Annotated in this window: 58 protein-coding genes and 1 tRNA gene (1 of these 59 only partly in view); 32 read left to right on the top strand and 27 right to left on the bottom strand. The window is 63.2% G+C overall.

Going from position 1 to position 55056, the window contains the following annotated elements; genetic code table 11:
- Positions 1–251, top strand: partial view of an alpha/beta hydrolase gene (locus HU720_RS07025; RefSeq protein WP_186518522.1) — the final stretch only. It extends 556 nt beyond the left edge of the window; the window shows 251 of its 807 coding nt (coding positions 557–807); its start codon lies off the left edge, out of view; it ends in the stop codon at positions 249–251.
- Between the two features lie 344 nt (positions 252–595).
- Positions 596–793, top strand: a complete 198-nt coding sequence (locus HU720_RS07020) for a hypothetical protein (RefSeq protein WP_186518520.1) — start codon at positions 596–598, stop codon at positions 791–793.
- A 19-nt stretch (positions 794–812) separates the two neighbouring features.
- On the opposite strand, the gene HU720_RS07015 is transcribed toward HU720_RS07020, so the two are convergent.
- The 4 genes from HU720_RS07015 to HU720_RS07000 all read right to left on the bottom strand — a co-directional run bounded on the left by HU720_RS07015 (position 813) and on the right by HU720_RS07000 (position 3575).
- Positions 813–1226, bottom strand: coding sequence for a DoxX family protein (locus HU720_RS07015; RefSeq protein ID WP_186518518.1), 414 nt, complete (start codon positions 1224–1226; stop codon positions 813–815).
- Between the two features lie 87 nt (positions 1227–1313).
- Positions 1314–1398: transfer RNA gene (locus HU720_RS07010), tRNA-Leu, on the bottom strand.
- Positions 1399–1593: 195 nt separating this feature from the next.
- Positions 1594–3213 (bottom strand): methyl-accepting chemotaxis protein, encoded by a 1620-nt coding sequence (locus tag HU720_RS07005; protein ID WP_186518515.1) that lies wholly within the window; start codon positions 3211–3213, stop codon positions 1594–1596.
- Positions 3214–3362: 149 nt separating this feature from the next.
- Positions 3363–3575: a hypothetical protein gene (locus tag HU720_RS07000; RefSeq protein ID WP_186518513.1), complete on the bottom strand. Its 213-nt coding sequence runs from the start codon at positions 3573–3575 to the stop codon at positions 3363–3365.
- A 140-nt stretch (positions 3576–3715) separates the two neighbouring features.
- Here HU720_RS07000 and HU720_RS06995 point away from each other — a divergent pair, with 140 nt between their 5' ends.
- Genes HU720_RS06995 through HU720_RS06985 form a run of 3 tightly spaced genes read left to right on the top strand, consistent with a single transcriptional unit; the run spans position 3716 to position 6703 of the window.
- On the top strand, positions 3716–4873 hold the full coding sequence (locus HU720_RS06995) for an ATP-binding protein (protein WP_186518511.1): 1158 nt from the start codon (positions 3716–3718) through the stop codon (positions 4871–4873).
- A gap of 12 nt (positions 4874–4885) precedes the next feature.
- On the top strand, positions 4886–6331 hold the full coding sequence (locus HU720_RS06990) for an ATPase domain-containing protein (protein ID WP_186518509.1): 1446 nt from the start codon (positions 4886–4888) through the stop codon (positions 6329–6331).
- Between the two features lie 12 nt (positions 6332–6343).
- Positions 6344–6703, top strand: coding sequence for a response regulator (locus HU720_RS06985; RefSeq protein ID WP_186518506.1), 360 nt, complete (start codon positions 6344–6346; stop codon positions 6701–6703).
- Between the two features lie 74 nt (positions 6704–6777).
- On the opposite strand, the gene csrA is transcribed toward HU720_RS06985, so the two are convergent.
- The 8 genes from csrA to HU720_RS06945 all read right to left on the bottom strand — a co-directional run bounded on the left by csrA (position 6778) and on the right by HU720_RS06945 (position 12584).
- On the bottom strand, positions 6778–6972 hold the full coding sequence (gene csrA, locus HU720_RS06980; protein WP_138217318.1) for a carbon storage regulator CsrA: 195 nt from the start codon (positions 6970–6972) through the stop codon (positions 6778–6780).
- Between the two features lie 262 nt (positions 6973–7234).
- A complete protein-coding gene (locus HU720_RS06975) occupies positions 7235–8245 on the bottom strand; it encodes a DNA topoisomerase IB (RefSeq protein WP_186518504.1) in 1011 nt (336 codons plus the stop codon).
- Positions 8246–8302: 57 nt separating this feature from the next.
- A complete protein-coding gene (modC, locus tag HU720_RS06970) occupies positions 8303–9394 on the bottom strand; it encodes a molybdenum ABC transporter ATP-binding protein (RefSeq protein WP_186518502.1) in 1092 nt (363 codons plus the stop codon).
- 1 nt (position 9395) lies between these two features.
- On the bottom strand, positions 9396–10076 hold the full coding sequence (modB, locus tag HU720_RS06965; RefSeq protein WP_186518500.1) for a molybdate ABC transporter permease subunit: 681 nt from the start codon (positions 10074–10076) through the stop codon (positions 9396–9398).
- Complete coding sequence (gene modA, locus HU720_RS06960) at positions 10076–10834, bottom strand: molybdate ABC transporter substrate-binding protein (protein WP_186518497.1); 759 nt, start codon at positions 10832–10834, stop codon at positions 10076–10078. The genes modB and modA overlap by 1 nt, the downstream gene beginning before the upstream one ends.
- 162 nt (positions 10835–10996) lie before the next feature.
- Entirely contained in the window at positions 10997–12070 is a 1074-nt protein-coding gene (locus tag HU720_RS06955) for a nitronate monooxygenase family protein (protein ID WP_186518495.1), read from the bottom strand.
- A gap of 33 nt (positions 12071–12103) precedes the next feature.
- A complete protein-coding gene (locus HU720_RS06950; protein WP_186518493.1) occupies positions 12104–12274 on the bottom strand; it encodes a hypothetical protein in 171 nt (56 codons plus the stop codon).
- Between the two features lie 7 nt (positions 12275–12281).
- The gene (locus tag HU720_RS06945) at positions 12282–12584 is read right to left on the bottom strand and encodes a DUF1883 domain-containing protein (RefSeq protein ID WP_186518491.1); all 303 of its coding nucleotides are present in this window, start codon (positions 12582–12584) and stop codon (positions 12282–12284) included.
- A gap of 162 nt (positions 12585–12746) precedes the next feature.
- On the opposite strand from HU720_RS06945, the gene HU720_RS06940 reads away from it, so the two are divergent.
- The 3 genes from HU720_RS06940 (at position 12747) to HU720_RS06930 (ending at position 14810) form a co-directional block, all read left to right on the top strand.
- Positions 12747–13106, top strand: coding sequence for a hypothetical protein (locus HU720_RS06940; protein WP_186518489.1), 360 nt, complete (start codon positions 12747–12749; stop codon positions 13104–13106).
- 145 nt (positions 13107–13251) lie between these two features.
- Positions 13252–13902, top strand: a complete 651-nt coding sequence (locus HU720_RS06935; protein ID WP_186518487.1) for a c-type cytochrome — start codon at positions 13252–13254, stop codon at positions 13900–13902.
- Complete coding sequence (locus HU720_RS06930) at positions 13899–14810, top strand: c-type cytochrome (RefSeq protein ID WP_186518485.1); 912 nt, start codon at positions 13899–13901, stop codon at positions 14808–14810. The genes HU720_RS06935 and HU720_RS06930 overlap by 4 nt, the downstream gene beginning before the upstream one ends.
- Before the next feature lie 45 nt (positions 14811–14855).
- Here HU720_RS06930 and HU720_RS06925 read toward each other — a convergent pair whose 3' ends face one another.
- The 3 genes from HU720_RS06925 to HU720_RS06915 all read right to left on the bottom strand — a co-directional run bounded on the left by HU720_RS06925 (position 14856) and on the right by HU720_RS06915 (position 18682).
- On the bottom strand, positions 14856–16430 hold the full coding sequence (locus HU720_RS06925) for a hypothetical protein (protein WP_186518483.1): 1575 nt from the start codon (positions 16428–16430) through the stop codon (positions 14856–14858).
- Between the two features lie 121 nt (positions 16431–16551).
- Positions 16552–17046 carry a DUF934 domain-containing protein gene (locus tag HU720_RS06920; protein ID WP_186518481.1) on the bottom strand — a complete coding sequence of 165 codons (495 nt, stop codon included), beginning with the start codon at positions 17044–17046 and terminating at the stop codon, positions 16552–16554.
- On the bottom strand, positions 17030–18682 hold the full coding sequence (locus tag HU720_RS06915) for a nitrite/sulfite reductase (RefSeq protein ID WP_186518479.1): 1653 nt from the start codon (positions 18680–18682) through the stop codon (positions 17030–17032). Before HU720_RS06915 ends, HU720_RS06920 begins: the two co-directional genes overlap by 17 nt.
- Positions 18683–18897: 215 nt before the next feature.
- Here HU720_RS06915 and HU720_RS06910 point away from each other — a divergent pair, with 215 nt between their 5' ends.
- Positions 18898–19974: an ABC transporter substrate-binding protein gene (locus tag HU720_RS06910; protein WP_186518477.1), complete on the top strand. Its 1077-nt coding sequence runs from the start codon at positions 18898–18900 to the stop codon at positions 19972–19974.
- Positions 19975–20243: 269 nt separating this feature from the next.
- On the opposite strand, the gene HU720_RS06905 is transcribed toward HU720_RS06910, so the two are convergent.
- The 3 genes from HU720_RS06905 to HU720_RS06895 form a co-directional block, all read right to left on the bottom strand.
- The gene (locus HU720_RS06905; RefSeq protein WP_186518475.1) at positions 20244–20462 is read right to left on the bottom strand and encodes a DUF2970 domain-containing protein; all 219 of its coding nucleotides are present in this window, start codon (positions 20460–20462) and stop codon (positions 20244–20246) included.
- A gap of 117 nt (positions 20463–20579) precedes the next feature.
- A complete protein-coding gene (gene lpxH / locus HU720_RS06900; RefSeq protein WP_186518472.1) occupies positions 20580–21302 on the bottom strand; it encodes a UDP-2,3-diacylglucosamine diphosphatase in 723 nt (240 codons plus the stop codon).
- On the bottom strand, positions 21299–21802 hold the full coding sequence (locus tag HU720_RS06895) for a peptidylprolyl isomerase (RefSeq protein WP_186518470.1): 504 nt from the start codon (positions 21800–21802) through the stop codon (positions 21299–21301). Before HU720_RS06895 ends, lpxH begins: the two co-directional genes overlap by 4 nt.
- 210 nt (positions 21803–22012) lie before the next feature.
- On the opposite strand from HU720_RS06895, the gene HU720_RS06890 reads away from it, so the two are divergent.
- Both HU720_RS06890 and cysS read left to right on the top strand, forming a co-directional pair.
- Positions 22013–23716, top strand: coding sequence for a glutamine--tRNA ligase/YqeY domain fusion protein (locus HU720_RS06890; RefSeq protein WP_186518468.1), 1704 nt, complete (start codon positions 22013–22015; stop codon positions 23714–23716).
- Positions 23717–23725: 9 nt separating this feature from the next.
- On the top strand, positions 23726–25108 hold the full coding sequence (gene cysS / locus HU720_RS06885) for a cysteine--tRNA ligase (protein WP_186518466.1): 1383 nt from the start codon (positions 23726–23728) through the stop codon (positions 25106–25108).
- Positions 25109–25258: 150 nt separating this feature from the next.
- Here cysS and HU720_RS06880 read toward each other — a convergent pair whose 3' ends face one another.
- From HU720_RS06880 to HU720_RS06865, 4 genes are all read right to left on the bottom strand, one after another.
- Positions 25259–26650 carry a HAMP domain-containing sensor histidine kinase gene (locus HU720_RS06880; protein ID WP_186518464.1) on the bottom strand — a complete coding sequence of 464 codons (1392 nt, stop codon included), beginning with the start codon at positions 26648–26650 and terminating at the stop codon, positions 25259–25261.
- Positions 26628–27308, bottom strand: coding sequence for a response regulator transcription factor (locus tag HU720_RS06875; protein WP_186518462.1), 681 nt, complete (start codon positions 27306–27308; stop codon positions 26628–26630). Before HU720_RS06875 ends, HU720_RS06880 begins: the two co-directional genes overlap by 23 nt.
- Before the next feature lie 132 nt (positions 27309–27440).
- The gene (gene ppnN, locus HU720_RS06870; protein ID WP_186518460.1) at positions 27441–28814 is read right to left on the bottom strand and encodes a nucleotide 5'-monophosphate nucleosidase PpnN; all 1374 of its coding nucleotides are present in this window, start codon (positions 28812–28814) and stop codon (positions 27441–27443) included.
- 296 nt (positions 28815–29110) lie between these two features.
- Positions 29111–30118: a GlxA family transcriptional regulator gene (locus tag HU720_RS06865; protein ID WP_186518457.1), complete on the bottom strand. Its 1008-nt coding sequence runs from the start codon at positions 30116–30118 to the stop codon at positions 29111–29113.
- Between the two features lie 132 nt (positions 30119–30250).
- Between HU720_RS06865 and HU720_RS06860 the strand changes: the two genes are divergently transcribed.
- The 9 genes from HU720_RS06860 to HU720_RS06820 all read left to right on the top strand — a co-directional run bounded on the left by HU720_RS06860 (position 30251) and on the right by HU720_RS06820 (position 39271).
- Positions 30251–30721 (top strand): FAD/FMN-containing dehydrogenase, encoded by a 471-nt coding sequence (locus tag HU720_RS06860; RefSeq protein WP_186518455.1) that lies wholly within the window; start codon positions 30251–30253, stop codon positions 30719–30721.
- A gap of 97 nt (positions 30722–30818) precedes the next feature.
- The gene (locus HU720_RS06855) at positions 30819–31031 is read left to right on the top strand and encodes a PLD nuclease N-terminal domain-containing protein (protein WP_186518453.1); all 213 of its coding nucleotides are present in this window, start codon (positions 30819–30821) and stop codon (positions 31029–31031) included.
- 71 nt (positions 31032–31102) lie between these two features.
- Positions 31103–31522 (top strand): RidA family protein, encoded by a 420-nt coding sequence (locus tag HU720_RS06850; RefSeq protein ID WP_186518451.1) that lies wholly within the window; start codon positions 31103–31105, stop codon positions 31520–31522.
- Between the two features lie 68 nt (positions 31523–31590).
- Complete coding sequence (locus HU720_RS06845; RefSeq protein ID WP_186518449.1) at positions 31591–32091, top strand: GNAT family N-acetyltransferase; 501 nt, start codon at positions 31591–31593, stop codon at positions 32089–32091.
- 147 nt (positions 32092–32238) lie between these two features.
- Positions 32239–34725 carry a bifunctional diguanylate cyclase/phosphodiesterase gene (locus HU720_RS06840; protein WP_186518447.1) on the top strand — a complete coding sequence of 829 codons (2487 nt, stop codon included), beginning with the start codon at positions 32239–32241 and terminating at the stop codon, positions 34723–34725.
- A gap of 160 nt (positions 34726–34885) precedes the next feature.
- Positions 34886–35764 (top strand): DMT family transporter, encoded by an 879-nt coding sequence (locus tag HU720_RS06835; protein WP_186518445.1) that lies wholly within the window; start codon positions 34886–34888, stop codon positions 35762–35764.
- Between the two features lie 107 nt (positions 35765–35871).
- On the top strand, positions 35872–36576 hold the full coding sequence (locus HU720_RS06830) for a YebC/PmpR family DNA-binding transcriptional regulator (protein ID WP_186518443.1): 705 nt from the start codon (positions 35872–35874) through the stop codon (positions 36574–36576).
- Between the two features lie 242 nt (positions 36577–36818).
- Positions 36819–37763 (top strand): LysR family transcriptional regulator, encoded by a 945-nt coding sequence (locus HU720_RS06825; protein ID WP_186518441.1) that lies wholly within the window; start codon positions 36819–36821, stop codon positions 37761–37763.
- A gap of 95 nt (positions 37764–37858) precedes the next feature.
- Positions 37859–39271 carry a DOPA decarboxylase gene (locus HU720_RS06820; protein WP_186518439.1) on the top strand — a complete coding sequence of 471 codons (1413 nt, stop codon included), beginning with the start codon at positions 37859–37861 and terminating at the stop codon, positions 39269–39271.
- A 216-nt stretch (positions 39272–39487) separates the two neighbouring features.
- Here the strand turns inward: HU720_RS06820 and HU720_RS06815 are convergent, their stop codons facing one another.
- Entirely contained in the window at positions 39488–40888 is a 1401-nt protein-coding gene (locus HU720_RS06815; protein WP_186518438.1) for a hypothetical protein, read from the bottom strand.
- Between the two features lie 73 nt (positions 40889–40961).
- Positions 40962–41876, bottom strand: coding sequence for an AraC family transcriptional regulator (locus tag HU720_RS06810; protein ID WP_186518436.1), 915 nt, complete (start codon positions 41874–41876; stop codon positions 40962–40964).
- A gap of 101 nt (positions 41877–41977) precedes the next feature.
- On the opposite strand from HU720_RS06810, the gene HU720_RS06805 reads away from it, so the two are divergent.
- Genes HU720_RS06805 through HU720_RS06785 form a run of 5 tightly spaced genes read left to right on the top strand, consistent with a single transcriptional unit; the run spans position 41978 to position 46411 of the window.
- Positions 41978–42538, top strand: a complete 561-nt coding sequence (locus HU720_RS06805) for a carboxymuconolactone decarboxylase family protein (protein ID WP_186518434.1) — start codon at positions 41978–41980, stop codon at positions 42536–42538.
- 43 nt (positions 42539–42581) lie between these two features.
- The gene (locus HU720_RS06800) at positions 42582–43646 is read left to right on the top strand and encodes an acyl-CoA dehydrogenase family protein (protein ID WP_186518432.1); all 1065 of its coding nucleotides are present in this window, start codon (positions 42582–42584) and stop codon (positions 43644–43646) included.
- Entirely contained in the window at positions 43643–44464 is an 822-nt protein-coding gene (locus tag HU720_RS06795; RefSeq protein WP_186518430.1) for an ABC transporter ATP-binding protein, read from the top strand. Before HU720_RS06800 ends, HU720_RS06795 begins: the two co-directional genes overlap by 4 nt.
- Complete coding sequence (locus HU720_RS06790; RefSeq protein ID WP_186518428.1) at positions 44451–45656, top strand: ABC transporter substrate-binding protein; 1206 nt, start codon at positions 44451–44453, stop codon at positions 45654–45656. The genes HU720_RS06795 and HU720_RS06790 overlap by 14 nt, the downstream gene beginning before the upstream one ends.
- Positions 45656–46411, top strand: a complete 756-nt coding sequence (locus tag HU720_RS06785) for an ABC transporter permease (protein WP_186518426.1) — start codon at positions 45656–45658, stop codon at positions 46409–46411. The genes HU720_RS06790 and HU720_RS06785 overlap by 1 nt, the downstream gene beginning before the upstream one ends.
- A gap of 152 nt (positions 46412–46563) precedes the next feature.
- Here HU720_RS06785 and HU720_RS06780 read toward each other — a convergent pair whose 3' ends face one another.
- Together HU720_RS06780 and argC are read right to left on the bottom strand one after the other, a co-directional pair.
- Entirely contained in the window at positions 46564–47250 is a 687-nt protein-coding gene (locus HU720_RS06780; protein ID WP_186518424.1) for a GNAT family N-acetyltransferase, read from the bottom strand.
- Between the two features lie 72 nt (positions 47251–47322).
- A complete protein-coding gene (argC, locus tag HU720_RS06775; protein WP_186518422.1) occupies positions 47323–48252 on the bottom strand; it encodes an N-acetyl-gamma-glutamyl-phosphate reductase in 930 nt (309 codons plus the stop codon).
- A 115-nt stretch (positions 48253–48367) separates the two neighbouring features.
- Between argC and HU720_RS06770 the strand changes: the two genes are divergently transcribed.
- From HU720_RS06770 to HU720_RS06760, 3 genes are all read left to right on the top strand, one after another.
- The gene (locus HU720_RS06770; RefSeq protein WP_186518420.1) at positions 48368–49249 is read left to right on the top strand and encodes a LysR family transcriptional regulator; all 882 of its coding nucleotides are present in this window, start codon (positions 48368–48370) and stop codon (positions 49247–49249) included.
- A 157-nt stretch (positions 49250–49406) separates the two neighbouring features.
- Entirely contained in the window at positions 49407–50342 is a 936-nt protein-coding gene (locus HU720_RS06765) for a 5'-nucleotidase (RefSeq protein ID WP_186518418.1), read from the top strand.
- Between the two features lie 105 nt (positions 50343–50447).
- Positions 50448–51110: a TetR/AcrR family transcriptional regulator gene (locus tag HU720_RS06760; protein WP_186518415.1), complete on the top strand. Its 663-nt coding sequence runs from the start codon at positions 50448–50450 to the stop codon at positions 51108–51110.
- Positions 51111–51116: 6 nt separating this feature from the next.
- On the opposite strand, the gene HU720_RS06755 is transcribed toward HU720_RS06760, so the two are convergent.
- Positions 51117–51815 carry a FadR/GntR family transcriptional regulator gene (locus HU720_RS06755; RefSeq protein WP_186518413.1) on the bottom strand — a complete coding sequence of 233 codons (699 nt, stop codon included), beginning with the start codon at positions 51813–51815 and terminating at the stop codon, positions 51117–51119.
- A 251-nt stretch (positions 51816–52066) separates the two neighbouring features.
- On the opposite strand from HU720_RS06755, the gene HU720_RS06750 reads away from it, so the two are divergent.
- The 4 genes from HU720_RS06750 to HU720_RS06735 are packed head-to-tail and all read left to right on the top strand — an operon-like array spanning position 52067 to position 54898.
- Positions 52067–52852 (top strand): transporter substrate-binding domain-containing protein, encoded by a 786-nt coding sequence (locus tag HU720_RS06750; protein ID WP_186518411.1) that lies wholly within the window; start codon positions 52067–52069, stop codon positions 52850–52852.
- Positions 52853–52863: 11 nt separating this feature from the next.
- Complete coding sequence (locus tag HU720_RS06745; RefSeq protein ID WP_186518409.1) at positions 52864–53529, top strand: amino acid ABC transporter permease; 666 nt, start codon at positions 52864–52866, stop codon at positions 53527–53529.
- Positions 53530–54177 carry an amino acid ABC transporter permease gene (locus HU720_RS06740; protein ID WP_186518407.1) on the top strand — a complete coding sequence of 216 codons (648 nt, stop codon included), beginning with the start codon at positions 53530–53532 and terminating at the stop codon, positions 54175–54177.
- The gene (locus HU720_RS06735) at positions 54164–54898 is read left to right on the top strand and encodes an amino acid ABC transporter ATP-binding protein (protein ID WP_186518405.1); all 735 of its coding nucleotides are present in this window, start codon (positions 54164–54166) and stop codon (positions 54896–54898) included. Before HU720_RS06740 ends, HU720_RS06735 begins: the two co-directional genes overlap by 14 nt.
- Positions 54899–55056: the final 158 nt, after the last annotated feature.

Raw genomic sequence — 55056 nt, 5'->3', positions numbered from 1 at the left:
GGCACTTCGCCCGCGTGATCTTTTTGTCCGATCACCGCGCTGACATAGCTGGGCTTCAATTACCGACACTGATCTTGCAATCCACAGGTGACCCGGTCGTGCCCGTGGCGGTGGGTGATTATCTGCACGCCGCACTACCTAACAGCCATTTGAGCCTTATTGATAACATGGGCCATTACCCGCAGATGAGCGCGCCCAGTGCCTGTTCGGCGGCGATGGATGTGTTTTTTGCGAGTTGCCAGCTGGGATAAGCCTGCCGCAAGCGCCTGGGCCAGGCCAGAAAAAGAAAACCCGCCACGGTGGGCGGGTTTGAATTAGAACGTATTAAAGCCAGGCCAGTGTGCCGCTCGCTTTGTCAGAATTTCGTGAAAGTGCCTGGATACAGCCCTGAACAAACGTTACCGGATTTTTCGCAGCGCATCGCGAGGGGCTCCGCTAACAAAAAAAGCCCGCCGGTAAAGGCGGGCCAAGGACGTTTTGAAGGGAGAGCCTTTACCTTGCGCCTGCGTGGTTAACTCAAGGTTAAGGCTCGCGCGCATTGACCCTTGGCACGCTTGGGCCTATATAGGCGGGGTTGAGGTGAAAGGAGCCTGCCATGCGTGACGAAGACGATCTGCACGAACCCGAGCACGACCACCTGCTCGACCATGAATTCCACGACGGCTTTGACCCCGAGGCAGATGCCCAAGGCGTGCTGGATGGAGTCGAGGAGGATGAAGACCTGCTCGATGACTTCGACGATGACGATAATCACCCGGCCTGGCACGACGACTGCGACGACTGCGACGACTGACGCCGCAGCCGCAGTCGGCTTAGCGCCGGTCCAGTGAAATGCGCCCAGGGCCTGCGACGGCCAGCGCCAGCAGGCCGCCGATGATGCTCATGTTTTTCAGAAACTGGGTCATGTTGGCGCTGCGCTCGGGGTCGACCATGTTCCAGAACGGGTGGCCGATCAGCGCCGTGCCCAGCACGAACAGCGCGAACAGCAACGCCAGCGGCCGGGTGTAGAAGCCCAGGATCAGCAGGATGGCGACTGCGAACTCCATGACCACCGCCACCGCAGCGGCCAAGGTCGGGGCAGGGGCGCCGAGTGAGGTCATATAGGCTACCGTGCCGTCGAAGCCGGTCAGCTTTCCCCAGCCGGCGAGCACGAACAGGACCATCAACAGAATGCGGGCGAGCAGCAGGATGATGTCGCGTTGCCCTTCGAGCAGTGCATAGCGCATGGCGGCGCTCCAATGAACAGTGACACTGTCCACTCTAGCAGCTAGCTGGCGAATGACTGGCGGAAGGATAAGGTGGGGGAGCAGCAATGGTGCCTCGACCCGGACTCGAACCGGGATGCCTTGCGGCGGCGCATTTTAAGTGCGATGTGTCTACCAATTTCACCATCGAGGCCGATGTGAAGCAGCCGATTAGACACGAAAATATTGCGCAAATCAACGATTTAGGGTGCCTGCTGGCACGAGCTGCCCGCCATGGGCGTGTTGAATACGCGGCCTTGAGGCTCTAGGTTTCCCCCGTGGCCACCTCTTTGTGTATAGCGAAGTGGCCAGGGTGGGTGTTACAGGTAGTCAGGTGTTTCCCGGTACGTCAGACCACAAAACGCGTGACCAATTGGTTGAGGTTGATGGCTAATTGCGACACTTCCCCGCAAGCACTGGCTGTCTGGCTTGCCCCGGCAGCACTTTGCGAGGCGAGGTCGCGGATACGCAAAAGGTTCTGGTCCACTTCACGCGCCACATGGGACTGCTCTTCAGACGCCGTCGCGATTTGCAGGTTACGCTCATTGATTTGCGTGATCGCAGTGGCGATCTGGTCCAGCGAAGTGCTGGCTTCCTGAGCAATGTCCAAGGACTGGTTGGCCAGATCTCGGCTCGTGGTCATCGCCTGTACCGCCTGCTCGGAATCGGTCTGAATCGTTGCAATCATTTGCTCGATCTCTTGCGTCGACAGTTGAGTGCGATGCGCCAACGCCCTGACCTCGTCAGCGACCACAGCAAAGCCTCGCCCCTGTTCGCCTGCCCGCGCAGCTTCGATTGCGGCGTTCAGCGCCAGCAGGTTGGTTTGTTCGGCAATGCCCCGGATAACCTCCACGACTTTGGAGATAGCCTGCGCACGGTTCGACAACCCTTGGATCTGTTCGCTTGTTTGCTCCACGTTGCCGCTGAGCCGCTGGATCGACTTCAAGGTCTGCGCCACCCGGTCCAGCCCGCTCTCGGTAAAGCCTTGCGTGCGTTTCGAGTCCTGGGAGGCGGACTCGGCACTGCGAGCCACTTCATCCACGGCGGCGCTCATCTCGGTAACCGCGGTGGCGGCCTGGTTGACTTCATCATTTTGGGACACCAGGCCACGGCTCGATGCTTCCGTGACGGCGGTCATTTCCTCGGCTGCCGAGGCCAACTGAGTGGAGGAATCGGATATCTGCACAATCGTATCGCGCAGATTGTGTTGCATTTGCGCCAAGGCCTTGAGCAGCCTGGCGGCTTCATCGGTTCCGATAACCTGCACTTCCTTCGACAAGTCGCTGCTGGCGATCCGCTCGGCCACAGACAACGCGTTACTGATGGGGGAGGTAATGCTTTTGGTAAGCAGGACTGCCAGGCCGATGGTCAGCAGCACGACAACGGCTATGATGCTTACGACAAGTGTGCGGCCTGATGAATAGATGCTGGTTGCCATTTCGCCCGCTGCTGCAGCCCCGCTGTTGTTGAAGTCGGTGAGGTCCTTGATCTGCTGTTCCATCTTGCTGGTCAGCGGACGAATGCTCGCGGCAACCAGGCGCACTGCTGAGGGGAGGTCGCCTGCCTTCATCATGGGTTCCAGCAGTTCCAACTGCTGTTGATAAGCGTGCGCGCTGTTTTTAACTTCAGAGAACAAGGCGCGCTCTTTGTCGCTGGCAATAAGTGCCTCATAACCCGCTACGGTGTCGGCCAGGGCCTTGCGGTAGGCAGGGAAGCTTTCAATGGTTTTCTGCAGGCTTTGTGGGTCTGCCAGCCCGCGCTGGGTTTCCAGCCTCAGGCGAAGCGTTGCAGCGTTCATCATCGCGGTTTGGCGGATACTGGCCATCCAGTTCTGCTCGACGTCCTTTTCGATATCGCGCAGCTTGCCCATCTGGACCACTGCAAAAATACCCAGCACCACAACGAGCCCTACGATCAGGGAGAAGAAGAGCGCGGCACGCGGCGCCAGGTTCAGGTTTCTTAGATTCACGGGCGGACTCCGAAGGGGATGATGGCTGCATGCCTAATCATCGTATCGGCCCTGAATGAAAAAAAATGAGATGCCTGACGAGGCTCTACTGAAGGCTTGAACCCGCCCCGAAGTCCGACTTTGCAGAGCAAAGACTTCAGGGCGCAAGGTCAAGAATTGATCGTGGCCGCCAGGTCGCGCATGTCGCCTGCCGAGTCCCGCAGGCCTTGGGCATGGTCATCCAGCGCAGGGGCGTCGTCCTTGTGGATGGAATGGCGCAAATAACGGGCGTGGCCGTCGAGGGCTTCAGACAAGGTGTCCAGGTCGGCGGCGGTGCGCAAAAGGTCGTCTTGCAAGCCTTGCATACGGGGTGTGGCGGGCATGTGGCGTCCTTAACGCTGAAGCGGGCGCCTCTACTATAGGGCATGCCGGGCGGGTTGGTCACGGTCCGACGACAGCCGCGGTAATGGGCGCAGGTTTTAGCTAAGCTGATGATGTCTTTCGCGCCGCTTGTGGAGATCCCATGGTTTCAGCGGACCGCCCGACCCCTCCCGCAACACCCGATACGCGCTATGAACGGCTGGTGCAGTCGGTGGTGGACTACGCCATCTACATGCTCGACCCCACAGGCCACGTGGTGTCTTGGAACGCCGGTGCCCAGCGCATCAAGGGCTATTGCGCCGACGAGGTAATCGGCCAGCATTTTTCGTTGTTCTTTACCGATCAGGACTGCGCTCAAGGTCGCCCCGCACGCATTCTGCAGCAGGCCCTCGAAGAGGGTGTGGCGCAGGATGAAGGCTGGCGCGTGCGCAAGGACGGTACGCAGTTCTGGGCGTTGGCAGCGCTGGATGTGATCCGTGATGAGCAGGGTGAGGTGATAGGCCTGGCCAAGGTGACTCGCGATATTACCGACCGTCGCGATTCGGCCCTGCAGCTCGATGCCATGCGTGCGCAGCTATTCCAGGCACAGAAGCTTGAAGCGCTGGGGCAGTTGACCGGTGGCCTGGCCCATGATTTCAATAACCTGCTGACGATCGTTCTAAGCTCCGCGCGGCTGGCCCTCGGCAGCCAGGACCCCGTGCGCACGCAGCGCCTGCTCGAACATATCCTCGATGCCGGCCAGCGGGGCACCCAGCTGACCCAGCAACTGCTCAGTTTTGCCCGGCACCGCCAACTGAGCCATGCACGCATCACCCCGGCGCAGGTGATCGAGTCTACCCGCAGCCTGCTTGAGCACGCCTTGCCCCGTGGTATCGCACTGGTCCAAGAGGTTCAGCCGGATCTACCGCTGATAGAGGTGGACGCCGGGCAGTTGCAGATGGTGCTGCTTAACCTGATGTTCAATGCGCGCGATGCCATTGCCGAGAAAGGGCAGATACGCCTGGTGGTTGCCAGCGCGCTGTTGGCAGGCGAGGTCGGAGGCCTGCACGGCCTGTTCGTGCGCTTTGACGTGCAGGATGATGGCCAAGGGATCGACCCCCAGGTGCTCCCGAGAATCTTCGAGCCTTTCTTTACCACCAAGGCTTTCGGCAAGGGCACCGGCCTGGGCCTTAGCCAGGTGTATGGGTTCGCCAAGCAAAGCAATGGTGCAATAGCCGTGGCCAGCCAGCCGGGTGAGGGCTGCTGCATGAGCCTGTACCTGCCAGCCTGCGCCGACCACCCATTGCCCTCAATCGACTGACGGATAACCCTCATGGTTGAACAACTCAAGCGCCTGCGTACAGGTATCGCCGGACTGGATGCCCTGCTCAAGGGCGGGCTGGTCATCGGGTCTTCTTATATCGTTCAGGGCCACCCTGGCTCGGGCAAGACCATCCTGGTCAACCAGCTGGCCTGTAATCACGTGCGCGACGGCGGCCGAGTGCTGGTTGCCACGTTGCTCAGCGAATCCCACGAGCGCTTGTTCCAGTACCTGTCGACCTTGAGCTTCTTCGACCGCGAAATGGTCGGTGACACGCTTCAGTTCCTCAGTGCATTCGACACCCTGGAGCAGGACGGGCTGGATGCCGTGGTGCGCCTGCTGCGCGAGGAAATCGCCCGGCACCATGCCAGCCTGCTGATCGTCGATGGCCTGCTCAACGCCCGAGCACAGGCTGCAACCCCCATCGATACCAAGAAGTTCGTCTCTGAACTGCAAGGGCACGCTGCGTTCGCAGGCTGCACGGTGCTGCTGTTGACCAGTTCCAGGCTGGAGGAGGGCAGCCCCGAGCACACCATGGTCGATGGGGTGATCGAACTGAGCGAGCAAATGGCCGGCAATGCCGCTGTGCGCCATGTTCACCTGCGCAAAACCCGAGGTAGCGCAGCACTGTCGGGGCGACATGAGTGCCTGATCGGTGAGGATGGTTTGCAGGTCTTTCCGCGGCTTGAAGCGTTGTACAGCCGCCCCACCCAACCGGGGTCACAGGTGCTGGAGAAAGTCGGTACCGGTGTGCCGGATCTGGACCGCATGCTGGGCGGTGGCCTGGCACAAGGTTCTGTCACTCTGTTGATGGGGCCTTCCGGGGTTGGCAAGACGGCATTGGGCATCGCGTTTCTGGCGGCATCGAGCCGTGAGTCACCGGGCCTGCACTTTGGCTTCTACGAAACCCCGACTCGGTTGCGCCTCAAGGCGCAGGCGCTGGGCCTGGGCATTGATGAGTTGGAGCGCAGCGGCGCTGTGCAGCTGTGCTGGCAGCCCACCACTGAAGGCTTGTTGGATCAGGTAGGTGCACGGCTGCTGGAGCAGGTGCAGGCTTCGGGCGCACGGCGGGTGGTGATCGATAGCCTGGGCGCCTTTGGCAGGCTGGCGCAGGACCCGGCAAGGCTCAATGCGTTCTTTCGCGCCTTGACGGGCGAGTTGCGCGCGCGGGATGTGACGGTGCTGCTGACTTGGGAAATGCGCGACATTTTCGGTGCAGAAATCACCGCGCCCGCGCCTGACCTCTCCAGCTTGGTCGACAACCTGGTGTTGATGCGCCTCGCCGAACTCGATGCCTGTGTCCACCGAGTGCTATCGGTCATCAAAGTGCGCGACAGCGACCATGATCAATCGCTGCAGTCGCTGACCCTGAGCCCGCAAGGTATCCGCCTTGGGCGGGCATTCGAAGGCGCAGCAGGGGTGCTCAGCGGAACTGCGGTGCAGCAGGATGACCGGTGATAGGATAGGGCAATGAACACCATTCTGGTCGTCGACGACGAATACCTGATTGCCGACATCCTGGGTTTTGCCTTGGAGGACGCAGGCTTTCTGGTATTAAAGGCCAGTAACGGCACTAGCGCCCTTGAGGCTTTGCGCGACAGGCAGGTCGACCTGGTGATCACCGACTACATGATGCCCCGACAGAACGGCGAAGAGCTGGCCCAGGCCATTCGCAATGACGTGCGCCTCGTCCACCTGCCAGTGGTGCTGATGAGTGGCGCGCAGGCGGGCCGGGGGCGTGACAGCCCGATGCTGTTCGCCGCAGTGTTCGACAAGCCATTCGACATAGACAGGATGATCGCCAAGGTGCGCGAACTGCTAGGCACCTGAGGGCTGCAAGGCTCCCCGCATGGGCGGGCATGGATCAGTCGCGTCCGTGCGGCTCGATGCTGATGGGCGCGCCGTTACTGATCGTTGTGTTTTTCTGGCGCCGGGCTGCCGGCCTGGATACGTTTGAAAATCTCCTCGCGGTGCACCTGAACATCCTTGGGTGCATCGATACCGATCCTCACTTGCATCCCTTTGACGCCCAGAATGGTGACCTTGATGTCATCGTTGATGACGATGCTTTCGCCGACCTTGCGGGTGAGTATCAGCATGTAGTTCTCCTTGGTGTTGTAGAAAACCGAGGGGCGTTTGCCCGGCGGTTGGGAGCGAGTCCCTCTTCCTTCTCATTAAAGACGCTTTCAGCGCTCAGGAATTCCCCGGCGCAGAAATTCTGTTACCGGTTCTGGCGGTGCAGCTACAGGTACGAACCGCTGATGTCCATCAGCGAAGGCGCTTGTTGGCAAGGATAGGGGGATTGGCACGATATGGGAAATTTCCTTGTGTGATGGGGTAAATAGTCGCAGTCAATGGTCGTCAAGGCGCCAGCGCCTGCAGAAAACGCAACAACGTCACTTCGTCGGCCTCCAAACCCTTGCGCTGACGAGCACGGGGCAAGGTCGGCAGGCGGCCGAGGTGGAAGTGGTCGATCACCGCTGGGTGGATGTAGCAACGCCGGCATACCGCCGGCGTGTTGCCCAGCCGCGCCGCCACTTGGCGCACGATGCTCGCCACCTGGCGTTTGGCTTCGCTGTCCGGCTCCCAGGCCAGCGGCTTTAGCAGGCTTAGCGCCAGGCTGCTGCCGGCCCAGGTGCGGTAGTCCTTGGCAGTAAAGTCGGCGCCAGTGAGTTGCTGGATGAACTGGTTGATCTCGGTGGAACCCACACTGTGGCGCTGGCCGTCCTCGTCCAGGTATTGGAACAGCGCCTGGCCAGGCAGCTCCATGCAGCGCTTGAGCAGCCGTGCCAGGCGTCGGTCCTGTAGCGTCACGTCATGTTCGACGCCGCGTTTGCCGCGGAACTGGAAGCGAATGGTGCTGCCGCGCACCTGCACGTGGCGGTTGTTCAGGGTGGTCAGGCCATAGGAGCGGTTGTCGCGCAGGTACTGGCGGTTGCCGATGCGGATCAGCGTGGCGTCGAGCAGCGTGACCACCAGGGCCATCACCTTTTCCCGGTCCAGGCCTGGCCGCGCCAGATGCGCCTCCAACTGTTTGCGCAAACGCGGCAGTGCCCCTGCGAAGGCCAGCATGCGACCGTACTTGTGCTGGTCGCGTAGCTCGCGCCACTGCGTGTGGTAACGGTACTGCTTGCGGCCCCGGGCATCGCGCCCAGTGGCTTGCAGATGGCCCTGCGGGTCGGCGCAGATCCACACGTCGGTGTAGGCTGGCGGAATCACCAGCGCGTTGATACGCGCCAGGGTGTCGGCATCGCGGATGCGTTCGCCCTGGGTGTCGAAGTAGTGAAAGCGGTCGCGCCAGCGGCGGCGGCCGAAGCCGGGCTGGGTGTCGTCGACATAGTGCAGGCTGGCGGGCAACGGGCAGTCGGTCATCGGCGCAGTCCAATCCAATGGTTCTGCATCAATGGACAACAGCCGCTTCGCTGTTGCTCAGCCCAGTAATGCCACCGATTTGATTTGCGCCCACAGCCGTTGCCCCGGCTGTACGCCGAGCTGCTCGGCCGAAAAGCGCGTGACCCGCGCCAGCAGCGCGTTGCCGCCTGCATCCAGGCTAACCAGAACGTGGGCCGGGTTGTCCGCCGCACGGCATTCCAGCACCCGTACCGGCAGCCGGTTGAGGATGCTCGACACGTTGTCGGCAGCCAGCGTCAGGCTTACATCGCGAGCCTGAACCTTCAGGCGCAGCGTGCTGCCCACATGCAGGTCAGGATGGGCGATACGCAGCAGCGGGCCGTCGCCGCCCGGCAGGCGCAGGTCGAACAGCCCATAGTGCGGGTCGTGGTCGACGACCACCCCTTCAAGCACCACGCCTGCGTCTTCGCCTTGGGCCAATGGCAGGTCAAGGCGCGCCAAGGTCTGCCCGATCGGGCCGCTGGCAATTGCCTTGCCGTTATCCAGCAGCACCAGATGGTCGGCCAGGCGTGCCACCTCGTCCTGGGCATGGCTAACGTAGATCAGCGGAATGTCCAGCTCGTCATGCAGGCGCTCAAGGTACGGCAGGATTTCGCGCTTGCGGGCGCTGTCCAGTGCGGCCAGTGGCTCGTCCATCAGTAGCAGCCGCGGGCTGCTGAGCAGGGCGCGGGCGATACCCACCCGCTGCGCTTCGCCACCGGAAAGGGTGGCCGGCTTGCGTGCCAGCAAGTGGCTGATGCCGAGCAATTGGCAGGCTTGCTCCTGGCTGATCTTGCGCTCGCTGGCAGCCACCCGGCGCCAGCCGAACTCAAGGTTGCCACGCACCGATAGGTGCGGGAACAAGCTGGCCTCCTGGAACACATAGCCCACCGGACGTTTGTGCGGGGCCAGAAAATGACCGCGTGCGCTGTCTTCCCAGACTTCGCCGTTAACCTCGATATAGGCGCTGGTTGCCTGCTCAAGCCCGGCCAGGCAGCGCAGGCAGGAGGTCTTGCCTGAGCCTGAGTGGCCAAACAAGGCACTGACGCCGCGCCCCGGCAATTGCAGGTCGACATCCAGCGTGAAGTCGTCGCGCCGCAGTTGCAGGCGCGCCTGGATTAGTTTGCTCATTTCAGCTCCAGCCTGTCCTGCTGCGGCGGCCGGCATACAGCATCAGCAGCACCAGGAAGGAGAACACCAGCATTGCGCCGGCCAGCCAATGGGCCTGCGCGTATTCCATGGCCTCGACGTGATCGAAGATCTGCACCGAAACCACGCGGGTTTTATCGGGAATATTGCCGCCGATCATCAGCACCACGCCGAACTCGCCCACGGTATGGGCAAAACCAAGAATGCTGGCGGTAACAAAGCCCGGGCGGGCCAGTGGCAGTACCACATGGACGAACGTATCCCAAGGGCTGGCGCGTAGCGTGGCGGCTACTTCCAGCGGGCGCTGGCCAATGGCCGCAAAGGCGTTTTGCAGCGGTTGCACTACGAATGGCATCGAATACACCACCGAGCCAATCACCAACCCCGTAAAGCTGAACACCACCGTCCCCAGGCCCAGCGCCTGCAGCCCCTGGCCGATCCAGCCATTGGGCCCCAGGGCCAGCAGCAGGTAGAAGCCGATCACCGTCGGTGGCAGCACCAGCGGTAGTGCCACCACGGCGCCAACTGGCCCGCGCAGCCAGGAGCGCGTGCGCGCCAGCCACCAGGCAATGGGCGTGCCGACCAGCAGCAGGATCGCCGTGGTAAGGCTGGCCAGCTTGATGGTCAGCCAGACGGCGCCCAGGTCACCGGCGTCGAGCGGCATCAGATTTGGTAGCCGTAGGATTTGATCAGCGCGGCAGCTTCAGGGCCTTTGAGGTAGTCCACCAACGCCTTGGCTGCCGGGTTGTCCTTACCCTTGTTGAGAATGACCGCGTCCTGGCGGATGGGCTCATGCAGCTCGGCCGGCACGATCCACGCCGAGCCCTCGCTGACATTGCCGTCCTTGTACACCTGCGACAGGGCGACGAAGCCAAGCTCGGCATTGCCGGTGGAGACGAACTGGTACGCCTGGGTAATGTTCTGCCCCTCGACGATCTTGGTTCTGGTGGCGTCGATCAGCTTGAGTTTGTCCAGCACCTGGGTTGCCGCCAGGCCGTATGGCGCAGCTTTGGGGTTGGCGATGGCCAGGTGTTTGAATGCGTTTGCCCTCAGTACCTCGCCCTTGGCGTCCACATAGCCGGGCTTGGCCGACCACAAGGCCAGGGTGCCGACGGCGTAGGTGAAGCGCGAACCGGCGACGATCTGGTTTTCCTGCTCAAGCTTGGCCGGGGTGCTGTCGTCGGCGGCGAGGAACACTTCGAACGGTGCGCCGTTTTTGATCTGTGCGTAGAACTGCCCAGTGGCGCCGAACGCTGCGACCAGCTTGTGGCCGGTGTCCTTTTCGAAACCCTTGGCAATGGCCTGGATGGGCGCTGTGAAGTTGGCCGCGACGGCGACCTGAACTTCATCGGCCCATGCGCTGTTGGCCAGCATCAGGCTGAAGAGGGCAGTTACGACCACGTGGGGCGGGCGAATACGCATGAAAACGGCTCCTTGGGGTTATCGTTATAGCATTTACTATATAGCGATAAGCCATTGCCAGGATAGAGGTGCTGCCAAGATCGCCGGGGCCGCTTAGCCAGGCGCTACGCGGATAGTGTGGGAGCGGCCTTGTGCCGCGATGGGCTGCAAAGCAGCCCCAAACTATCGAAAGAGCGTGCGCAGCGCCTTGCCAGCGATGTCCCGCGTCAAAACCTCAGCCCCCATAGGGCGCCCCAGGCGCAGCGCCTGCCCGGCCCACAGGTTGCTGAAATCGCTCTTGCCCTGCGGGTCGGTAATTGCCCGCAGCGGTCTCAGCGCGCCCCCGGCCAGCGGAAAGCTCGGCGCCAGCGGGCTCATCGGCCCAAGCTCACGCATGATGCGGTTGTTGATCCCGCGCGCAGGCCGCCCGGTGAACAGGTTGGTCAGCGCCGTATCGCTGGCTGAGGCGGTGTCCAACGCACGCCGGTGCGCCGGCGAAACCTTGGCTTCGGGGCAGAACAGGTACGCGGTACCGATCTGTACCGCCGACGCCCCCAGCGCAAGGGCTGCGAGCAGGCCGCGGTGGTCAGCGATGCCCCCCGCGGCAATCACCGGCACCTTTACCGCATCGGCGATCTGCGGAACCAGCGCAAAGGTGCCGATCTGGCTGGTGATGTCGCGGCTCAGGAACATCCCGCGGTGCCCGCCGGCCTCGTAGCCCATGGCGATGATCGCGTCGCAGCCCTGTTGTTCGAGCCAGACAGCTTCCTCGACCGTGGTCGCGCTGGACAGCACCTTGGCGCCACTCGCCTTGACCCGCTGCAACAGCGTGGCCTCGGGCAGGCCAAAGTGAAAGCTGACCACTTCAGGGCGCAGTTCTTCAATAAGGCAGCAGGCCTGTTCGTCGAACGGTGCCCGGTTGGACACCGGCGTCGGCGCCTCGAAATCAGCGCCCACCTCGTCGTAGTAAGGCTTGAGCGCCTGCTTCCAGCGCGCATCGTGCTCGGGAGCAGGCTGCGGTGGCTGGTGGCAGAAGAAATTCAGATTGAGCGGGCCCTGGCAGGCACTGCGCAAGGTGGCTATTTCGGCGCGCACCTGCGCTTCGGTGAGCATAGCGCAGGGCAGGGCGCCCAACCCCCCGGCATTACCCACGGCAATGGCCATGGCTGCACCGCTGGCACCCGCCATGGGCGCCTGCAGGATGGGCAACTCGATACCGAGCAGGTCGAGGATGCGGCGGTCGTGCCAGGTGCTCATGGGCAGCTCCTTGAGTGCAGCGGGCTCGGGGCGTTACAGGGCCTTGCTGACCTGGATGTCGCTGATCTTGTCGGCGTCGTCGCCGTGAATTTTGCGCAACGCAGCTTGCGCCTGTTCGAGCGAGGCATCGGCCATGAGTGCGAAGTCCCAGCGGCGCTCGCCGTCGAGCTTGTATTTGATGACGTACTTGATGGTCTGGCTCATGCGTGGCTTATCCGAGTTTCGTCGACGAGCGTCGAATGATTTTGATCTTGGGGGTGAAGGCCGGCTTACGGGTCACCGAAATCGGCCGTGTGGTGACGGTGTCGACGGTGATGTTCCAGAAGCCTGTGCTCGGCACGGTGATGCGTGCTGGCAGTTTTTCGAAATGCCCGCCGTGATAGGTGTGGCGCCCGCCATTCTTGAAGCTGCGGAAGTTGGCGTCGTTCATCAGGCGGATGTTGCAGCGCTGGGAGCCTTCGACGACGACGATATCGTCTTCGTTGAGGTGCTCGCGCTGGTGTACGAATTTCATGGGGTGCTCCGCAAGGATTGGTTCAGCAAACCGGAAAGATATCACGATGTGAGGGTACACTTGCCCCCTTGCCTGGCCCGGGCCATGAGATTTCTGCCAGATAAGGGAGTAAATCCGCCCGGGCGTGGTCACAGCATGCATTTGAAGCAGGAGAGCGTTTACATGAGATGGCTGGTAGTAATGGTGTCGCTGATGATGGGCGGCTGCGCGAGCGTGACGGACCTGGAGCAGACCCACGAAACCATGGATGTGAAGTCCGGCAAGTCACCGCGCGAATACGCCGACTGCGTGAAAGGCAAGCTTCAAGGCAGCCGCGACCCGTTGCAGGAAGTGGCGCGTGGCGAGGACCTGCGCCTGATCGTGCCGCAGAAGCTCTCCGCCACCGGCGGCCCGGCAGCGCTGGTCGATATTGACAAGCGTGGCGATGGCAGTGCCATCAAGGTGCACGAGCGCCTCAGCAACTTCCCATTGCGCCCAGGTGATGTGCGCGACGCCGCGACGGTGTGCATTTCCGGGAATTGATTTAGCGCAGTTCCTTGGCAATTAGCTAGCAGATTGCCACTTTCCTTGCCCGTGACAGGTTGTCGCGTCGCGTGGGTGAGCCCTAGTATCCAATGGCTTATGTCGTTTGGATCTAAGCTTATAACAAGGAAATGGAGTCTCCGTGATGAATCATCTGAGTCGCGTTGCGATCAGCAGCTTGCTGTTCGTAGCCTGGCCCTTGGCGCATGCTGCCGACGGTCAGGCGATCTTCAACAAAGGTGGCGCCAACCCGGCTGCAATGGCCTGCATGGGCTGCCACGGGCCTGACGGCAAGGGCATCGCTGCTGCCGGCTTTCCGCGCCTGGCGGGCCTGCCAGCGGGTTATCTGGCCAAGCAACTGCGCGATTTTCGCCAAGGCAGCCGCAAGCAGGCGGTGATGGAGCCCCTGGCCAAGGCGCTGGACGACGCTGAAATCGAAGCGGTCAGTAGCTACCTTGAGCAGTTGCCCAGCGATGCGGTGCCAGACCTGCGTCGCCAGCAGATAGCCACCGACCCGACCGCGCGCCTGGCCCTTTATGGCGACTGGAGCCGCCAGGTGCCCGGTTGTGTGCAATGCCACGGGCCGGGTGGCAGTGGCGTGGGCGAGCATTTCCCGCCTTTGGCCCACCAGCCTGCGGCGTACCTGGTTGCGCAGTTGCAGGCCTGGCGCGACGGTAGCCGTAGCAACGACCCCAATCAGCTGATGGTAGGCGTGGCCAAGGCGCTGAGCGAGAGCGAAATCCAGGCCGTGGCCAACTACTTTGCCCAGCCGGCAGCCCAGGAGGTCACGCCATGAAAGCTCTGTTGCCACTTTTGCTGATGTCTGCGGCCAGCGCCCAGGCCGCACCCGTTGTCATGCCCGACCAATCCCAGCTCAAGGTCCCCGGCGTGCAGGCTGTCCCGCAGTTCGTCCCGCCTGCCGAAAGCGCGATTCCCGACAATGCCTTCGGCCAGATGGTGCGCGAAGGCCATGCCCTGTTTGTCGACACGCGGCGGCTGATGCCGGATGCGGTGGGTAATGGCATGAACTGCAGCAATTGCCACCTCGACCAGGGGCGCATGGCGCATTCGGCGCCGCTGTGGGGCGCGTACCCTATGTACCCCGCCTATCGCAAGAAAAACGACAAGGTGAACACTTTCGCCGAGCGTATCCAGGGCTGCTTCCAGTTCAGCATGAACGGCCGCCCACCCGCAGCAGAAAGCCGCCAGATGACCGCCTTGAGCGTGTACTCATACTGGTTGTCGACCCAGGCACCCACTGGCGTCGAGATCGCCGGGCGCGGCTATCCCGAGGTCCCGCAGCCGGCTGCAGGCTATGATTTCAAGCGTGGCCAGCAGGTGTACAGCGAGCAGTGCGCTATTTGCCATGGCAAGGAAGGCGAGGGGCAGAAGGTGGCGGGCGAGTACGTGATGCCGCCGCTGTGGGGCAAGGACTCGTATAACTGGGGGGCGGGCATGCACCGCATCAACACGGCCGCGTCGTTCATCAAATACAACATGCCGCTTGGCCGGCCTGGCAGCCTGAGCGACCAGCAGGCTTGGGATGTGGCCGCCTGGATCAACCGCCATGAGCGCCCGCAGGATCCGCGCCTGGTGCAAGGCTCGATTGAAAAGACGCGGCTCAAGTTCCACGCCAATGATGGCGTCAACCTGTATGGGCAGAAGGTAGACGGAGTGCTGATCGGGCAGGGCAGCGGTAGCTGAAACAGGGGCTTTCAGCGCCCGGCGAAGGGCGCTGAAAGCCTGTTTTCAGATGCGCGAAGGGTCGCTTTGCAGCAGCCAGGCGCTGCTCTTGTCGGCCATTTGCTGCTCGAAGGTCGAAATGCCGCTTTGGCGGCGCGACTTGGCGTCGTTGTCCAGCAGGGTGGTGATCAGCGCAAGCTGGTCACGGGATTTGCGCTCTGACGCGGACGTGGTGTTGTCCGATTTCAGCACGCCTTCCTGGTAGACCCGAACGCGCTCGCTGCGGCTGGCTTGCTGCGTCGAGCTGGCTTCGGTCAGCGCGCCGTTGACCACCGAGGCCCGCGTGCTGCTGCTCGCTTCGTCGTTGACCTGATGGTAGCGGTAGTTCTGCGAGGCGTTGTCGCGGGACAACTGCAACCCCACCAGCGGGTTCAGGCTTGAGTGCCAGGACGCCTTGAGGCTCGATTGCTGCTCTTGTTGCAGCGAGAAGCTGTTGCCCTTGCCGTCCTTGCTGGTCGATTGCGACACGCTGTAGTCGAAGCGGTCAATCTCTTCGGGGCGCATCGGGTTGCTGGCCTTCACGGTTTCGCTGATCGAAGCCGTGAAGTCGGCCACGCCGCTCAGCAGCGACCGGCTGAGGGTGTTCATGGCTGAGCTGTGGCGGGCCGGGCGGGCGCTGTCGTCATCCACGCTGTTGAGCTGGCTGAAGGCGTCCTTGAACAACGTAGCGAGTTGCTCATCACCCTTGCCGCGCTGGCGGGCGGCATCGAACTGCGTCAGGTAATTGCCGATGGCGGCCTCACGCTGGGCCTTGCCGCCCAGCAGGGCGCCGCCTTTGCTGTCCAGTTCCAGCTGCACTTGGCCGCTTGGGCCTTGCAGGCTCAGGCTGCGGGTTGAACCGTTCAGGCGCAGGTCGAAGGTCTGCTGTTCGCCGCTGGCAAGTTCCAGCTTGGCGCTCATCTGCAGGCCGCTGAACAGGCTCTGGTCAACCTTGAGCAGGTCACCCAGTTGCAGGCTCGGCTTTTCCTGGTTCAGGCCATCGACTGCCTTTTGGAAACCGTCGGCCATGGCTGCCAGTGCCTTGAGCTCATCGTCGTTGAGCTCGCCATTGCTGACCGAGGCTTCGACCGCCAGGCCCTGTTCGCCGCTGTACAGGCCGATGTTCACCGTTGCGCCGGAGGCGGTCGTCAGGCTCAGGGTGACGCTGTTGCTGGCATGTTCGCGCAAGTTGGCGCGCTGCAGGTCAAGGATGCCGGGCTCGGTGGAGCCGTTGACGCCCACGGCCAGGGCCGATTGCGAAACCCGCTGGCCGCCATTGGCTGCCAGTTGCTCGATCAGCGACGCGCCCAGCCCTTGGAAGCGTGCACCGATGTTGGTGCTGGCGGCGCTGGTGAACATCTGCGTGCTGAGTTTGTCCTGCGCGCCCTCGTTTTCCCAGACCAGGCGCACCACCGGGGTGCCCAGGGTGCCTTTGGACGAATAGGTTTCGGCATTGGCGACGCGGGTGTCCTGGCCAAGGGTGACCTGGGTGGCCGGGGCGTCGGCAACGGCGCTGGCGGCCTGGCGCACGCTGGCGATCTGCAAAGGTGCAGGCGGGGTGTAAACGGGGGTGAACCGTAGCGCGGAGGTGACGGGGTTCATCATCGCTGTCCTTGCGTAAGTCATGAATACAGCCATGATATCGGCGTGGTGGCAGCGAACATGAGCGGCAGAATGAAATAACCCGCCATACAGGCGGGTTATTCGTTTTAGCGCACGCTGATCAGCGGCGGCGGAACAGCGGCAGCGGCTCGTCGGTGGCACCTTGGTAGGTCACCGAGAAATCCTTCAGGCTTTGCAGCGCGTCTTCCGGGTCCTTGTCGGCACGGATGGCGAATGCATCGAAGCCACAGCGGGCCATGAAGAACAGTTGGTCACGCAGCACATCGCCAATGGCGCGCAGCTCGCCTTTGAACTTGTAGCGGTCACGCAGCAGGCGCGCGTTGGAGTAACTGCGCCCGTCGGTAAAGGCCGGGAAGTTCAGGGCGATGACCTGGAAGTGCTGAACGTCTTCGCCGATTTCTTCGGCTTCTTCATCGCTGTCCAGCCAAATGCCCAGGCCGCCATCGCGGGCCTTGAGCACATGGGCGTGGTCGCGCCACATTTGCAGCGGGACGATGTAGTCGTCGCAGTTGGTCAGCTCGTCGAACGAGGTTTCCTTGGGCAGCAGGTGCCAGGTTTCGTCGACGATCTGGTTGTTCTTAATGATTCGCTGCATAGACGCGCTCCTTGAAGGGGTCGATGCCAATACGCTGGTAGGTGTCGATGAAACGCTCTTCCTCGGTACGTTGTTCAACGTACACCGCGATCAGCTTCTCGATCACATCGGCCATGGCGTCCTGGGCGAAGGACGGGCCGAGGATCTTGCCCAACGAGGCGTCGCGCGCGGCGTTACCGCCCAGCGAAACCTGGTAGAACTCCTCGCCCTTCTTGTCTACCCCGAGGATACCGATGTGGCCAACGTGGTGGTGGCCGCAGGCATTCATGCAACCCGAAATATTCAGGTCGATCTCACCGATATCGAACAGGTAGTCCAGGTCGTCGAAACGGCGCTGGATGGATTCTGCGATCGGGATCGACTTGGCGTTGGCCAGCGAGCAGTAGTCACCGCCTGGGCAGCAGATGATGTCGGTCAGCAGGCCGATGTTCGGCGTGGCAAAGCCGCTTTCACGCAGTTCCAGCCACAGCGCATGCAACTGGCGCTGCTCGACGTCGGCAAGGATGATGTTCTGCTCGTGGGAGGTGCGCAGGAAACCAAAGCTGTAGCGCTCGGCAAGGTCTGCTACCGCATCGAGCTGCTTGTCGGTCAGGTCGCCAGGGGCAACGCCGGTTGGCTTGAGCGACAGGGTTACAGCAACGTAGCCCGGGCGTTTGTGGGCGCGGGTGTTGCGCGAGCGCCAGCGGGCAAAGCCTGGGTTCTCGGCGTCCAAAGCGCTGTAATCGACGTTTTCCAGCGCCAGGTACTCGGGGTCGATGAAATGGCGCGATACGCGCTGCACTTCGGCCTCGGTCAGGGTGCTGCTGCCGCCGCGCAGGTGGACCATTTCGGCCTCGACCTTTTCGGCGAACACTTCAGGGGTAAGGGCCTTGACCAGGATCTTGATCCGCGCCTTGTACTTGTTGTCACGGCGCCCGTAACGGTTGTACACGCGCAGGATGGCGTCGAGGTAGCTAATCAGGTCCTGCCACGGCAGGAACTCGTTGATGAACGAGCCCACCACCGGGGTACGGCCCAGGCCGCCGCCGACCAGCACGCGGAAGCCCAGTTCGCCGGCCTCGTTGTACACCGGCTCCAGGCCGATATCGTGCACTTCGATGGCTGCGCGGTCTTGCTTCGAGCCATTGATGGCAATTTTGAACTTGCGCGGCAGGAAGGCGAATTCGGGGTGGAAAGTGGTCCATTGACGGACGATTTCACACCACGGGCGCGGGTCGATGATTTCGTCGGCCGCTACACCTGCGAACTGGTCGGTGGTGGTGTTGCGCAGGCAGTTGCCGCTGGTCTGGATGGCGTGCATCTGCACGGTGGCCAGTTCAGCGAGGATGTCCGGGACGTCCTCCAGTGCCGGCCAGTTGTACTGCACGTTCTGGCGGGTGGAGATGTGCGCGTAGCCCTTGTCGTAGTCGCGGGCGATCTTGGCCAGCGTGCGGACCTGGCGCGCGTTCAGCTGGCCGTAGGGCACGGCGACGCGCAGCATCGGGGCGAAGCGTTGGACATAAAGGCCGTTCTGCAGGCGCAGAGGGCGGAATTCTTCTTCGCTCAGCTCACCGGCCAGGTAGCGGCGGGTCTGATCACGAAACTGCTTGACGCGGTCCTCGATGATCCGCTGATCGTACTCGTCGTATACGTACATAAAAGTCCTGTCTCAGGCTGCATGCAGCTATTCGCGCGCACGGCCGCGCACTCCGGTTCGGAGCCGGGGAACGATAGCAGGTTGGGTTTATGCGCTAAAGTGATGTTTTTGCATATGAAAAGAACCAAACGGACTAAGTGAGACTGACTGCCATTTGTTCGTCGCGCCGCCGGACGGGTTTATACTGGTGCATTTGTTTCAAGGGGTGTTATCGCATGCTCAAGGCGCTGTGCCAAAGCTTGTGCCTGAGCCTGCCACTGGCAGCCAACGTGCACGCAGCTTCAGTAGTGTTTCTTAACCCAGGCTCCTCCAGTGAGGTGTTCTGGAGCAGCTACAGCCGTTTCATGCAGGCAGCCGCGCAGGACCTAGGCATGAGTCTGAAGGTTGAATACAGTGAGCGCAGCCCGGAACGGACGCTGTCCCAGGCCCGCGATATTCTGCAGGGGCCGAAGCGGCCGGACTATCTGGTGCTGGTCAACGAACAGTACATCGCCCCCGAGATAATCCGCTTGTCGCAGGGCACCGGGGTCAAGCTGTTTCTGGTCAACAACGGCCTGACGGCCAGCCAGGCTCGTAGCATTCAGGCCCAGCCGGGTAAGTACGCACAGGTGCTCGGCACCCTGACGGTCAACGACGAGCAGGCTGGTTACCAGATGCTGCGCGAGATGGTCGCCTTGTTGCCCAAAGGCAGCGGCCCTGTCGACCTGGTGGCGTTCGTCGGGGTCAAGACCACGCCAGCCTCGCTGTTGCGCGAGCAGGGCATGCGCCGCGCCCTTGCCGACTTCCCTCAGGTGCGCCTGCGCCAAGTGGTATACGGCGGCTGGAGTCGTGAGCGTGCCTACGAACAGGCAGGCATGCTTGTGCAGCGTTATCCCGACACCCGCCTGGTATGGTCGGCCAACGACGAAATGGCCTTCGGCGCCATGCGTGCTTTCGAAGAGGCCGGCCGCGTGCCTGGCCGGGACGTGGTGTTCAGCGCTGTCAACAGCTCGCCCGAAGCGCTGCGCGCGCGTATCGATGGCCGCCTGGGTGTGCTTATGGGCGGGCACTTCAGCCTTGGCGGCTGGGCCATGGTCATGCTGCATGATGATGCCCATGGTGTGAGCCTTGCCCGCGACGGGGTGCGCGAACATCAGGTGCCGGTGCTGCAATCGGTCGATGGCGCCAAGGCACAGCGCTGGCTGAAGTTGCTTGAGCAGAGTGACTACGGTATCGATTTCAAGCGCTACAGCGCCGAAGGCAGGCCGTCGGACTTCCGTTACCCGTTTCTTGCGTCACCCGTCGACTATTGAAAGACCCTGCTTGAGCAAAGGGCATTGCTGGACTTAACTGCTGCTGGTGAAGTGCATTCCCATAATCACTACAAGAGGCAATGCAATGGGTAACTTGACCAAGGTCCGCAAAGCAGACAGCAGTGTCGATGCCTGGGCGATTCTGTGCCTGATCGTGCTGGTGGTGGTCACCGCCGTGTACTGGGTCAGCCACCAGTAGCCAGTTGTGCAAACCGTGATACAGCAGGGCGCCTGCCAGAGCCATTCGGCAGGCGTTTTTGCCTGGGCGCTCAGCGCGCGGTCAGGTGCATGGCCAACTGGACCAGGCCGATCAGTACCAGAATGAACAACAGCGTGAAGACGGCGCCCATGGCGATGAAATGGCTGGCTTTGCCATGGGTAAAGTCGCGGGCGCGGTTCTTGCCGCTTTGCACGCCCAGTGCGGCGGCGAGGATGCTGTGCAACATTTGCCAGAAGGTGGGTGGTTTACCCTGAGGTTGGTCGTCCATGCCAGGCTCCTGATGATCAGAGGCAACCTGCACAGTGTAGGTGGTGTAGGACCGGTGAAGCGGACTTCACGCGGTCGGTGTAAGAGCATCGCGGTTGATTCAGGTGGATGCCGGCATTCAGGAAAACTCGAACGGCGCCAAGGCAAAGCCTTGTTCGTCCACCTGCAGCGCCCAGCCGCGGCGGTCCCAGTCACCCAGCACTATCCGCCGTGCTGGCTGGTCATTGACCACCAGCTTGTGAATTGCAGGGCGGTGGGTATGGCCGTGCACCAACGTGCGAACACCATGGGCGGCCATCACCTTGGGCACTTCCTCGGGCGTTACATCGACAATTTCGGTCGCCTTCATGCGCGTCTGTGCACGGCTTTCGCTGCGCAGCTTGCGCGCCAGCCGGCGGCGAGCAGCCAACGGCAGGTGGCGCAAAACCCACAGGGTTACCGGGTGACGCAGGTAGCGGCGCATCTTCATGTAGCCGACATCGCGGGTACATAACGTGTCGCCATGCATCAGCAAGACTGGCTCGCCGCCAAGCTGGACCACGCTGGGGTCGGCCAGCAGGGTGCAGCCAGCGGCCTGGCAAAAGGCCTTGCCGATCAGGAAATCGCGGTTGCCATGCATCAGGTACACCGCCGTGCCGCTATCGCTCAACCGGCGCAGGGCCTGGCAGATCGATTGCTGGAACGGCGTCATGGCATCGTCACCGATCCATGCCTCGAAGAAGTCGCCGAGAATGTACAGCGCCCTGGCGTGGCGGGCGCGGCCGTCGAGCAGATCAACAAACGCCCGGGTAATGTCCGGGCGCTCTTCTTGCAGGTGCAGATCGGAGATCAGCAGAATCACTCAATGATCTCGGCTTTCTCGATGATCACGTCTTCTTTAGGTACGTCCTGGTGGCCTGCTTTGGAACCGGTGGCGACCTTTTCGATAGCGTCGACCACTTCACGGCCTTCGATCACTTCGCCAAACACCGCATAGCCCCAGCCCTGGGTGTTCTTGCCGCTGTGGTTGAGGAAGTCGTTGTCGGAAGCATTGATGAAGAACTGGGCAGACGCGGAGTGCGGCTCCATGGTGCGGGCCATGGCGATGCTGTACTTGGTGTTTTTCAGGCCGTTGTCGGCTTCGTTCTGGATGCTGGCACGCTTGTCACGCTTTTCATTCATGCCAGGCTCGAAACCGCCGCCCTGGATCATGAAGCCCTTGATCACGCGGTGGAACACGGTGTTGCTGTAGTGGCCAGCTTCGACGTAGGCCAGGAAGTTGGCAACGGTGATCGGTGCTTTTTCGGCGTTCAGTTGCAGGACGATGTCGCCGTGGTTGGTGCTCAGTTTGACTTTGGACATGCTTAAGTTCGCTCTCAAGGCGTCGGAAATAGGGGGCGCCAGGCGCCGGGCGGCCATTCTGCCGGTTTCGACCCGCGCAGGCGACAAAATGCTGCTACAAATCACGTGAGATTGTACGTGCGCGGGTGTCAGCGGCTTGACTGCTTCGGCTATGATAGGCCCTTTGATTCAATCGGCCTACCCGGCCGGCTACCTGCATTCAAGGACCCTATGAGCAAGCCCACTGCCGAAAACGCGCCAAACGCCGCTGCCAAAGGCGCCCCCGCCGTCCCTGCAAACTTCCTGCGGCCGATCATCCAGGCCGACCTGGACTCGGGCAAGCACTCCAGCATCGTCACCCGCTTCCCGCCAGAGCCCAACGGCTATCTGCACATCGGCCACGCCAAGTCGATCTGCGTGAACTTCGGCCTGGCCAAAGAGTTCGGCGGTGTCTGCCACCTGCGTTTCGACGACACCAACCCGGCCAAGGAAGACCAGGAATACATCGACGCCATCCAGAGCGATGTGAAATGGCTGGGCTTCGACTGGGCCGGTGACGTGCGTTACGCCTCCGACTATTTCGACCAGTTGCACGACTGGGCAGTCGAGCTGATCAAGCGTGGCAAGGCCTATGTCTGCGACCTGACCCCTGATCAGGCCAAGGAATACCGCGGCAACCTCACCGAGCCTGGCAAGAACAGCCCGTTCCGCGAGCGCAGCGTCGAGGAAAACCTGGACCTGTTCGCCCGCATGAAAGCCGGCGAGTTCAAGGACGGTGAGCGCGTGCTGCGCGCCAAGATCGACATGGCGTCGCCGAACATGAACCTGCGCGACCCGATCCTGTACCGCATCCGCCACGCCCACCACCACCAGACCGGTGACAAGTGGTGCATCTACCCCAACTACGACTTCACCCACGGTCAGTCGGATGCCATCGAAGGCATCACCCACTCGATCTGCACCCTGGAGTTCGAAGGCCACCGCCCGTTGTACGACTGGTTCCTCGACAACCTGCCGGTCCCGGCGCACCCGCGCCAGTACGAGTTCAGCCGCCTGAACCTCAACTACACCATCACCTCCAAGCGCAAGCTCAAGCAATTGGTAGATGAAGGCCACGTGCAGGCGTGGGACGACCCGCGCATGTCGACCCTGTCGGGATTCCGCCGTCGTGGCTACACCCCGGCCTCGATCCGCAATTTCTGCGACATGGTCGGTACCAACCGCTCCGACGGTGTGGTCGACATGTCGATGCTCGAGTTCAGCATCCGTGACAACCTCGACCGCAGCGCCCCGCGCGCCATGTGCGTGCTGCGCCCGCTGAAAGTGGTCATCACCAACTACCCCGAAGGCCAGGTCGAGCAGCTTGAACTGCCGCGCCACCCGAAGGAAGACATGGGCGTGCGCGTGCTGCCGTTCGCGCGCGAGCTGTACATCGACCGCGACGACTTCATGGAAGAGCCGCCAAAGGGCTACAAGCGCCTGGAACCGGCCGGTGAAGTACGCCTGCGCGGCAGCTACGTGATCCGCGCCGACGAAGCCATCAAGGACGCCGACGGCAACATCGTCGAGCTGCGTTGCTCGTACGACCCGGACACCCTGGGCAAAAACCCTGAAGGCCGCAAGGTCAAGGGCGTGATCCACTGGGTGCCAGCGGCAGCCAGCGTAGAGTGCGAAGTGCGTTTGTACGACCGCCTGTTCCGCTCCGCCAACCCGGAAAAAACCGAAGACGGCGGCAGCTTCCTCGACAACATCAACCCCGATTCGCTGCAAGTGCTGACCGGCTGCCGTGCCGAGCCTTCGCTGGGCCAGGCGCAACCTGAAGACCGCTTCCAGTTCGAGCGTGAAGGCTACTTCTGCGCCGACCTGAAAGACAGCCAGCCGGGCCGCCCGGTGTTCAACCGCACTGTCACCCTGCGTGACTCCTGGGGCAGCTGAGGAAACACCGTGCTTAACATCTACAACACGCTGAGCAAGACCAAGGAACCCTTCAAGCCGCTCGATGGCAACAAGGTGCGCATGTATGTCTGCGGCATGACCGTGTACGACTACTGCCACCTCGGCCACGGCCGCAGCATGGTGGCCTTCGACCTGGTGACCCGCTGGCTGCGCAAGAGTGGCTACGACCTGACCTACGTGCGCAACATCACCGATATCGATGACAAAATCATCAATCGGGCCAACGAGAACGGCGAAGCGTTCGACGCACTGACCGCGCGCATGATCGATGCGATGCACGAAGACGAGCGTCGCCTGAACATCCTGCCGCCCGATCAGGAGCCGCGTGCCACCGACCATATCGCCGGCATGCACGCCATGATCCAGACCCTGATCGACAAGGGCTATGCCTACGCGCCAGGTAATGGTGACGTGTACTACCGGGTCGGCAAGTTCGTCGGCTACGGCAAGCTGTCGCGCAAGAAAATCGAAGACCTGCGCATCGGTGCGCGCATCGAGGTCGACGAGGCCAAGCAGGACCCACTGGATTTCGTGCTGTGGAAGGGCGTCAAGCCTGGCGAGCCGCACTGGCAATCGCCATGGGGCCCTGGCCGGCCGGGCTGGCACATCGAGTGCTCGGTGATGTCCACCTGCTGCCTGGGCGAGAGCTTCGACATTCATGGCGGTGGCAGCGACCTCGAGTTCCCGCACCACGAAAACGAGATCGCGCAAAGCGAGGCGGCCACTGGCAAGCAGTACGCAGCTTCGTGGATGCACTGCGGCATGATCCGGATCAACGGCGAGAAGATGTCCAAGTCGTTGAACAACTTCTTCACCATTCGTGACGTACTGGAGAAGTATCACCCGGAGGTAGTGCGTTACCTGCTGGTGGCCAGCCACTATCGCAGCGCTATCAACTACTCGGAAGACAGCCTGCGTGACGCCAAAGGCGCCCTGGAGCGCTTCTACCATGCGCTGCGTGGCCTGCCACGGGTCGCCGCACTAGGTGGCGAGGCCTATGTCGAGCGTTTTGCCGCAGCGATGAACGACGACTTCGGCACCCCTGAAGCCTGCGCCGTGCTGTTCGACCTGGTGCGCGAGATCAACCGCGTGCGCGAGAGCGATGCGCAGGCTGCTGCTGGCCTTGCCGGCCGTCTGCGTGAGCTGGGCGATGTGCTGGGCGTGTTGCAGCTGGATGCTGATGACTTCCTGCGTGCAGGGGCCGAGGGCAAGGTCGATGCTGCCGAGGTGGAGGCGCTGATCCAGGCGCGTCTGCAGGCGCGTGCCGACAAGAACTGGGCTGAGTCCGACCGCATCCGTGACCAGATCACTGCCATGGGCGTGGTGCTGGAAGACAGCAAAGGCGCGACTACCTGGCGCCTGGCTGACTAATCAGCACTTACGCGCCCCTGTAGGAGCGGCCTTGTGCCGCGAAAGGGCTGCGTAGCAGCCCCATGATTTTGTGTCAGACAGAGATCTTGGGGGCTGCTATGCAGCCCTTTCGCGACACAAGGCCGCTCCTACACGGGAGTTCGGCAGGGTCTACCTGCCGGCCCCACCCAGCGGGCAGTGCAGCACCAGTTTCGCGCCCCCCAGCTCACTGCTGCCCACCTCAAGCCCGAACCCGTGAAGGTCGACGATCGCCGCGACGATCGACAACCCCAGCCCGAACCCTGCATGGCGATGGCCCTCTTCACTGCGGTAAAAACGCTTGAGCACCGCCTCGCGCTCATCCACTGGAATCCCCGGCCCGCTGTCCTCGATGGCAATGTGCACTGCAGCCTCGTCCTGGCGTGCGGTCACACGCACCTGCCCACCTTCGGGGGTGAACTTGATCGCGTTGCCCACCAGGTTAGCCAGCGCTTCGAACAACAGTTCGCGGTCCCCATGCAGCTTGCTCAACTGTTCAGGCTGTACCAGCGCCAGGCGGATACCGCCGTCCTCGGCCAGCGGCAGGTAGAAGTCATGCAGTTCGGCCAGCAAGGCTTGTGGGTCTAGCTGCTGGAAACCTGCTCGACGGCGGCGGTCTTCCAGCTCGCTGATGCGCAGCAAGCCCCGAAAACGCGCCATCAGCGTGTCGGTTTCACTGATCGCCTGGTCCAGCGCCTCGCCTTCGGCAGAACCTGCCGGGCTTTGCTGGCGAATCCGGTACAACTGTGCACGCAGCCGCGTCAACGGGGTGCGCAGGTCGTGGGCAATGTTGTCGCACACGCCTTTGACCTCGTGCATCAGCCGCTCGATACGGTCGAGCATGGCGTTGACGATGGCCGCCAGCATGTCCAGTTCGTCGCGCCGGCTCGACAGCGGCAAGCGGTGGGTGAGGTCGCCAGCCACGATCAGGTCGGCCTGCGCCTGGATGGCGCGGATACGCTTGAGCGGGCGACGCCGCAGCAGGTACCAGCCGGCAAAACCCGGTATCAAGGTCAGCGAGATGCCCCACAGCAAGGCGTGCAGAATGATCCGCGTGACCACGAACAGCGAACCGTTGTCGCGCACCAGCACCAGCCAGCGGCCATCCTGGGCGCGGATCGCCACCGCGTCGCAGCTGTCGCGGGGCAGGTGAGGGTCATCGGCATCCAGGCAGCGCTTGAGTTCGTGAATCTTGCCGTCCAGGCCAAGCTCCGGTGGAATGCTGCGGATGCGCCCACCAATGGGGTTGAGCTGCGCGTCGAACAAACCGTAAGCGTCGAAGCTGCGCTCCTCGAAGGCCTGGCTTGCCACCAGGGCATCGTCCAGCTGCTTGCCGCTCATATGGGTGAACAGGTGCTGGCGTTGCAGCATTGAGTGGCGGGTGAGCTTGTTCAGGTAGCTGGACACCTCGAAGTACAGCACCCCCATGAGAATGCTGCTCCAGGCCACGAACAGAAAGCTGTACAGCGCCAGCAGGCGGCTGGTGGAGGAGCTCCAGCCTTTAGACGGGTTCGGCAATGGCATAGCCGGAACCCCGTACGGTACGGATCAGCGGGGTCTGGCCGGGGGAGTCGATCTTCTTGCGCAGGCGGCCGATGTGCACGTCAATCAGGTTTGTACCAGGGTCGAAGTGGTAACCCCAGACTTCCTCGAAGATCATCATGCGGGTGATTACCTGGCCGGAGTGGCGCATCAGGTATTCCAGCAGCTTGTATTCGGTGGGCAGCAGGTTCAGCGAGCTCTCGCCGCGCCGGGCTTCATGGCTGATCAGGTCCAGCTCGAGGTCGGCGACTTGCAGGCGGGTCTGGGTCATCGGTGTGCTGTTGCGGCGCAACAATACCTCGACGCGGGCAGCCATTTCGTCAGAGGCGAAGGGTTTGGTCAGGTAGTCATCGCCACCGGCGCGCAGGCCACGCACGCGCTCGTCGACGTCCGACAGTGCGCTGATCATCAGAATGGGCGTGGCGATTTTCAGGTTGCGCAGGGTGGTTACGATGGTCAGGCCATCGACTTCGGGCAGCATGCGGTCCAGGGTGATCAGGTCGTAACCCCCGGCGATGGCCTTGGCCAACCCCTCACGGCCATTGTCGGCCCAGTCCACATCCAGGCCGTGGCTGGTAAGTTCGGCGACGATTTCCTGGCCGGTGACGGCGTCGTCTTCAATGGTCAGTACGCGAGGCATGCTGGTTCCTGGGCGGCGGATTGAGGCTTGATTGTGCCAAAGAATAGCGGAGCTGCGATTTAAGAAAAATTCATCTGGGTCAAGGAACCTGGCTGAAACAAGCCGGGGCCGCAATGGCGGCCCCGGTATAGGTCAGGTCACGACCTGATAACACGGCACGTAGGCCGCACCGCCAGGCAGTTTCATCCGGTGCTGGTCGACGAATGCCTGCAGCAGCCGGCCGAGCGGGTCGAGGATCGCTGCGTCGCCGCGAATCTGGTATGGGCCGTGCTCTTCGATCAGGCGGATGCCTTTGTCCTTGACGTTGCCGGCAACAATGCCGGAGAACGCCCGGCGCAGGTTGGCCGCCAGTTCGTGGGGCGGCAGGTTGCGGCGCAGGGCCAGCGCGGCCATGTTTTCGTGGGTCGGATCGAACGGGTGCTGGAAGCCCTCGTCGATTTTCAACAGCCAGTTGAAGTGGAAGGCGTCGTTGCGCTCGCGGCGGAACTGCTTGACCTCCTTGAGGCCCTCGACCATGTGCCGGGCGACTTCTGCCGGGTCATCGATGATGATCTGGTAGTGGCGCTGTGCTTCTTCACCCAAGGTGGCGCCCACGAAGGCGTGCAGTTGCAGCAGGAAAGCCTCGGCGCTGCGCGGCCCGGTGAGGACGACCGGGAACGGCAGGTCGCGGTTGTCCGGGTGCATCAGGATGCCCAGCAGGTACAGGAACTCTTCGGCCGTGCCGGCGCCGCCTGGGAAGATGATGATGCCGTGGCCGACGCGCACGAACGCTTCAAGGCGCTTTTCGATGTCGGGCAAGATCACCAGTTCGTTGACGATGGGGTTCGGCGCTTCGGCGGCGATGATGCCGGGTTCGGTCAGGCCCAGGTAGCGGCTGCCATGCATGCGCTGCTTGGCGTGGGCGATGGTCGCGCCCTTCATCGGGCCTTTCATCACGCCGGGGCCGCAACCGGTGCAGATATCCAGTTTGCGCAGGCCCAATTCGTGGCCGACTTTCTTGGTGTACTGGTATTCCTCGCTGCTGATCGAGTGCCCACCCCAGCACACCACCACTTTGGGCTCCACGCCCGGGCGCAGGGTGCGTGCGTTGCGCAGCAGGTGGAAGACGTAGTCGGTGAGGCCTTGCGAGCTTTCCAGGTCGATGCGTTGGCTGGCCAGTTCGCTTTCGGTGTAGACGATGTCGCGCAGGGCGCTGAAGAGCATTTCGCGGGTGCTGGCGATCATCTCGCCATCAACGAAGGCATCGGCGGGGGCGTTGAGCAGTTCGAGGCGTACGCCGCGATCCTGTTGGTGGATGCGCACCTCGAAGTCCTTGTAGGCCTCGAGAATGGTCTTGGCGTTGTCGACATGGGCGCCGGTGTTGAGGATGGCCAGGGCGCACTGGCGAAACAGAGTGTAGAGGCTGCCAGTACCGACTTCGCTCAGTTGCTGGACTTCACGTTGCGACAGCGTCTCCAGGCTACCCTTGGGGCTGACCGAGGCGTTGATGACATTGCGTTGGGGCATCTAAGTCTTTCCTGTGCGGGTAAAACATCCTTCTTTGCCAACACCATACAAGCAAAAACGCGCGGCAACGAGGGGGCAACGGAAAAACGTCGGTGGGTTGGCGCAGGCCCACCATTTTTGTGCAGGCTTGTGCTGGCCTCATCGCAGGCTATCGCCAGCTCCACTGGAATTGAGCCAGGTACCACTATCGCAGATGACGCGGTCTCAGTGGGAGCTGGCGATAGCCTGCGATGAGGCCGGCACAAGCTTGCGCAAAACCCTGGCATCTCCCACCAGGCTCTCAGCAGCCCCGGCTCTCATTCCCCGAGCCGTTGCTCACGCGAAGGCGGGTAGCCGAAGTAGGCCGCATAGCACTTGCTGAAGTGCGACACCGAGACGAACCCGCAAGCCACCGCCACCTCCATCACTGATAGGTCCGAATACTGCAGCAGCCGCCGGCTCTTGGTAATGCGCAACTCCATGTAATAACGCCGCGGCGAGGTGCCCAGCTGGGCCTGGAACAAACGGTCGATCTGCCGCCGCGAGCGCCCGGAGTAGGCGGCAAGCTGGTCCAGGCTGAGGGTTTCTTCGAGGTTGTTTTCCATCAGCTCGACGATGGTACGCAAATGCAGGCTCATGGACTTTTTCGCCCCCGGCCCCACCTGGCGATACCGGGCGCCCGAGAACGAGAGGATTTCTTCGACCCCTTCGGCCAGCGCATCACCATGCAGGCGCCGCACCAGGCCGAGCATCAGCTCCATGGCGCCGTTGGGGCTGGCGGCGGTGAGGCGGTCGCGGTCGAGGGTGAAGCTGGCCGGGGTGATGCGTGTTTGCGGGCTGCACTCGGCAAGGCTTGCCCGTTGCTCGGGGTGCACGCTGCAGCCGTAGTCGGCGAGCACACCGGCGCGGCCCAGGAACCAGGCACCGTTCCACAGCCCGCCCAAGGTCATGCCGTGGCTGGCGCAGTCGGCCAGAAGACGGTCGAGGATCGGGTATTTCAGGGCCGTGCGCAGGCCGCCGCAGACCACCAGCAGATCGACGTCGCGCAGGCCCTGCGGGGCGAGCGGGGTGGCCACCAGCTCCAGGCCCAGGTCGCTGATGATGCGGTCGCCCGCCAGCGACAGCGGCGTGAAGGCAAAACTGTCCGCACGCAGCAGGTTGGCCGTTACCAGTACATCCATCGCTACAGTGAAACTGGCCATGGAAAAATGCTCCAGCAGCACGAAGTCGACGCGAAACGGGCGCTGGGCGCTGCCGTCGGTGTTCTTCAGGCGCAGCATGTTGCTGGTGCTGGTCTTCTTGCTGAACTGGCGTGGTGTTGGCACTGCGGACTCCGTTTCCTGGCTGGCGCGATGAGTGTGCGGCGCGGCGTCGGGAAAGACAACACTGGCCATGGCGGCACGCAAACCCCAGGCATTGGGCTATGCTGGCCGCCTTTCCAACCAGGATCCGCCGTCATGAAATATGTTGCCGCACTCGCGTTCAGCCTGCTGCCCCTGCTTGCCCACGCCGTAGAGCCTGGCCAGCGGCTGGCGCCGTGGACGCTGAATGATCAGTACGATCAGCCCTATTCCTTGAACGAAGAGGTGCGGGTACTGCTGGTGGCCCGCGACATGGACGGCGCCAAGCTGGTCAAGGCGGCACTGGCCGACGCGCCGAAAGGCTACCTGGAAGCGCGTAAAGCGGTGTTCGTTGCCGATATCCAGCGGATGCCCGCGATCATCAGCAAATTGTTCGCCGTGCCGGCCATGCGCGACTATAGCTACCGGGTGATGCTGGACCGCGAAGGCCACGTCGCCAGCCAGTATGCTGGCGCCGAGGGCAAGGTGCTGTGGTTGACCCTGGACAGGGGCAACCTGGTGCAGCAGCGCGAGTTCGCCGACCCTGCGCAGTTGAAGGCGGCACTTGAAGCGGCAACCCAGAAGTGACCCCCACCCCCCCCCCAGTGACGTTGTCCGCCATATCCGTTTGAACCCTTGGCCAGTGCAGCTACCCAAAGCTGTACATGCCAACGGGAGAATGCTCATGGAAATCGGAACGATCTGGTTCTTCGTCGCCCTTGTGGTGATCGCGCTTGAGGTATGGGCCATCTGGCACATCATCGGCAGCGACCGGCGCGCCGAGCGCAAGATGCTGTGGGTGGTGTTCGTGGTCTATGCACCGTTCCCCGGCTTGCTGTTCTGGGCCTGGCGCGGGCCAAAGGCGGTGAAGGGGCGGGCGGTGCTCGAAGAAAAGTAAGCAGGGCTTGACCTCGAGTTAACCCAAGGTTTGATACTCCGGCGCTCTATCTACCCTGACGGAGCGCCCGCATGACCAAACCAGCCGTTATTACCCTGTCCAACCCCGAGGGGCTTTACGACCCCAGCGCCAACGCCTATTCCCATGTTGCTGAAGTGCAGGCGGGCAGCCGCCTGTTATCGATTGCAGGGCAGGGCGGCGAAGATGCCCAAGGTACGCTTGCCCCCGAGTTTGCCGAGCAGGCCCGGCAGGCGCTGGTCAACCTGCAGACTGCTTTGGCATCCAAAGGCGCGGGCCTTGGCGACGTCTACAAACTGACGCTGCTGATCGTCGATCACAGTGAGGCGCGCCTGCAGCAATGGGTCGCTGCCGCCAGCCAACCCTGGGGTTCAGCCATGACGCCCACGTGCACCTTGATCCCGGTGCCGCGCCTTGCGCTCGATGGCATGCTGATCGAAATCGACGCCATGGCCGCCTTGCCAGCGCGCTGATCGGGCAACCCTTGGTGGGGGCGGGCCGCCCGGCTACAATCGCCCCCCGTTCACCTATCGAGCCCGCTATGCCAGCCCCCATCGAGCTGCTCAAGACCCACCCCGAGCAGGCGGACCTGATCCGCAACCTCTACCAGTTCTATGCCTATGAGTCGTCTGACTGGGAGCAGGAGGATGTCGAGGTAGACGGGCGCTTCTATATTCATGAGCCGCACCTGCAGCGTTACTGGCACTCGCCCGGCTGGGGCGCGCACTTGGTGCTGGTCGACGGGTTTATCGCAGGTTTCGTGCTGATAGAGGCCAGCGAGGTGCCCGGCATCAATGCGCTGGAGCTGGCTGACCTGTTCATCCTCAAGCGTTACCGCCGTCAGGGCATCGGCAGCGTCGTGGCGGGGCAGTTCCTCGCGGACACCCGCACCGCTTGGCTGCTGCGCTATCACGCACAAGACTCAGCCGCGGCAGGCTTTTGCCAGGCGCTGCTGGCAGGCCTTGCACGCGCCGTTGAAGAGGTTGCCCTGGATGACGAGCCGCAGCTGCGCAACTTTTTGGTCGGCGGCCTACGACATTAGTCGCAACGCAGGTTTTTTCGTGACCAAGCGCACAAAAACCGTCCGTCAACCGGCATAATGCCACCATCGTCAAGTACCGACCCGGACCGACACAGAGGGTAGGTAGCTTTTCCTTTTGGTGCTGTCTGCAGGTTCAGGTAACCCCCCATGTCGTTAGCTGCAAGCTCTGACGCGATGTACCGCCTATTGATCCAGAGCGTGGTGGATTACGCCATTTATCTGCTCACCCCTGATGGCCATGTTGCCAACTGGAACCCCGGGGCACAGCGCGCCAAGGGCTATACCGCCAATGAGATCGTCGGCCAGCACTACTCGTTGTTCTACAGCGAGGCAGAACGCGCGGCGGGGGTGCCTGCGCGCAACCTTGAGCAGGCGCGCAGCACCGGGCGCTTCGAAGAGCATGGCTGGCGCCTGCGCAAGGATGGCTCGGCGTTTCGCGCCCATGTGCTGATCGAGGCGGTGCGCGATGAAGCGGGGCAACTGGTGGGCTTTGCCAAGATCACCCGCGACTGCACCGAGCAGTACCGCGCGCAATTGGCCCAACGTGAGCAGGAGCGCCACTTCCGTCTGTTGGTGCAAGGGGTGCGCGACTACGCCATCTATATGCTCGACACCAAGGGCCACGTGGTCAACTGGAACGCTGGCGCCGAGCGCGCCAAGGGCTACTGCAGCGACGAGATCGTCGGCCAGCACTTCTCGGTGTTCTACACCCAGACCGACCGCGACGCCGGGCTACCCGCCCTGAGCCTTGCCACTGCACGCCTTGAAGGGCGGTTCCAGGCTGATGGCATTCGCCAGCGCAAGGACGGCTCGCATTTCTGGACCAGTGTGGTAATCGAGCCGATCCGCGACGAAGACAGCGGCCAGTTGATTGGCTACGCCAAGATCACCCGCGATATTTCCGAGCGCCGTCATCAGGAGCTTGAGCTGCTCAAGGCCAAGGAGCTTGCCGAGCAATACAGCCAGGAAATGACCACGCTGTCGCAGTTCCTCGACTCGGTCATCGCCAATATCCCGGCCAGCGTGATTGTGCAGGACCTGCAAAGCCGCGAGATCCTGCTGGCCAACCAGCAGGCCGAGCGCCTGTTCGGCGGCCAGGGCGTGAGCATGATCGGCAAATTGCCGGGCCAGGGCCTGCCGGCGGCCGCTGCCGACTACCTGCAACAACAGCTTGGCCGTGGTGCGCGCAGCACCAAGGGCTACAGCGCAGAAACCCGCGTCGATACCGCCGCCGGTGCGCGCACCTTGCGCAGCCGCGCCATGCTTTGCCAGAACCGCGAAGGGCAGGGCGACTACGTGCTGTTCGTCGCTGAGGATGCCACCGAAGAGCTGGCCGCCCACGCCCAGATTCACCACATGGCCCACCACGATGCGCTGACCGGCCTGCCCAACCGCACCCTGTTCCACGAGCGGCTCAAGCAGGCCTTGCTGCGTGGTGAAGACAGCGGCAGGCTGACCGCCGCGCTGTGCCTGGACCTGGATAACTTCAAGAATATCAACGACACCCTCGGCCACGCCTTTGGTGACAAGCTGCTGCGCGCCCTGGGCAAGCGCCTGCGCCGCGAGCTGCGCGAGCACGACACCCTGGCCAGGCTGGGTGGCGATGAGTTTGCCATCGTGCTCACCGGCCTTGAAAGCCGTGATGCTGCGCGCAACACCGCGCAGCGCCTGATCGCGGCCATCAGCCCGCCGTTTCGCATCGAAGGCCACCAGTTCACGGTGGGGGCAAGCATTGGCGTGGCCATCGCGCCCGGTGACCACGAACACGCCGAGCAATTGCTGGGCTACGCCGACATGGCCTTGTACGAGGCCAAGCGCAACGGGCGTAACCGCTTCGAATGTTTCCATGTGGAGCTCGATGTTGCCGCCCGTCAGCGGCGCCTGGTCGAGACCGACCTGCGCACCGCGCTGCACTTGGGCCAGTTGCAACTGCACTACCAGCCAGTGGTCGACCCGCAAAATAACGCGATCACCGGTTACGAAGCGCTGATGCGCTGGGAGCACCCGTCGCGCGGCATGATCATGCCTATGGACTTTATTCCGATCGCCGAAGAAACCGGGCTTATCCACGAACTTGGCACCCGCGCGCTCAACCTTGCCTGCCAGGAAGCAGCGGGTTGGGACTCCGATCAAACCGTCTCGGTGAACCTGTCGCCGGTGCAGTTCAAGAACGCCAACCTGATCGATATCGTCGCCTTGGCCCTGGCGGACTCCGGGCTGCCGGCCACACGCCTTGAGTTGGAAATCACCGAGTCCGTGCTGCTGGGCAATAGCGACGAAAACATCCGCATGCTGCGTGCCCTCAAAGACCTCGGCGTGGCGATTTCGCTGGACGACTTCGGCACCGGCTATTCGTCGCTGGGCTACCTGCGTTCGTTCCCGTTCGACCGGATCAAGATCGACAAGTCGTTCGTCCACGACATGTGCGACAGCCGCGAGGCGATGTCGATCATCCGCGCCATCACCGAGCTGTCCAACAGCCTGATGATCAAGACCACCGCCGAGGGCGTGGAGTCGCCAGAGCAGATGGAGCGGCTGATGGCCGAAGGCTGTTCCAACTTCCAGGGCTACCTGTATGGCCGCCCGGTGCCAGCCAGCGAACGGCTCAAACAGGTCGGGCCGTTGGGCGAATGAGTGGGGCGGTGGCACTTGCGGGTGTAAAAGTGGTCGATAAGCGCACAAAATGAACCACCCGGAACATTGTCCCGGTGTGGCGCAATGTTCAACCCGGCCGTTGTCTTCTAGAATCGGCCCATGCCCAGGTGCCTGGCCTGGGCCATCGCCTGAGGGCCGCATGAGTTCCAGTACGCCGCTGTCCGGAGTCAACCAGCCGCTGCGCGGGATCGTCCTGGTGGTGGTCGCCACGTTCCTGTTCGCCAGCCACGATGGGCTGTCGAAGTTTCTCGGCGGCATCTACCCGGTAATCATGGTGGTCTGGGCACGCTACGTCGTGCATACCTTGCTGATGGCAGGGATTTTCCTGCCCAAGGCTGGCCTTGCGGTGCTGCGCACCCGCCGTCCACTGTTGCAGACCCTGCGCGCCTTGAGCCTGCTCAGTACCAGCCTGCTGTTTACCGCAGGGCTGCAATACCTGCCCTTGGCCGAGGCCACCTCGGTCAACTTCCTCGCCCCGGTGATGGTCACGGCGCTGTCGGTGCCGTTGCTCAAGGAGCGCGTCAGCGCCGGGCAATGGGCGGCGGTGGTAATGGGCTTCATAGGCGTGCTGGTGGTGGTGCACCCCGGCGGGGCGATGTTCACCCCGGCCATCCTGTTCCCGTTGGGCTCGGCTTTAGGCTTTTGCTTCTACCAGTTGCTCACGCGCATTCTGGCCGCCCACGACAGCCCGACCACCAGCAATTTCTATGCAGGGCTGTGCAATACCCTGGTGATGACCGCGCTGGTGCCGTTTTTCTGGCAGACGCCGCAGTGGTCGCACGTGCTGCTGATGCTTGGCCTTGGCGGCTGCGGCATGACCGCGCACCTGCTGCTGACCCAGGCGTTTCGCTACGCAGCGCCGGCCTTGCTGGCGCCATTCAGCTATTGCCAGATCGTGTTCGCCGGCTTGCTGGGCTGGGCGGTGTTTGGCCAGGTGCCGGATGGCACCACGCAAGTGGGGATTGGCGTGATCTGCCTGAGCGGCCTGGGTGCGGCCTGGTTGCAGCGCCGCCGATGAGGCGGCTGCACGATTTGTTGTCGAACGCAGGCGCGAGGGCGTATAAACTCTCCCCACTTTTTTGGCCGGTCGCTTCCTGAACCGGCCCCTGAAACAAGAGAGCTGAAATGGGCGCACAGTGGAAAGCCAAGCATAGAGAGACCGCGGCCAACGCCAAGGGCAAGATCATGGGCAAACTGGCCAAGGAGATCCAGATCGCCGCCAAATCCGGCGCCGACCCGGACATGAACCCGCGCCTTCGCCTGGCCGTCGAACAGGCCAAGAAAGCCTCGATGACCCGTGAAACCCTCGAGCGCGCCATCCGTAAGGGTGCGGGCCTGGACGGCGATGCCATCCAGTACACCGCCGTCACCTACGAAGGTTTCGCCCCGCACCAGGTGCCGCTGATCGTCGAGTGCCAGACCGACAACGTCAACCGCACCGTTGCGCAAATCCGCGTGTTGTTCCGCAAGGGCCAACTGGGCGCCAGCGGTTCGGTTGCCTGGGACTTCAACCATGTGGGCCTGATCGAAGCCACTGGCGACGGCGACCGTGACGAAGCGGCCATCGAAGCCGGCGCCCAGGATTGCGAAGAAGGCGAAGAGCCGGGCTCGGCGCTGTTCATCACCGATACCACCGACCTTGACGCTGTACAGAAGGCGCTGCCGGCGCAAGGCTTCACCGTCACGTCGGCAAAGATCGGCTACACGCCTAAAAACCCCGTCAGCGCGGCCAGCCTGAGCGCCGAAGCCCTGGCCGAAGTCGAAGCCTTCCTCGAGGCCATCGACGAAAACGAAGACGTGCAGAACGTCTATGTCGGCCTGACGGACTGATCTGTACCTAGCTTCCACAGAGGCCGCATTTAGCATCACTATCGCGGCTGGACGCGATCTCTGTAGGAGCGGCCTTGTGCCGCGATGGGGCGCGCAGCGGCCCTGAAATCCGGGCCTCATGCAGAATTGCCGGGGCTGCTGCGCAGCCCTTTCGCGACACAAGGCCGCTCCTACACCTGGCCGCCTACCTTAGGTTACCGTGGGCTGGGACAGCCCTCGCCAGCGTCCGGGACCCAGCGCCGATGACCCCAACCTTCGCCTCCCTCAGCCTTGCCCACCTGCGTACCCTCGACTGCCTGCTGCAACTGAAAAACCTCAGCCACGCCGCAGAGCGCCTGGGTTGCAGCCAGAGTGCCCTGAGCCGCCAACTGGCCAGCCTGCGCGAAGCCTTCGGCGACCCCTTGCTGATCCGCCAGGGCCGCAGCTATGTGCTCAGTGAACATGCCGAAACCCTGGTGGAGCCGCTACGCCAGGTGCTCGACGAACTCATCGCCCTGCGCCAACCCGCAGCCTTTGACCCGGCACGCTGTGAGCGGCGCTTCTGTCTGGCCGCCTCCGACTATGTTGCCGAGCACATGCTGCCGCTGCTGGTCAGTGCCTTGGAACGCGAAGCCCCCGGCGTATCGCTGGAATACCGCACTTGGCAGGCCGGGCAGTACGCGCTGCTGGCCAGCGGCGAGATCGACTTGGCGACCACGCTGTTCGATGAGTCGCCGCCCAACCTGCACGGGCGGCTGCTGGGCGAAGACCATGCGGTGGCGCTAATGTGCCATGACCATCCGCTGACTGCCCGCAGCACCCTCAGCCAGGACGATTACCTGGCCTACAAGCATGTGCGCGTATCCGGTGGCGGCGACAAGGACAGCTTCATCGACCGCCATCTGCGCAGCCAGGGGCTACAGCGCCGGGTGAGCCTCGAAGTGCCGTTTTTCAGCGCCATGGTGCAGGTACTGGGCAACGGCCAGGCGCTGGCTACGGTGCCGGAACACATCGCTTGCCAGCTCGCCCGCCTGCATGGTCTGGCCTGGCGGCCCCTGGACTTTGTTCAGCACACCCAGCGCTACTGGGTGGTGTGGCATCAGCGCTTGCAGGCCTCGGCCGAGCACCGCTGGCTGCGTAACCGGGTCTACGAGCTGTGGCGCCAGTCGCAGTTCGGCGTGCACGGCGGGCATGCGCCTTTGCCATAGCAGCTATGCATGAAGTGGGGTTATTGCCGGCGGCGCAGGGTTCTAGACTGCTGGCACTGTGTCGGCTGAGCCGGCCTCACCCCAGGAGCACCTTCGTGACCCCCGAACAATTCCGCCAGCATGGCCACCAACTGATCGATCTGATCGCCGATTACCGCCAGAACATTGCCCAGCGCCCGGTGATGGCTCAGGTCGAACCCGGCTATCTCAAAGCTGCGTTGCCCGGCGGCGCCCCGCAGCAGGGCGAGCCCTTCGAGGCGATTCTGCAGGATGTCGACCAGCTACTGATGCCGGGCCTGTCCCATTGGCAGCACCCGGATTTCTATGGTTATTTCCCCTCCAATGGCACGCTGTCTTCGGTGCTGGGTGACTTTCTCAGCACCGGGCTTGGCGTGTTGGGGCTGTCGTGGCAGTCCAGCCCGGCGCTGAGTGAGCTGGAGGAAACCACCCTGGATTGGCTGCGCCAGTTGCTGGGCTTGTCGGCCCAGTGGAGCGGGGTGATGCAGGACACCGCCTCCAGCAGCACCTTGGTTGCGCTGATCTGCGCCCGCGAACGGGCGACCGATTACGCCCTGGTGCGCGGTGGCCTGCAGTCCCAAGCCAAGCCACTGATCGTCTACGTCAGCGCCCAAGCCCATAGCTCGGTGGACAAAGCCGCGCTGCTGGCAGGTTTTGGCCGCGACAACATTCGCCTGATCGCCACCGACGAGCAGTTCGCCATGCGCCCTGAAGCCCTGCGCGAGGCCATCGCCCAAGACCTGGCGGTGGGCAACCAGCCGTGCGCGGTGGTGGCCACTACCGGCACCACCGCCACCACTGCACTGGACCCGCTGCGCCCGGTCGGCGAAATCGCCCAGGCTTACCAGCTGTGGCTGCATGTGGACTCGGCCATGGCAGGCTCGGCGATGATTCTGCCGGAGTGCCGCTGGATGTGGGACGGCATCGAGCTTGCGGATTCGGTGGTGGTCAACGCGCACAAGTGGTTGGGGGTGGCGTTCGACTGTTCGATTTATTACGTGCGCGATCCGCAGCACCTGATCCGGGTGATGAGCACCAACCCCAGCTACCTGCAATCGGCGGTGGATGGCGAGGTGAAGAACCTGCGTGATTGGGGTATTCCGCTTGGGCGCAGGTTCCGCGCGCTGAAACTGTGGTTCATGCTGCGCTGCGAGGGGGTCGAGGCGTTGCAGCAGCGGCTGCGACGTGACTTGGACAATGCCCACTGGTTGGCCGAGCAGGTGCAGGCTGCGGCAGATTGGGAGCTACTGGCGCCGGTGCCGTTGCAAACCCTCTGTATCCGCCATCGCCCGGCTGGGCTTGCGGGAGCGCAGTTGGATGCGCATACCCGCAGTTGGGCGGACCGGCTCAATGCGTCGGGCGATGCCTATGTGACGCCGGCGACCTTGCAGGGGGAATGGATGGTGCGGGTATCGGTTGGGGCGCTGCCGACCGAGCGTGAGCATGTGCAGCGCTTGTGGGAGCGGTTGCAGGGCGTTGTTTTGGGGTGAGAGGGAGCTGGTCTGATGGGCGCCTTTGTGGCGAGCGGGCTTGCCCCGCGTTGGGCTGCGCCGCAGCCCTCAGGGTTACCTTTTGAATTGAAGGTTTTAGGGCTGCTTCGCAGCCCAACGCGGGGCAAGCCCGCTCGCCACGAGGAGATATGTCTGGCGAGAATTGGTTTGTACAGAACCATGGAATCACCCCCATTGGCCTGATTCCCAGCCCGTTTACGGCTGCTTGCGATACATCCCGGTCATCATTTGCGGGTTGTCGGGGGCGGCGTTGTACTTCACCACCGCAAAGCCTTTGACCAACTGAATGTGGTAAGCCCCATTGCCTTTGGACGCCTGCGCCTCACGCACGATGATCAGGTTGTCAGCCTCCATCGGCACACGGTGCTGCTCGCTGATGATCGGCGCGCCGGTCTTGCTGTCTTCAAGGCGCAGGCTGAACTGGGCGATCTCGCGCCCTTCGGCATCGCGCTCTGGCAGCACGGCGAGGTCCAGGTAACCGTTGCGGCCGAGGAAATCATCCAGCATCTGGTAGCGCCCGCTGCGCTGGTCGGGCGCAACATCGCCCAGTTGCGTGGCCGCAGGTTCCGGGCCGCCATGGCGCAGGTGCAGGGCCAGCTCGGGCTTTTTGCTGTACACCTTGTCTATCCAGGTGCCGGTGTAGGCGCCTGGGTCGCCCATGTCGGCAGTCATGCGCCAGATGCCGGTCTGGCGGCCATCGTCGGCGAACTCGAAGAGGTACACATTGGGTTTGTCGTCGTAGTCGTCACGCTCACCGACCAACTGGATGGGCGCGCCGCTGCCGCTTTGGGTGTAGCGCAGCTCGCCGATGATCACCGCGCCCTGGTCCTGGAACCACAGCTGCACCGGTAGCTTGCCGTCCAGGGTGCCAATGAGCATTTGCGGGCTTTCAGTGATCGGCCCTTCGATACGCGTCTGCTCCTGCCACGTGCCGTCGTGCAGCGCGCCGCGGGTGCGCTGCACGTAGCCACGGGGCATGCTGGTGCCCTGGCTTTCGTTGGGCGGGATTTCTTCTTCGGTGACGGCGCTGGCCAGCAGCAGTTCGCCGCCCTTGAACTGCCAGTTGGCGTCGCGGCGCCAGCAGCAGCCGCGCTGGGTTTGCACGCGCAAGGTGCGCGTGGCGCTGTCGAGCTGGAACAGGCCCAGCGGTGTATCACGGGCAAGCTCGGTCAGGGCAGGGTGCAAGGCCCAGGTACGCTGCTGGGCATCCTGCAGATAGACGTTGTAGCGATAGGTGCCAATCTCCATCACTTCGCTGGCATCGCGAATGGCAACATCCTGGCGGCCATCGAAGTTGAAGTCGCCAAAGTTGAGCACGCCATACGGGCCGCTGAGCCAGTCGCTGGTGCCTTCGGCGCCAGGTTCGGGCGGGTCGTCCATTTGCGTCTGCAACTGCTGCAAGGTTTCCAGCGTCTGCCGATCGCGCACGGTGATCAGCACCGGGGCCAGGTGCTCGGGCTCCTTGGGCAGCTCGGCGAATAACACCTCCAGCAGAAATTGGCCGCTGGGGTCGGTAACCGCGAATGACCGGGGCTCGGCCATCGCCAGCGGGGCCATGGCCAGGCTCAGGACTGCACCGCTGAGGAACGTGCGCATTCAACGCTTCCTTGCTTGAAAAGGCCGCGAGTATAGCGGCAACTCTGGGGCTGGGTGGCAATCAATACAGGCTTCACGCACGCCCGGCAACGCCTTTGCGGTACGCCCCAGGCTGCACGCCGACGGCCTTGGCAAAGGCTCGGGTAAAGGCTGCAACCGACTGATAACCCACGCGCGCGCCCACCTGCTCGACGGTATTGCCCGCCTTGAGCAACTGGCAGGCATGGCGCATGCGCAGCGCCAGCAATACCTGGCCGGGCGATTCGCCGGCCAGTTCATTGAAACGCTTGAAAAACGCCGACCGCGAAAGCCCGGTGCAGGCGGCCATGCTTTCAAGGGTCCAAGGCTGGCCCGGGTCCTCGATCAATTGTTCGAGCAGCCCGGCAAAGGCCGGCTGACGCGCCAGCGCCACCAGCCCGCCAAGCGGTTGGCCGGCATGCACCTGCTGGCGCAGCACATACAGGAACAGCAGATGGGTCAGGCGTTCGAGCAGGGTTTGCGAAGGCTGCGGCAGGCGCCGGCACTCTTCGAGGATCAGCCCGAACAATGCCCGCGCAGCGCTCCCGGCCGGGTCTTCGGCGCGCAGCACAATCCAGCTGGCCAGGCCCTCGACCACCAGCGACGACAGGCCCGAGTTGAAATCGAAGAACCCGCACACCAGCCCCACGCCATCGCCGGCTTGCAGGTCCAGTGGCTCCATGGCCCGCCGGGGCAGGGCGCACGCGTCGTCGGCGGCATCGGCGCTGGACAGCCGATAGGCCAGGTCGCGCAGCAGGAACACCGCATCGCCGCTGCGCAGTTGCAGTGGCTGCTCCTGGCCGTCGATGTGCAGCCAGCAGTGCCCCTGCACCACCAGGTGAAAACTGGCCCGGCCCATGCCCTGGGTGCTGGCATGCCAGCCGCCGCAGTAGCGCCCGACATGGAACAGGCTGGCGTCGAGCTCCAGGCCTTCTAATAACCAATCAACGAGGTGGCTGGAAGAAATCATCTAATGCAAACACTCAGGAGCAAGGAAAGGCGACTGATGAATATGGATGCTACTTCTTATAACCAACAGACTGTAGCGACTTACATCAAAGGAGGTCACCCATGTCCGCGCGCATTACTCTACACAGCCTGCAGACCGCTCCGGAAGCCGCTCGGCCGTTCCTTGAAAACGCGCAGAAGAACTCTGGCTTCATCCCCAACCTGCTCGGCATCCTGGCCAACGCCCCGGCGGCGCTTGAAACCTACGTGACGGTGTCGACGCTCAATGGCAAATCCGAGCTCAACCTGGCCGAGCGCGAAGTGGTGCAACTGATTGCCGCCACCCAGCATGGCTGTGATTTCTGCGTTGCCGGCCACACCGCCGTGGCCCTGAACAAAGCCAAGCTGCCCCAGGAAGTGGTCGATGCGCTGCGCGCCCGTGGCGAGCTGCCCGACGCCCGCTATGAAACCTTGGCCGCATTCACCCGCGAAGTGATCGCCACCCGTGGCAATGTCAGCGACGCCACTTACCAGGCTTTGCGCGACGCCGGCTTCAGCGAGGGCAACGCCCTGGAAGTGATTCTCGGGGTGAGCCTCGCAACCTTGTGCAACTTTGCTAATGTGTTCGCCCAGACGCCGCTCAATGAAGAGCTTGGCAAGTACCGCTGGCAGCCTTCGGCTTAACCGCCCGATGCCGGCCGGTCCGGCGTATCTAAGGAGTAGGGACATGCTTGATAGCGCTTTTCGCCAATGGCTGGATGCCAACGCCGAAGCCATCGACCAGGGCCAGTGCGACCCGCACCAGGTGCTGGCACATATCGCCGAATCACAGCTGCTGCGCGTTGGCGTGGCCGCAGAACTCGGCGGTTCGGGCGGTGAGGTGAGCGATGGGGTCGAAGCCATCGCGGCCATCGCCAACCGCTCGCTGGCTGCTGCGTTTGTCTGCTGGGGCCAGCGCGCCTTCATCGAATACCTGCTGCACAGCCCCAACCAGGCCCTGCGCGAGCGCCTGCTGCCGAGCTTGCTCAAAGGCGAACTGGCCGGTGCCACCGGGCTTTCCAATGCCATGAAGTTTCTTTCCGGCATCGAGGCCTTGCAAGTGCGTGGCCGGCCGCAGGCAGAGGGGTGGGCCCTCGAAGGCCGCCTGCATTGGGTGACCAACCTGCGCAAGTGCGGCTTCGTGGTAGCTGCCGCCATCGAGTGCGATGCCGGTGGTGCGCCGTTCGTGCTGGCCATTCCGTCTGACGCCAAGGGGCTCGAACGCTCCGATGACCTGCAATTGATGGGCTTGCAATCGAGCAACACCGCAGCGTTGGCTTTCCATCAGGTGGAGCTGGCCCGCGACTGGCTGCTGCATGAGAACGCCCGCGAGTTCCTGCCCCGCGTCCGCCCGGCGTTCCTTGCCTTGCAATGCGGCATGGCAATTGGCTTGGCACGGCGTTCGTTGAGCGAGGTGCAGGAGCATCTCAATGGCCGAGGCTCGTTCCTTGAAGAGGCCCGCCAAGTGCTGCACGAGCGCCTGGAAAACACCGTCGGCGAACTCAAGCAAGGCTTGCACGAGGGGCGCTTCCTGGCCCAGCCGGCGGCGCTGTTCAAGTTGCGCATCACCTTGGCCGAATGCGCTGCCGATGCCGTGCAACTTGAGTTGCAGGCAAGCGGCGGCAAGGCCTACTTGAATGCCTACGGCGAAGGTTTCGCGCGGCGCTGGCGCGAGTCGGCATTCGTGCCAATCGTCACCCCAAGCCTTGTGCAACTGCGCGCCGAGCTGCACCGCCAGGCGGCCTCGGCATGACCGAGGTTTTACTGCAGGCCCGCGACATCAGCCTGGGCTACCCCCGCGAGGGTGGCTGGCAGGCTGTGCTTGAGCAGTTTGACCTGGCCCTGGCGCCGGGGGAGGTGGTGACGATTCTGGGCCCCAGCGGGGTTGGCAAATCGAGCCTGTTGCGAGTGCTTGCCGGTTTGCAGCAGCCGCGTGGCGGCAGCGTCATGCTGCATGGCGAGGCCCTTGCCGGGCCGCACCCGCGCCTGGCGGTGGCGTTTCAGGACCCAAGCCTGTTGCCTTGGCTGAGCCTTGAGAAGAACGTCGCCTTCGGCCTGGACTTTGCGCGCCAACCCAAGCTCTCTGCCGGTGAGCGGCGCGCCCGCATCGACCATGCAATTGCCGCGGTGGGTCTTGCCCACGCCCGTGGCCAGTATCCGGCGCAGCTTTCCGGCGGCATGGCCCAGCGCACGGCGCTGGCCCGCTGCCTGGCCCGCCAGCCCGAAGTACTACTGCTTGATGAACCGTTCGGGGCGCTGGATGAAGTCACCCGCGCCGATATGCAGCAACTGCTGTTGCAACTGATCGCCACCCACAACACCGCGGCGGTGCTGATCACCCACGACATCGACGAAGCCTTGCTGCTGTCCGATCGCGTGCTGCTACTGGGCAACCACCCGGCGCGCACCCTCGGGCAATGGCACATCGACCTGCCGCAGCCACGGGCGCAGCGGGTCGAGGAGCTTGGCGCGTTGCGTATCGACATCCTCAAAACCCTACGGCGGGCAAGCCGCACAGCCGAACCCACCCCATCTCCCTTGCCCTCGGAGGCTGTCCATGTGCATGGATGACTGCTGTTCCACCACCTCGCGTCGCGATTTCCTCAAGCTCAGCGCCATGCTGACCGCAGCCGGCGCCGTGCCGTTGCTGGCCAGTTTGCAGGCGCGCGCTGCCGCCGAACCCGACGCGCCCGTGCGTATCGGCTACCTGCCGATCACCGACGCGACGCCGCTGCTGGTGGCGCACAACAATGGCCTGTTCGAGGCCGAAGGCATCAAGGCCGAACGCCCGGTGCTGCTGCGCAGTTGGGCGCAGGTCATCGAAGCGTTCATCTCCGGGCAGGTCAACGTGATCCACCTGCTGTCGCCGATGACCGTGTGGGCGCGCTATGGCAGCAAGGTTCCAGCCAAAGTGGTGGCATGGAACCATGTCGGCGGCTCGGGCTTGACCGTAGCCCCGGATATCAGCGACATGCGCCAGCTCGGCGGCAAGACGGTGGCGATACCGTTCTGGTACTCGATCCACAACGTGGTGCTGCAACAGATGCTCAGTGATAACGGCCTCAAGGCGGTTTCCAAACCTGCCAGCGCCACGCTCGCGGCCAACGAAGTCAATCTGTTGGTGCTGCCACCATCGGACATGCCGCCGGCCCTGGCCAGCAAGCGCATCGCCGGCTACATCGTTGCAGAGCCCTTCAACGCCCTGGCCGAAAACCTCAAGGTTGGGCGGGTGCAGCGCTTTACGGGCGATGTGTGGCGTAACCATGCCTGTTGCGTGGTGTTCATGCACGAGCATGACCTCAACAACCGCCCAGAGTGGTCGCAGAAGGTGGTCAATGCGATCGTCAAGGCCCAGCAATGGACCCGCGAGCACCGCGCCGAGGCCGCAGCCTTGTTGTCCAAGGCCGGCCCCAACCGCTACACCCCCCATGAAGCGGCCGTGCTCAGCAAGGTGCTAGCGCCCGCTGCCGAAGACCGCGCGGCCTACATCGCCAGTGGCGCCATCCAGCACCAGCAGTGGGATGAAAAGCGCATCGATTTTCAGCCTTACCCGTTCCCAAGCTATACCGAAGAACTGGTCAAGCGCCTGAAGAACACCTTGATCGAGGGCGAAAACGGCTTTCTTGCCGGGCTCGACCCGGCCCACGTGGCACGCGACTTGGTGGATGACCGCTTTGTGCGCAACGCCATTGCCGCCGTGGGCGGGCCTGCGACCTTTGGCATCGCCGAGAACTTCCAGCGTAGCGAGGAGTTTGCGGTTTGATGCGCAGGCACATCGTGCATGGCGCGCTGGGCCTGGCTGGCCTGGCAGCGTTGCTGTTGTTGTGGTGGGCCGGCGTGCGCCTGTTTGGCGCCGCAGACGGGCTGTCGGCTCGTTTCGCGCCGCAGGCTACCTTGCACAGCCTGGTCGAGCTATTGGCCCAGGGCGAGGTTTACGGGCATATCTGGGTGAGCCTCAAGCGCATCCTGATTGGCTTGCTGCTGGCACTGCTGATCGGGGTGCCGCTGGGCCTTCTGGTGGGCAGTTATCGGCATCTGGAGGCAGCGACCACGCCCGCGTTCCAGTTCTTGCGCATGATCTCGCCGTTGTCGTGGATGCCGGTGGTGGTGATGTTGATGGGCGTGGGCGACCAGCCGATCTACTTCTTGCTGGCGTTTGCCGCGCTGTGGCCGATCTTGCTCAATACCGCCGCTGGCGTGCGCCAGCTTGATCCGCGCTGGTTGCAACTGAGCCGTAGCCTGAGTGCGACGCGTTGGGAGACGCTGTGCAAGGTGATTCTGCCGGGGGTGATCGGCCATGTGCTGACCGGCGTGCGTCTGGCCATCGGCATCTTGTGGATCGTGCTGGTGCCGTGCGAGATGCTGGGGGTCAGTGCGGGGCTGGGCTACTTTATTCTCGATACCCGCGACCGGCTGGCATACTCGGAACTGATGGCCATGGTGCTGCTGATCGGGGTGCTGGGGTTCATGCTCGATGCGCTTGCCCGTGGCTTGCACCGGCGTTGGGTGCATGGGTGAGTAGGGCAGGTTAGCCATCTGGGGTCGCTGTGCGACCCTTCGCGGGGCAAGCCCGCTCCTACAGAGACCGCGCAGGCGCGATATTGAACTCTGGCCAGACCCTGTTGGAGCTGGCGACAGCCTGCGATGCGCCGTGCAAACGGCGCTTGATCTCAGTGGCGCATCAGGCGCTGGGCAACACAGGCCTTGGCTTCTTCGGTCAGGCGGTCCAGGCGCTCGTCACGCAGCCGCTCAGCCTCGATCATCGCCTCATCGCCCTGATGCTTGAGCAGATACGCGTGAATTTGCATGACCTCCAGCGTCTGGTAGATCGGCGCGACATCCAACCGACCGATCAACGCCCCGCTGGGGCGCCCGGTGCTGCTCATCAACACCTGCGGCCCGGCGCTGGCAACCACCTGCAAGCCCATCGCCTCGAACCACGGCACTTGCCCGGCGAACGTGCTCAGCTCGACGCAGGCATAGCGGCTGCGCAGGTCATCGACCAGGGCGCGGGCAATGCCCTGGCGCCGGTGGCTGGGCGCCACCGCAAGGTAGGCCAGGGCACAGGCCTCTGGGTCGTCCTGGGCAGGCAGCGTCAAGGCGAAACCCAGCAGTTGGTCCGGGGCATCGGCATCCAACGCCAGGGTCAGCTGCACGGCAAGGCCACGGGTGCCGTCCAAGGCCATCAGGTACTGGTGCACTTCAAGGCCCACGCCGTACTGATACAGCGGGTACAGCGCGTTGTCCTGGCTGATGCCGACACTGCTGAGCTGGCCAACATGCTCGATCACCAACTGGCGGATCTGGTTCTGGAAGGATTCAGGTGGCACGCCGTCGAGGCGGCGAAGGATGAACATCGCGGGTAAGGCTCCGGGTGGGCTGAAACGCCCCGTCTCGAACAAGGCGGGGCCACAGTCTACCCGGAGTCTTCAGCGCAGCCCAGTCAACAACAGGTCGAGGTTCTGCACGGCAGCGCCCGATGCGCCTTTGCCGAGGTTGTCGAACACCGCGGTCAGCAACACCTGGCCGTGCTCGGGGTTGGCGTACAGCGCCAGGCGCAGGTCGTTGCTGCCGTTCAGGGCTTGTGGGTCCAGCGCCGGGGCAGGGCCTTGCTGGTGCAACGGCATGACCTGTACGTAGCGCGAGCCTTGGTAATGCTGCTCCAGGCATGCTTGCAACTGCTCGGCGGTGACCCCCGGTAGCAGGCGCAGCTGCAGCGGGATGCTCAACACGATGCCTTGGCGATAGGCGCCGTAGCCCGGCACGAACACCGGGCGGGCGCTGAGCCCTGCATGCTGCTGGATTTCCGGCACATGCTTGTGGGCAAGCTCCAGCCCGTACAACTGCAAGGCTGGCAGTGCTGCGTCAGTGGCCTGCTCAAAGCGTTGCACGGCGGCCCGGCCACCGCCGGAATAGCCCGAAATGGCGTGAATGCTCAGTGGGTAGTCGGCAGGCAGCAGCCCGGCTTCGATCAACGGGCGCAGCAAGGCGATGGCGCCGGTTGGGTAGCAGCCGGGGTTGCTGATGCGGGTGCTCTGGGCAATGCGCGCGGCTTGCTGGGCATCCAGCTCCGGCAGGCCGTAGACCCAGCCCGGCGTGGTGCGGTGCGCGGAGCTTGCATCGATCACCCGGACCGCCGGGTTGTGCAGGGTTGCCACCGCATCGCGCGCGGCGTCGTCGGGCAGGCACAGCAGGGCAATGTCGGCGCTGTTGATGGCCTCGGCGCGGCGCTTGGGGTCTTTGCGCTCGGCGTCGGGCAGGGTGAGCAGGCGCAAGTCCTGGCGGCCATGCAGGCGGGCGTGGATCTGCAGGCCGGTGGTGCCTTGGTCACCATCGATGAAGACAAGTGGCTGGTGCATGGGAATGTCCGTGGAGGAGGAGTCGGGGTTATCCTCGCTTGTCGCTGGACTAAAGAAAATTTGAATATCATGATGCTGACGTTCATGAAAACTGATGTACTTTCCGGGTGCCCCAATGCGAGAAATCAGCCTCGACCGCCTGCGTACCCTGGTGGTGATTGCCGAGCATGGCTCGTTTGCCGACGCCGTCCGTCAGCTCAACCTGGCGCCGCCGACCATCAGCCTGCATGTCGCTGATCTTGAGGCGCGTATCGGCGCACCGCTGCTCACCCGCACCCGTGGCCAGGTGCGCGCCACGGCCATCGGTGAAACCCTGCTGGCCCGTGCCCGGCAGTTGCTGGCTGACGCAGACCAGGCCCTCGAAGAAGTGCGCCGTCAGGTGGCAGGCCTGGCCGGCAGGGTGCGCCTGGGCGCCTCGACCGGGGCGATTGCCCACTTGTTGCCGCAGGCCTTGCAAGCCCTGCGGGTGGAGCACCCCGGGATCGATGTGCAGGTGCAGGTGCTGACCTCGCAGGCCTCGCTCGAGCAACTGCGCCAGGGCAGCCTGGATATCGCCTTGGTGGCCTTGCCGCAGGTGGCGGGCAAGGGGTTGCGGGTGACCGAGTGGCGGCGTGACCCCATCATGGCGTACTTGCCCTGCGACTGGCAGGCGCCGGCGCGCATCACCCCGGCCTGGCTTGCCGGGCAGGCGTTGATTCTCAATGACAGCACCACGCAGTTGTCGCGGGTGACCTCAGAGTGGTTTGCCGGCGCCGGGCTTTACCCCGAGGCACGCATCGAGTTGAACTTCAACGATGCGATCAAGAGCCTGGTGGCGGCGGGTTACGGGGCGACCTTGCTGCCGCAGGAGGGCGAAGAGCAGCCGCATGATCCGCGCATCATTCGCCGGCCGTTGCGCCCCGGCTTGTGGCGCCAGCTGGGCATCGCCTGCCGCGAAGGGGCGCTGGAGCAGGCCACCGGGCATGTGCTGGCGGCGCTTGGCAAGCTGCGCCAGTGAATAAGGATTTGTGCTTCAAGCTGATATTGCCGGGGCCGCTTTGCGGCCCTTTCGCGACACAAGGCCGCCCCTACAGGGGCTGCGACACGCCCCGGCGGGCTTGTCCTGTAACGGCGCTGGTGTACTCTGCCCACACCTCTTGCACAAGGACCGCAGCATGCCCTTCGAACTGGACGACCGCCTGGTCATCGGTGTTGCCTCAAGCGCCGTATTCGACCTCAGCGAGTCAGATGCAGTGTTCCGCCGTGACGGCGAAGCGCAATACCGCAAATACCAGGAGCAACACCTGGACGTCCCGTTGGGCAAGGGCATCGCCTATCCGTTCATCAAGCGCCTGCTGGCCCTCAACAACCTGCGCGATGACCCCGAGGACCCGCTGGTAGAGGTGGTGCTGCTGTCGCAGAACGACCCCGATACCGGCCTGCGCGTGATGAAGACCATCAACCACTACGGCCTGAACATGACCCGGGCGATCTTCACCCAGGGCCGCTCGCCGTACGAGTACATTCCGGCGCTGAACATCGCCCTGTTTCTCTCCGCCGACAAGGGCCATGTGGACGCCGCGATCCAGGCCGGCTACCCGGCAGGGCAGGTGCTCGATTCGCAGTTCGACGATGACGAAAGCGACGACAACCTGCGCATCGCCTTCGACTTCGATGGTGTGCTGGCCGGCGATGAGTCCGAGGCGGTGATGCAGTCTGGCGGGCTGGACCGTTTCCATGCCCACGAGGTGAAGAACGTCGCCCAGCCGCATAACCCGGGGCCGCTGAAGGAGTTCTTCGTACGCATCGCGCGCATCCAGGCAGCCGAGGAGCAGTTTCGCCTCGAACACCCCGATTACCTGAACCGCCTGCGCGTATCGATTGTTACCGCACGCAATGCGCCGTCCCACGAACGGGCGCTCAATACCCTGAAAAGCTGGGGCGTGATGGCCAACGATGCGTTTTTTCTGGGGGGGATCGAAAAACGCCGGGTGTTGCGCGTGCTCAAGCCGCATATCTTTTTCGATGACCAGTCAGGGCATCTGAAGAGCACCAGCACCGTGGTGCCCTCGGTGCATGTGCCGTTTGGCGTGACCAACCGCTCGGCCTGAGTGCCGGCCATGGGCAAACCTGACCATCCGACCAACAGCGTGCTTCCCTGCATCGCCCGGCTCACGGATAATCGGCCCATTCCAATAATGAGCCTGTGAGTCGGTATGAGTGATCCGGTAGTCAAGCCTGAAGCCGAGGGGGCGCGCAAGGCGCGCAAGAACAACCCCGAGAAAACCCGCGAGAATATCCTCCAGGCTGCCATCACCGAGTTTGTCCAACAGGGCCTGGCCGGTGCCCGGGTCGATGCCATCGCCGAGCGCACCGCCACCTCCAAGCGCATGATCTACTACTACTTCGGCAGCAAGGAGCAGTTGTACGTCGAGTGTCTGGTCAAGCTGTATGGCGATATTCGCAAGACCGAACACAGTCTGGAGCTTGAGTCGCTGCCGGCCGACCAGGCGATCAGGCGGTTGGTGGAGTTCACTTTCGATCACCACGACCGCAACGTCGATTTCGTGCGTATCGTCTGCACCGAGAATATCCATTACGGCGAGTATGTGAAGCAGTCGCCAGCGATCCGCGAAATGAGCAGCCTGGTACTGCAGGCGCTGGGCCGCACCCTGGAACGCGGCGTGGCCGAGGGTGTTTTCCGCCCCGGCATCGAGGTCATCGACCTGCACATGCTGATGAGTTCGTTCTGTTTCTACCGAGTTTCCAACCGGCACACCTTTAGCGATATCTTCCAGATCGACCTGGCCGATGAGCAGGTCAAGGCGCGCCACAAGCAGATGATCTGCGAGTCGGTGATGGGCTACATCAAGGCGTAACGGGCCTTACCCTGCAAACACCACCCCGGTACGCGCAGCGGCATTGCGGATGTGTTCCTGCATGGCCCGCTGCGCAGCCGCCTGCGAGCGGCGGGTAAGGGCGCGCAGGATCTTGCGATGCTCCTGCCAGGTCTCCATGGCCCGCTCCGGGCGAATGAACGGCAGTTTCTGGCTTTCCAGAAAAATATCCTGGCTGGCTGTGATCACCTGCAGCATCGCGCGGTTGCCGCTAGCCTGCAGCAGTTTCTGATGGAACGCGAAATCCAGCCGCGCCGCCGCTTCGAAGCGCCCAGCCCGAAGCTCGACGGCCATCGCCTCGACATTGGCTTGCAGTTCGTCCAGGTCGTCAGCGGTCAGTGCCAGCGCCGCCTGGCCTGCGGCAAAGCCTTCAAGGGCGTAGCGCAACTGGAAGGTATCGGCCGCCGACACCTGCTCGGCATAGGGCCAGGCAAAGCCGCTCGGCACGCCGCCCGGTGCCACGGGCGTTTGCACGAACACGCCTTTGCCCGGTTGTACGCTTATCAGCCCCAAGGCGCTCAACGTGGACAGCGCCTCACGCAGCGAGGCACGGCTGACCCCGAGGCGCTCGGCCAGGTCGCGCTGTGAGGGCAGCGCGTCACCGGGCAGGTAGCCGTCTTCCTCGATCAGTTTGCGGATCGCTTGCAAGGCGATTTCCGGGACGGGGCGGGCAGGGGTGGCAAGCATGCTGGGCAGACCGGTCTGAGAGCGATGGGCACCGTTTTACGGTGAATTGGCCTGTGCTGGCAAGCCTTGCTTCGTTGTGGCGCAGGCTGTGGCGGCACTGCGCGAAAGCGGGGCGTGGCGCGGCAACTGTTCAGACCAGTAAGACCTTGAAATAGCCGCGCACCCTGCGAGCTACGGGGTTTTACCCAAGGCTGGCATGACCCGTGCACTGGCCCAGCAGCCCATTTTCGGACCCTGTGCGAGGCCTTTCGATGAAAACGTTCCGTCCCCTGCTGCTGGCAACCCTGTTCTGCACCGGCGCCCTGACCCTTGCCCAGGCCCAGGCCGACGCGCTGGCCGACATCACCGCCCGTGGCGTGCTGAAGGTCGCCGTGCCTCAGGACTTCCCACCATTCGGCTCGGTTGGCCCTGACCTCAAACCGCGCGGCCTGGACATCGACACCGCGCAGCTGCTGGCCGACCGTTTGGGCGTGAAGCTTGCGCTGACGCCGGTCAACAGCACCAACCGTATTCCGTTTCTGACCACCGGCAAGGTGGACCTGGTGATCTCAAGCCTGGGCAAGAACCCGGAGCGGGCGGCCGTGATCGACTTCTCGCGCCCCTACGCGCCGTTCTACCTGGCGGTGTTCGGCCCGGCCGAGGCGCAGATTAGCGACATCAACGCCATTGCCGGCAAGACCATCAGCGTCACCCGCGGCGCCATCGAAGACATGGAACTCAGCGCTGTGGCGCCCAAAGGCACCATCATCAAGCGCTTTGAAGACAACAATTCGACCATCGCCGCCTACCTGTCCGGCCAGGTCGAGCTGATTGCCAGCGGCAGCGTGGTCATGGCGGCCATCGCCGAGAAAAACCCATCCAAGGTCCCGGTGATGAAGGTCAAGCTCAAGGATTCGCCCGTCTATGTGGGCCTGGCCAAACAGGAGCCGGCGCTGCTGGAAAAGGTAAACGCCACGCTGGATGCGGCCAAAGCCGACGGCAGCCTGAACCGCAACGCTGAAAAATGGCTGAAGCAGCCGCTGCCGGCCGACCTCTGAGCGCCTGACTGATGGCTTATCAATTTGATTTCGCCCCGGTGCTGGCGCAGGGCGACCTGCTGTTCAAGGGCGCACTGTTCACCTTGCAACTGACCCTGATCGGCACCGTGCTCGGGGTCGCCATTGGTGTCGTCGGCGCGGTTACCCGCGCCTGGCGCCTGCGGCCTTTCGATGCGCTGTTCGGGCTGTACGTGGAGCTGATCCGCAACACGCCGTTCATCGTCCAGCTGTTCTTCATCTTCTTCGGCTTGCCCGCGCTTGGCGTGCGCCTGACCGAGTGGCAGGCGGCGGTGTTGGCCATGGTGATCAACCTGGGGGCCTATTCCACCGAGATTATCCGTGCCGGCATTCAGGCTGTGCCCAAGGGCCAGTTGGAGGCGGCGGCAGCACTGGCCATGAGCCGCTTCGAGGCGTTTCGCTACGTGGTGCTGCAGCCGGCATTGGCCAAGGTATGGCCGGCGCTGTCGAGCCAGATCGTGATTGTGATGCTTGGTTCGGCGGTGTGTTCGCAGATCGCCACCGAGGAGCTGTCGTTCGCCGCCAACTTCATTCAGTCGCGCAATTTCCGTGCGTTCGAGACCTACCTGCTGACCACGCTGCTGTATCTGCTGATGGCGATTGTGGTGCGCCAGTTGTTGGCGTGGATCGGCCAGCGCCTGTTGATGGGGAGACGCTGAATGGACTTCACCCTGTGGGATATCGTGCGCAACCTGCTGACCGGGTTGCAGTGGACCTTGCTGCTGTCGCTGGTGGCGTTTGTCTGTGGTAGCGCCGCTGGCCTGTTGCTGCTGGTGGCGCGGATCAGCGAGCAGCCGCTGCTGCGGGGCGCCGCCCGTGGCTATATCGAGCTGTTCCAGGGCACGCCGCTGTTGATGCAGCTGTTCATGGTGTTCTTCGGCCTGGCGCTGTTTGGGCTGGACGTGTCGGCGTGGATGGCGGCGGCCATTGCCCTGACCTTGTTCAGCAGCGCGTTCCTGGCTGAAATCTGGCGCGGTTGCGTGGAGTCGATCCCGCGTGGCCAGTGGGAGGCCTCTGGCAGCCTGGCGCTGACCCGACTTGAGCAACTGCGCCATGTGATCCTGCCGCAGGCGCTGCGTATTGCGGTGGCGCCTACCGTTGGTTTTTCGGTGCAGGTGGTCAAAGGCACGGCGGTCACCTCGATCATCGGCTTCACCGAGCTGACCAAGACCGGCGGCATGCTGGCCAACGCCACGTTCGAGCCCTTTTTGATCTACGGCCTGGTGGCCGTGGGCTACTTCATCCTTTGCTACCCGCTCTCGCTGAGCGCCCGTTATCTGGAAAGGAGGCTGCATGCCCCTGCTTAGAGTGTCCGCGCTGCACAAGTATTACGGCGATAACCATGTGCTCAAGGGGGTTGACCTGAGCATCGAGGAAGGCGAGGTGGTGGCGATCATCGGCCGCAGCGGCTCGGGCAAATCCACCTTGCTGCGCACCTTGAATGGCCTGGAGTCGATCAGCGACGGGGTCATCGAGGTGGACGGCGAGTACCTGGACGCCGCCCGCGCCGACCTGCGCGCGCTGCGCCAGAAGGTTGGCATGGTGTTCCAGCAGTTCAACCTGTTCCCGCACCTGACCGTGGGCGAAAACGTGATGCTGGCCCCGCAAGTGGTGAAGAAGGCCGGCAAGGCCGAGGCACGCTATCTTGCCGAGCAGATGCTGGCGCGGGTGGGGCTGAGCGACAAGGTCGATGCCTACCCGGACCGGTTGTCTGGCGGGCAGCAGCAACGGGTGGCAATTGCCCGGGCCTTGGCGATGTCGCCCAAGGTGCTGCTGTGCGACGAAATCACCTCGGCGCTGGACCCGGAGCTGGTCAACGAAGTGCTCAGCGTGGTGCGCCAACTGGCCCGTGAAGGCATGACCCTGATCATGGTCACCCACGAAATGCGCTTTGCCCGTGAGGTTGGCGACAAGCTTGTGTTCATGCATCAGGGCAAGGTGCACGAAGTCGGCCACCCGCGCGAGGTGTTCGCCGCACCGCAGACGGCAGAGCTTGCCAATTTCATTGGCGCGGTGGCGGGGGGCTGAGAACCCCTGTGGGGGATTCGATGCTTTGTGCAAACCTCTTCCGGCCTCATCGCAGGCTGGCGCCAGCTCCCACAGAGCTCGCCCATCCCCATATCGATGTCGTCTACGCGGTCAGTGTAGGAGCGGCCTTGTGCCGCGAAAGGGCTGCGAAGCAGGCC

Source organism: Pseudomonas sp. SWRI51 (assembly GCF_014268825.1).
In the GTDB taxonomy this organism is placed as follows: domain Bacteria; phylum Pseudomonadota; class Gammaproteobacteria; order Pseudomonadales; family Pseudomonadaceae; genus Aquipseudomonas; species Aquipseudomonas farsensis.
The sequence above is the reverse complement of the archived record's forward strand: the minus strand, read 5'-3'. Positions and strand labels throughout refer to the sequence as shown.

Excerpts from the sequence above, each read along its gene's own strand:
- HU720_RS07020 (WP_186518520.1), top strand. The coding sequence starts at position 596 with ATGCGTGACGAAGACGATCTGCACGAACCCGAGCACGACCACCTGCTC.
- HU720_RS07015 (WP_186518518.1), bottom strand. The coding sequence starts at position 1,226 with ATGCGCTATGCACTGCTCGAAGGGCAACGCGACATCATCCTGCTGCTC.
- HU720_RS07000 (WP_186518513.1), bottom strand. The coding sequence starts at position 3,575 with ATGCCCGCCACACCCCGTATGCAAGGCTTGCAAGACGACCTTTTGCGC.
- HU720_RS06995 (WP_186518511.1), top strand. The coding sequence starts at position 3,716 with ATGGTTTCAGCGGACCGCCCGACCCCTCCCGCAACACCCGATACGCGC.
- HU720_RS06990 (WP_186518509.1), top strand. The coding sequence starts at position 4,886 with ATGGTTGAACAACTCAAGCGCCTGCGTACAGGTATCGCCGGACTGGAT.
- HU720_RS06985 (WP_186518506.1), top strand. The coding sequence starts at position 6,344 with ATGAACACCATTCTGGTCGTCGACGACGAATACCTGATTGCCGACATC.
- csrA (WP_138217318.1), bottom strand. The coding sequence starts at position 6,972 with ATGCTGATACTCACCCGCAAGGTCGGCGAAAGCATCGTCATCAACGAT.
- HU720_RS06975 (WP_186518504.1), bottom strand. The coding sequence starts at position 8,245 with ATGACCGACTGCCCGTTGCCCGCCAGCCTGCACTATGTCGACGACACC.
- modC (WP_186518502.1), bottom strand. The coding sequence starts at position 9,394 with ATGAGCAAACTAATCCAGGCGCGCCTGCAACTGCGGCGCGACGACTTC.
- modB (WP_186518500.1), bottom strand. The coding sequence starts at position 10,076 with ATGCCGCTCGACGCCGGTGACCTGGGCGCCGTCTGGCTGACCATCAAG.
- modA (WP_186518497.1), bottom strand. The coding sequence starts at position 10,834 with ATGCGTATTCGCCCGCCCCACGTGGTCGTAACTGCCCTCTTCAGCCTG.
- HU720_RS06955 (WP_186518495.1), bottom strand. The coding sequence starts at position 12,070 with ATGAGCACCTGGCACGACCGCCGCATCCTCGACCTGCTCGGTATCGAG.
- HU720_RS06950 (WP_186518493.1), bottom strand. The coding sequence starts at position 12,274 with ATGAGCCAGACCATCAAGTACGTCATCAAATACAAGCTCGACGGCGAG.
- HU720_RS06945 (WP_186518491.1), bottom strand. The coding sequence starts at position 12,584 with ATGAAATTCGTACACCAGCGCGAGCACCTCAACGAAGACGATATCGTC.
- HU720_RS06940 (WP_186518489.1), top strand. The coding sequence starts at position 12,747 with ATGAGATGGCTGGTAGTAATGGTGTCGCTGATGATGGGCGGCTGCGCG.
- HU720_RS06935 (WP_186518487.1), top strand. The coding sequence starts at position 13,252 with ATGAATCATCTGAGTCGCGTTGCGATCAGCAGCTTGCTGTTCGTAGCC.
- HU720_RS06930 (WP_186518485.1), top strand. The coding sequence starts at position 13,899 with ATGAAAGCTCTGTTGCCACTTTTGCTGATGTCTGCGGCCAGCGCCCAG.
- HU720_RS06925 (WP_186518483.1), bottom strand. The coding sequence starts at position 16,430 with ATGAACCCCGTCACCTCCGCGCTACGGTTCACCCCCGTTTACACCCCG.
- HU720_RS06920 (WP_186518481.1), bottom strand. The coding sequence starts at position 17,046 with ATGCAGCGAATCATTAAGAACAACCAGATCGTCGACGAAACCTGGCAC.
- HU720_RS06915 (WP_186518479.1), bottom strand. The coding sequence starts at position 18,682 with ATGTACGTATACGACGAGTACGATCAGCGGATCATCGAGGACCGCGTC.
- HU720_RS06910 (WP_186518477.1), top strand. The coding sequence starts at position 18,898 with ATGCTCAAGGCGCTGTGCCAAAGCTTGTGCCTGAGCCTGCCACTGGCA.
- HU720_RS06905 (WP_186518475.1), bottom strand. The coding sequence starts at position 20,462 with ATGGACGACCAACCTCAGGGTAAACCACCCACCTTCTGGCAAATGTTG.
- HU720_RS06895 (WP_186518470.1), bottom strand. The coding sequence starts at position 21,802 with ATGTCCAAAGTCAAACTGAGCACCAACCACGGCGACATCGTCCTGCAA.
- HU720_RS06890 (WP_186518468.1), top strand. The coding sequence starts at position 22,013 with ATGAGCAAGCCCACTGCCGAAAACGCGCCAAACGCCGCTGCCAAAGGC.
- HU720_RS06880 (WP_186518464.1), bottom strand. The coding sequence starts at position 26,650 with ATGCCATTGCCGAACCCGTCTAAAGGCTGGAGCTCCTCCACCAGCCGC.
- HU720_RS06875 (WP_186518462.1), bottom strand. The coding sequence starts at position 27,308 with ATGCCTCGCGTACTGACCATTGAAGACGACGCCGTCACCGGCCAGGAA.
- ppnN (WP_186518460.1), bottom strand. The coding sequence starts at position 28,814 with ATGCCCCAACGCAATGTCATCAACGCCTCGGTCAGCCCCAAGGGTAGC.
- HU720_RS06860 (WP_186518455.1), top strand. The coding sequence starts at position 30,251 with ATGAAATATGTTGCCGCACTCGCGTTCAGCCTGCTGCCCCTGCTTGCC.
- HU720_RS06855 (WP_186518453.1), top strand. The coding sequence starts at position 30,819 with ATGGAAATCGGAACGATCTGGTTCTTCGTCGCCCTTGTGGTGATCGCG.
- HU720_RS06850 (WP_186518451.1), top strand. The coding sequence starts at position 31,103 with ATGACCAAACCAGCCGTTATTACCCTGTCCAACCCCGAGGGGCTTTAC.
- HU720_RS06845 (WP_186518449.1), top strand. The coding sequence starts at position 31,591 with ATGCCAGCCCCCATCGAGCTGCTCAAGACCCACCCCGAGCAGGCGGAC.
- HU720_RS06840 (WP_186518447.1), top strand. The coding sequence starts at position 32,239 with ATGTCGTTAGCTGCAAGCTCTGACGCGATGTACCGCCTATTGATCCAG.
- HU720_RS06835 (WP_186518445.1), top strand. The coding sequence starts at position 34,886 with ATGAGTTCCAGTACGCCGCTGTCCGGAGTCAACCAGCCGCTGCGCGGG.
- HU720_RS06830 (WP_186518443.1), top strand. The coding sequence starts at position 35,872 with ATGGGCGCACAGTGGAAAGCCAAGCATAGAGAGACCGCGGCCAACGCC.
- HU720_RS06825 (WP_186518441.1), top strand. The coding sequence starts at position 36,819 with ATGACCCCAACCTTCGCCTCCCTCAGCCTTGCCCACCTGCGTACCCTC.
- HU720_RS06815 (WP_186518438.1), bottom strand. The coding sequence starts at position 40,888 with ATGCGCACGTTCCTCAGCGGTGCAGTCCTGAGCCTGGCCATGGCCCCG.
- HU720_RS06810 (WP_186518436.1), bottom strand. The coding sequence starts at position 41,876 with ATGATTTCTTCCAGCCACCTCGTTGATTGGTTATTAGAAGGCCTGGAG.
- HU720_RS06805 (WP_186518434.1), top strand. The coding sequence starts at position 41,978 with ATGTCCGCGCGCATTACTCTACACAGCCTGCAGACCGCTCCGGAAGCC.
- HU720_RS06800 (WP_186518432.1), top strand. The coding sequence starts at position 42,582 with ATGCTTGATAGCGCTTTTCGCCAATGGCTGGATGCCAACGCCGAAGCC.
- HU720_RS06795 (WP_186518430.1), top strand. The coding sequence starts at position 43,643 with ATGACCGAGGTTTTACTGCAGGCCCGCGACATCAGCCTGGGCTACCCC.
- HU720_RS06790 (WP_186518428.1), top strand. The coding sequence starts at position 44,451 with ATGTGCATGGATGACTGCTGTTCCACCACCTCGCGTCGCGATTTCCTC.
- HU720_RS06785 (WP_186518426.1), top strand. The coding sequence starts at position 45,656 with ATGCGCAGGCACATCGTGCATGGCGCGCTGGGCCTGGCTGGCCTGGCA.
- HU720_RS06780 (WP_186518424.1), bottom strand. The coding sequence starts at position 47,250 with ATGTTCATCCTTCGCCGCCTCGACGGCGTGCCACCTGAATCCTTCCAG.
- argC (WP_186518422.1), bottom strand. The coding sequence starts at position 48,252 with ATGCACCAGCCACTTGTCTTCATCGATGGTGACCAAGGCACCACCGGC.
- HU720_RS06770 (WP_186518420.1), top strand. The coding sequence starts at position 48,368 with ATGCGAGAAATCAGCCTCGACCGCCTGCGTACCCTGGTGGTGATTGCC.
- HU720_RS06765 (WP_186518418.1), top strand. The coding sequence starts at position 49,407 with ATGCCCTTCGAACTGGACGACCGCCTGGTCATCGGTGTTGCCTCAAGC.
- HU720_RS06760 (WP_186518415.1), top strand. The coding sequence starts at position 50,448 with ATGAGTGATCCGGTAGTCAAGCCTGAAGCCGAGGGGGCGCGCAAGGCG.
- HU720_RS06755 (WP_186518413.1), bottom strand. The coding sequence starts at position 51,815 with ATGCTTGCCACCCCTGCCCGCCCCGTCCCGGAAATCGCCTTGCAAGCG.
- HU720_RS06750 (WP_186518411.1), top strand. The coding sequence starts at position 52,067 with ATGAAAACGTTCCGTCCCCTGCTGCTGGCAACCCTGTTCTGCACCGGC.
- HU720_RS06745 (WP_186518409.1), top strand. The coding sequence starts at position 52,864 with ATGGCTTATCAATTTGATTTCGCCCCGGTGCTGGCGCAGGGCGACCTG.
- HU720_RS06740 (WP_186518407.1), top strand. The coding sequence starts at position 53,530 with ATGGACTTCACCCTGTGGGATATCGTGCGCAACCTGCTGACCGGGTTG.
- HU720_RS06735 (WP_186518405.1), top strand. The coding sequence starts at position 54,164 with ATGCCCCTGCTTAGAGTGTCCGCGCTGCACAAGTATTACGGCGATAAC.